The organism is Streptomyces sp. NPDC059224 (genome assembly GCF_042754285.1).
Lineage (GTDB): Bacteria > Actinomycetota > Actinomycetes > Streptomycetales > Streptomycetaceae > Streptomyces.
The window spans coordinates 1-45,037 of the sequence record NZ_JBHZAN010000059.1; the positions used below are offsets into that span (position 1 = coordinate 1).

The 45,037-nt window shown below is 69.1% G+C and carries 40 protein-coding genes and 9 pseudogenes; 17 read left to right on the top strand and 32 right to left on the bottom strand.

Annotated features, from left to right (window positions below; translation table 11 throughout):
* Positions 1–107: 107 nt before the first annotated feature.
* Positions 108–512, top strand: coding sequence for a tautomerase family protein (locus tag ACFXI4_RS40825; protein WP_385001628.1), 405 nt, complete (start codon positions 108–110; stop codon positions 510–512).
* A gap of 485 nt (positions 513–997) precedes the next feature.
* Here the strand turns inward: ACFXI4_RS40825 and ACFXI4_RS40830 are convergent, their stop codons facing one another.
* From ACFXI4_RS40830 to ACFXI4_RS40850, 5 genes and pseudogenes are all read right to left on the bottom strand, one after another.
* A complete protein-coding gene (locus tag ACFXI4_RS40830; RefSeq protein WP_385001631.1) occupies positions 998–2,521 on the bottom strand; it encodes a UvrD-helicase domain-containing protein in 1,524 nt (507 codons plus the stop codon).
* Positions 2,518–2,994: a hypothetical protein gene (locus ACFXI4_RS40835; RefSeq protein WP_385001634.1), complete on the bottom strand. Its 477-nt coding sequence runs from the start codon at positions 2,992–2,994 to the stop codon at positions 2,518–2,520. Before ACFXI4_RS40835 ends, ACFXI4_RS40830 begins: the two co-directional genes overlap by 4 nt.
* A 2-nt stretch (positions 2,995–2,996) precedes the next feature.
* Positions 2,997–3,554 carry a hypothetical protein gene (locus tag ACFXI4_RS40840; RefSeq protein ID WP_385001637.1) on the bottom strand — a complete coding sequence of 186 codons (558 nt, stop codon included), beginning with the start codon at positions 3,552–3,554 and terminating at the stop codon, positions 2,997–2,999.
* An 85-nt stretch (positions 3,555–3,639) separates the two neighbouring features.
* Positions 3,640–3,843: pseudogene (locus ACFXI4_RS40845) on the bottom strand (DUF6083 domain-containing protein); the annotation flags it as partial.
* Between the two features lie 170 nt (positions 3,844–4,013).
* Complete coding sequence (locus ACFXI4_RS40850; RefSeq protein WP_385001640.1) at positions 4,014–4,277, bottom strand: helix-turn-helix transcriptional regulator; 264 nt, start codon at positions 4,275–4,277, stop codon at positions 4,014–4,016.
* Between the two features lie 250 nt (positions 4,278–4,527).
* Here ACFXI4_RS40850 and ACFXI4_RS40855 point away from each other — a divergent pair, with 250 nt between their 5' ends.
* Both ACFXI4_RS40855 and ACFXI4_RS40860 read left to right on the top strand, forming a co-directional pair.
* On the top strand, positions 4,528–5,517 hold the full coding sequence (locus ACFXI4_RS40855) for a hypothetical protein (protein WP_385001642.1): 990 nt from the start codon (positions 4,528–4,530) through the stop codon (positions 5,515–5,517).
* Between the two features lie 203 nt (positions 5,518–5,720).
* Positions 5,721–6,371, top strand: a complete 651-nt coding sequence (locus tag ACFXI4_RS40860) for a hypothetical protein (protein ID WP_385001645.1) — start codon at positions 5,721–5,723, stop codon at positions 6,369–6,371.
* Between the two features lie 552 nt (positions 6,372–6,923).
* Here ACFXI4_RS40860 and ACFXI4_RS40865 read toward each other — a convergent pair.
* The 10 genes and pseudogenes from ACFXI4_RS40865 to ACFXI4_RS40910 form a co-directional block, all read right to left on the bottom strand.
* Entirely contained in the window at positions 6,924–7,472 is a 549-nt protein-coding gene (locus tag ACFXI4_RS40865) for a TetR/AcrR family transcriptional regulator (protein WP_385001648.1), read from the bottom strand.
* 25 nt (positions 7,473–7,497) lie between these two features.
* The gene (locus ACFXI4_RS40870) at positions 7,498–7,971 is read right to left on the bottom strand and encodes a nuclear transport factor 2 family protein (protein ID WP_385001650.1); all 474 of its coding nucleotides are present in this window, start codon (positions 7,969–7,971) and stop codon (positions 7,498–7,500) included.
* Between the two features lie 190 nt (positions 7,972–8,161).
* A pseudogene (locus ACFXI4_RS40875) lies at positions 8,162–9,000 on the bottom strand (transposase family protein).
* Between the two features lie 52 nt (positions 9,001–9,052).
* The gene (locus tag ACFXI4_RS40880) at positions 9,053–9,499 is read right to left on the bottom strand and encodes a hypothetical protein (protein ID WP_385001653.1); all 447 of its coding nucleotides are present in this window, start codon (positions 9,497–9,499) and stop codon (positions 9,053–9,055) included.
* 322 nt (positions 9,500–9,821) lie between these two features.
* Positions 9,822–10,928 carry a hypothetical protein gene (locus ACFXI4_RS40885; RefSeq protein WP_385001656.1) on the bottom strand — a complete coding sequence of 369 codons (1,107 nt, stop codon included), beginning with the start codon at positions 10,926–10,928 and terminating at the stop codon, positions 9,822–9,824.
* 281 nt (positions 10,929–11,209) lie between these two features.
* Positions 11,210–11,392: a hypothetical protein gene (locus tag ACFXI4_RS40890; RefSeq protein WP_385001659.1), complete on the bottom strand. Its 183-nt coding sequence runs from the start codon at positions 11,390–11,392 to the stop codon at positions 11,210–11,212.
* An 80-nt stretch (positions 11,393–11,472) separates the two neighbouring features.
* Positions 11,473–11,868, bottom strand: coding sequence for a DUF6308 family protein (locus ACFXI4_RS40895; RefSeq protein WP_385001662.1), 396 nt, complete (start codon positions 11,866–11,868; stop codon positions 11,473–11,475).
* 7 nt (positions 11,869–11,875) lie between these two features.
* Positions 11,876–12,520, bottom strand: coding sequence for an IS3 family transposase (locus ACFXI4_RS40900; protein WP_385001665.1), 645 nt, complete (start codon positions 12,518–12,520; stop codon positions 11,876–11,878).
* Positions 12,521–12,532: 12 nt separating this feature from the next.
* Positions 12,533–12,760 (bottom strand): hypothetical protein, encoded by a 228-nt coding sequence (locus ACFXI4_RS40905; protein WP_385001668.1) that lies wholly within the window; start codon positions 12,758–12,760, stop codon positions 12,533–12,535.
* Between the two features lie 58 nt (positions 12,761–12,818).
* Complete coding sequence (locus ACFXI4_RS40910; RefSeq protein ID WP_385001671.1) at positions 12,819–13,067, bottom strand: transposase; 249 nt, start codon at positions 13,065–13,067, stop codon at positions 12,819–12,821.
* 112 nt (positions 13,068–13,179) lie between these two features.
* On the opposite strand from ACFXI4_RS40910, the gene ACFXI4_RS40915 reads away from it, so the two are divergent.
* Positions 13,180–13,524, top strand: a complete 345-nt coding sequence (locus ACFXI4_RS40915; RefSeq protein WP_385001674.1) for a transposase — start codon at positions 13,180–13,182, stop codon at positions 13,522–13,524.
* Between the two features lie 80 nt (positions 13,525–13,604).
* Here ACFXI4_RS40915 and ACFXI4_RS40920 read toward each other — a convergent pair whose 3' ends face one another.
* Positions 13,605–14,174, bottom strand: a complete 570-nt coding sequence (locus ACFXI4_RS40920; protein ID WP_385001677.1) for a hypothetical protein — start codon at positions 14,172–14,174, stop codon at positions 13,605–13,607.
* A gap of 690 nt (positions 14,175–14,864) precedes the next feature.
* The gene (locus ACFXI4_RS40925; RefSeq protein WP_385001680.1) at positions 14,865–17,522 is read right to left on the bottom strand and encodes a M4 family metallopeptidase; all 2,658 of its coding nucleotides are present in this window, start codon (positions 17,520–17,522) and stop codon (positions 14,865–14,867) included.
* Between the two features lie 944 nt (positions 17,523–18,466).
* Here ACFXI4_RS40925 and ACFXI4_RS40930 point away from each other — a divergent pair.
* Positions 18,467–20,764, top strand: a complete 2,298-nt coding sequence (locus tag ACFXI4_RS40930) for a M4 family metallopeptidase (RefSeq protein WP_385001683.1) — start codon at positions 18,467–18,469, stop codon at positions 20,762–20,764.
* 275 nt (positions 20,765–21,039) lie between these two features.
* Positions 21,040–21,330, top strand: coding sequence for a hypothetical protein (locus tag ACFXI4_RS40935; protein ID WP_385001686.1), 291 nt, complete (start codon positions 21,040–21,042; stop codon positions 21,328–21,330).
* 77 nt (positions 21,331–21,407) lie between these two features.
* Here ACFXI4_RS40935 and ACFXI4_RS40940 read toward each other — a convergent pair whose 3' ends face one another.
* The 3 genes from ACFXI4_RS40940 to ACFXI4_RS40950 all read right to left on the bottom strand — a co-directional run bounded on the left by ACFXI4_RS40940 (position 21,408) and on the right by ACFXI4_RS40950 (position 23,918).
* The gene (locus ACFXI4_RS40940; RefSeq protein WP_385001689.1) at positions 21,408–22,088 is read right to left on the bottom strand and encodes a WhiB family transcriptional regulator; all 681 of its coding nucleotides are present in this window, start codon (positions 22,086–22,088) and stop codon (positions 21,408–21,410) included.
* Positions 22,089–22,123: 35 nt separating this feature from the next.
* A complete protein-coding gene (locus tag ACFXI4_RS40945; protein ID WP_385001692.1) occupies positions 22,124–22,420 on the bottom strand; it encodes a transposase in 297 nt (98 codons plus the stop codon).
* Positions 22,421–23,258: 838 nt separating this feature from the next.
* The gene (locus ACFXI4_RS40950) at positions 23,259–23,918 is read right to left on the bottom strand and encodes a peroxiredoxin-like family protein (RefSeq protein WP_385001696.1); all 660 of its coding nucleotides are present in this window, start codon (positions 23,916–23,918) and stop codon (positions 23,259–23,261) included.
* 141 nt (positions 23,919–24,059) lie between these two features.
* On the opposite strand from ACFXI4_RS40950, the gene ACFXI4_RS40955 reads away from it, so the two are divergent.
* Entirely contained in the window at positions 24,060–24,683 is a 624-nt protein-coding gene (locus ACFXI4_RS40955) for a TetR/AcrR family transcriptional regulator (protein ID WP_385001699.1), read from the top strand.
* A gap of 68 nt (positions 24,684–24,751) precedes the next feature.
* Here ACFXI4_RS40955 and ACFXI4_RS40960 read toward each other — a convergent pair whose 3' ends face one another.
* Both ACFXI4_RS40960 and ACFXI4_RS40965 read right to left on the bottom strand, forming a co-directional pair.
* On the bottom strand, positions 24,752–25,411 hold the full coding sequence (locus tag ACFXI4_RS40960) for a transposase (protein WP_385001702.1): 660 nt from the start codon (positions 25,409–25,411) through the stop codon (positions 24,752–24,754).
* A gap of 51 nt (positions 25,412–25,462) precedes the next feature.
* Complete coding sequence (locus ACFXI4_RS40965; RefSeq protein ID WP_385001705.1) at positions 25,463–25,630, bottom strand: hypothetical protein; 168 nt, start codon at positions 25,628–25,630, stop codon at positions 25,463–25,465.
* Between the two features lie 143 nt (positions 25,631–25,773).
* Here ACFXI4_RS40965 and ACFXI4_RS40970 point away from each other — a divergent pair.
* Positions 25,774–26,236: pseudogene (locus ACFXI4_RS40970) on the top strand (phosphotransferase); the annotation flags it as partial.
* Between the two features lie 512 nt (positions 26,237–26,748).
* On the opposite strand, the gene ACFXI4_RS40975 reads toward ACFXI4_RS40970, so the two are convergent.
* Both ACFXI4_RS40975 and ACFXI4_RS40980 read right to left on the bottom strand, forming a co-directional pair.
* Positions 26,749–27,306: a cysteine hydrolase family protein gene (locus ACFXI4_RS40975; protein WP_385001708.1), complete on the bottom strand. Its 558-nt coding sequence runs from the start codon at positions 27,304–27,306 to the stop codon at positions 26,749–26,751.
* Between the two features lie 54 nt (positions 27,307–27,360).
* Positions 27,361–27,813: a MarR family winged helix-turn-helix transcriptional regulator gene (locus ACFXI4_RS40980; protein ID WP_385001711.1), complete on the bottom strand. Its 453-nt coding sequence runs from the start codon at positions 27,811–27,813 to the stop codon at positions 27,361–27,363.
* 348 nt (positions 27,814–28,161) lie between these two features.
* Here ACFXI4_RS40980 and ACFXI4_RS40985 point away from each other — a divergent pair.
* Positions 28,162–28,662, top strand: a pseudogene (locus ACFXI4_RS40985) (helix-turn-helix domain-containing protein); the annotation flags it as partial.
* An 82-nt stretch (positions 28,663–28,744) separates the two neighbouring features.
* Complete coding sequence (locus ACFXI4_RS40990; protein WP_385001744.1) at positions 28,745–28,960, top strand: hypothetical protein; 216 nt, start codon at positions 28,745–28,747, stop codon at positions 28,958–28,960.
* A 15-nt stretch (positions 28,961–28,975) separates the two neighbouring features.
* Here the strand turns inward: ACFXI4_RS40990 and ACFXI4_RS40995 are convergent.
* Together ACFXI4_RS40995 and ACFXI4_RS41000 are read right to left on the bottom strand one after the other, a co-directional pair.
* Positions 28,976–29,850 (bottom strand): annotated as a pseudogene (locus ACFXI4_RS40995) (SAVED domain-containing protein).
* Entirely contained in the window at positions 29,851–30,330 is a 480-nt protein-coding gene (locus ACFXI4_RS41000) for a hypothetical protein (protein ID WP_385001714.1), read from the bottom strand. It abuts the pseudogene before it with no gap.
* Between the two features lie 641 nt (positions 30,331–30,971).
* On the opposite strand from ACFXI4_RS41000, the gene ACFXI4_RS41005 reads away from it, so the two are divergent.
* Both ACFXI4_RS41005 and ACFXI4_RS41010 read left to right on the top strand, forming a co-directional pair.
* On the top strand, positions 30,972–31,385 hold the full coding sequence (locus ACFXI4_RS41005) for a hypothetical protein (RefSeq protein ID WP_385001717.1): 414 nt from the start codon (positions 30,972–30,974) through the stop codon (positions 31,383–31,385).
* A 6-nt stretch (positions 31,386–31,391) separates the two neighbouring features.
* On the top strand, positions 31,392–32,336 hold the full coding sequence (locus ACFXI4_RS41010) for a hypothetical protein (protein WP_385001720.1): 945 nt from the start codon (positions 31,392–31,394) through the stop codon (positions 32,334–32,336).
* Positions 32,337–32,350: 14 nt separating this feature from the next.
* Here the strand turns inward: ACFXI4_RS41010 and ACFXI4_RS41015 are convergent, their stop codons facing one another.
* The 3 genes and pseudogenes from ACFXI4_RS41015 to ACFXI4_RS41025 form a co-directional block, all read right to left on the bottom strand.
* Positions 32,351–35,722 (bottom strand): CHAT domain-containing protein, encoded by a 3,372-nt coding sequence (locus tag ACFXI4_RS41015; protein WP_385001723.1) that lies wholly within the window; start codon positions 35,720–35,722, stop codon positions 32,351–32,353.
* Between the two features lie 5 nt (positions 35,723–35,727).
* Positions 35,728–36,288 carry a hypothetical protein gene (locus tag ACFXI4_RS41020; protein WP_385001726.1) on the bottom strand — a complete coding sequence of 187 codons (561 nt, stop codon included), beginning with the start codon at positions 36,286–36,288 and terminating at the stop codon, positions 35,728–35,730.
* Positions 36,289–36,570: 282 nt separating this feature from the next.
* Positions 36,571–37,103 (bottom strand): annotated as a pseudogene (locus ACFXI4_RS41025) (IS701 family transposase); the annotation flags it as partial.
* Between ACFXI4_RS41025 and ACFXI4_RS41030 the strand changes: the two are divergent.
* From ACFXI4_RS41030 to ACFXI4_RS41045, 4 genes and pseudogenes are all read left to right on the top strand, one after another.
* A pseudogene (locus tag ACFXI4_RS41030) lies at positions 37,069–37,647 on the top strand (IS3 family transposase); the annotation flags it as partial. The pseudogenes ACFXI4_RS41025 and ACFXI4_RS41030 sit on opposite strands and share 35 nt — an antisense overlap.
* A 649-nt stretch (positions 37,648–38,296) precedes the next feature.
* Positions 38,297–38,665, top strand: a pseudogene (locus ACFXI4_RS41035) (transposase); the annotation flags it as partial.
* 872 nt (positions 38,666–39,537) lie between these two features.
* Positions 39,538–40,281, top strand: a complete 744-nt coding sequence (locus ACFXI4_RS41040) for an IPT/TIG domain-containing protein (protein WP_385001729.1) — start codon at positions 39,538–39,540, stop codon at positions 40,279–40,281.
* A gap of 353 nt (positions 40,282–40,634) precedes the next feature.
* On the top strand, positions 40,635–41,648 hold the full coding sequence (locus ACFXI4_RS41045; protein ID WP_385001732.1) for an IPT/TIG domain-containing protein: 1,014 nt from the start codon (positions 40,635–40,637) through the stop codon (positions 41,646–41,648).
* 34 nt (positions 41,649–41,682) lie between these two features.
* On the opposite strand, the gene ACFXI4_RS41050 is transcribed toward ACFXI4_RS41045, so the two are convergent.
* The 3 genes and pseudogenes from ACFXI4_RS41050 to ACFXI4_RS41060 form a co-directional block, all read right to left on the bottom strand.
* Positions 41,683–42,150, bottom strand: a complete 468-nt coding sequence (locus ACFXI4_RS41050) for a transposase (RefSeq protein WP_385001735.1) — start codon at positions 42,148–42,150, stop codon at positions 41,683–41,685.
* A complete protein-coding gene (locus ACFXI4_RS41055; protein WP_385001738.1) occupies positions 42,150–42,869 on the bottom strand; it encodes an IS110 family transposase in 720 nt (239 codons plus the stop codon). The genes ACFXI4_RS41050 and ACFXI4_RS41055 overlap by 1 nt, the downstream gene beginning before the upstream one ends.
* Positions 42,870–42,913: 44 nt before the next feature.
* Positions 42,914–44,000, bottom strand: a pseudogene (locus ACFXI4_RS41060) (integrase).
* Between the two features lie 104 nt (positions 44,001–44,104).
* On the opposite strand from ACFXI4_RS41060, the gene ACFXI4_RS41065 reads away from it, so the two are divergent.
* Positions 44,105–44,356 carry a hypothetical protein gene (locus ACFXI4_RS41065; RefSeq protein WP_385001741.1) on the top strand — a complete coding sequence of 84 codons (252 nt, stop codon included), beginning with the start codon at positions 44,105–44,107 and terminating at the stop codon, positions 44,354–44,356.
* The last annotated feature ends 681 nt before the right edge of the window (positions 44,357–45,037 follow it).

Consider the following 45,037-nt stretch of genomic DNA (forward strand, 5'->3'; position numbering starts at 1 on the left):
CCCTGGGTGCACCCGCAGCCCGCCGGCGTCGGGGGGGCTGTGGCGGCGGCGCCCGACGCCGGCCCCCCCCCGCTGCCCGATCCCGCTGAGTTGACGGAGATATTCCTATGCCTATCTACAAGTGCTACGTCCAGGAAGATGGCGTACCGGTGGCTCTGCGCGCCGAACTCGCCCGGGCGATCACCGAGACCCATGTTGCAGCGACCGGGGCACCGGCCGGCTTCGTCCACGTGTTCTTTCTCGATGTCCCCACCGGCAGCGGCTTCACCGGAGGGGAACCGTCACGTGCGAGCGTCATCGAAGCCACCCACCGGGCAGGACGCACACTGGAGACTCGCCAGAAGATCCTCTCCGACATCTCTCGCGCGTGGTCAGACATCACGGGTCAGGCCGAGCACGACCTGATGGTGAGCATCAACGAGGTCGACGCCCGTTCTGCTATGGAGGGCGGCTTCGTGCTGCCGGTTCCGGGGCAGGAGGCCCACTGGCCAGGAACGTCCACTCAGGCATGACCTTCGGAGCTGAGATCAGGTCGGCGTGCCCGCCAGGCCTCAGCCACCCCGCGCAACCCTCAGGCAGGCGAAAGAAGCCCCGCCCTGCCTAGGGATGTCTGAAAATTCCCGCCGTCGGCCCGCGGCGCAGCTGACGGCAATCATCAGCATCACCCGACCGAGTAGAGACGCCCCCGCGTCCCCGTGCCAGGGCCGGGTCAGCGTGCCGCAGTTCACACATCCGCAGGCGCCAACAGGGGAACAGACAAAGGCAGTTCACCGTTCTTCCGTACGTGGCTACGGAGGGGGCAGTGTCCCACCTACAGCCCATGGGGATGATCTGAAGCTCCATGGAGCCTTTCACCGAGAAGCGACCGCCCTCCGCACGCCACCGCACACGGCCCCGGCTGGCCTCCCCCGTCCAGCCGGGGCTCTCCTGTGCGCTGCCGCTTACCGAGCGCGCGCGACATCGACTCCCTTCTGAGCCGATCCGGTGCCCCCGGGTTTCAGGCCCCGGCAGCAGCGGGAGGCAGCGGCAGCGCCGGTGGATGGGGTCGGTTGTGGCCGGTCGGGGTGCCGTCGGGGTGGTCGTGGATCCAGGACAGTCCGCCCAGGTCGAGACGCCTGCGGGTACGGGTGACGGCGACGTAGGCCAGACGGGCTTCGGCGTCGTCGACGGGGTCGGGCGGTCTCGGGATGTCCTGTTCGTCGTCGGCAGCGTCGCCGTCGGAGCGAGCGAAGTCTTCGGCGATGAGCACCCGAGGCCATTCGCGTCCTTTCGCCTTGTGGGCGGTGGAGACGGTGACCCGACCGTGGGGCTCGGGGGCGAGGTGGGCGACGGCCCTGAGGATGGCGTCGGTTCCGTGGGTGTCGACGAGGTGGACCAGGGGCTGCAGGTCTCGGCCGGCCGGGTCGTGGGCGGCGTAGTCCCGCAGATCGCTCCAGTTGGGGAAGAGGATGAGTTCGGGGCGGTGGGTGCGGCGGCCTTCTTTGAGGTCGCGAGCGGCGAGAGCCAAGGCCTGCAGGCTGTCCCCTCCCCCAGCCAGGGCGACCCGGTATCCGGCGGCCATGAGGGTCATGACCTGAGCCATGGCGCCGACGTTGGTGCGGCACAGCACGGCATCCGGCTGGATGACGGGGCCGAGTTCGGTGGGCACGGCGGGGGTTCCGGTGAGGCGGATCGGCGCGTCGGCCAGGCGCAGCCATCGGTTGGCTTCCGCTGCGAGGTCGGGACCGAAGCGGAAGGACTGGGACAGGGCCAGCTGAGTGCCGTCGAAGCCGGTCATGATGTCTTTGGCGCCGCGCCACTGGTAGATGGCTTGTGCGGAGTCGCCGACCAGGACCAGCTGGGCGTGGTCGCGCTGGGCGAGAAAGATCTGTTCGACGACGGGGTTGGTGTCCTGGGCCTCGTCCAGCAGCAGGAAGTCGGCCCGGATGCGGGGCTGGGTGAGGGCCCAGATCTTGAGGTAGTGGTCGTGGTCGAAGCGGACGGCGCCGTCGCCGGGGTGTTGCAGGTCGGCCCAGGCTTTGCGGGCGAACGGCACGATGTGGGCGGCGAGTTGGACGTGGAGGTCGGTGTCTTCCAGGCCGCGCAGGTGGGGCACGTGGTGGCGGGTGACGGCTTCGTCGGCGGTGTGGCAGAAGCGGGCGACGGTGCGCAGCGCGGCGTTGGACAGGGTGCGCTGGGTGACCTCGCGGTCGCCGATGCGGAGGGCTTTGGTGATGCCGAGGGCCTGTCCGGTCTGCCAGGCCGGGCGGCGGGGAGCGTTCAGGCGGCGTGTGTAGCGGTGGCCGACGGCGGCGTAGGCGAGCGCGTGGGCGGTCTTGCACCGGACGGTGCTGGGGAAGCGGGCGCGGGCGTCTTGGGCGATGGCCCGGTTGTAGGCGATGTAGCAGCCGCGGCGGTCGGTTGTGCGGGCCAGGAAGGTGAGGGTGGTGGTCTTCCCGGTGCCCGCGCCGGCCTGCAGGGCGAGGTGGTCGCCGGCGCGGAAGGCATCGGCGGCCGCCGTCTGTTCGCCGGTCGGGTTCATGACGTGGGCCTTTCGGAGAGCCGGGCAAGTGCGTGCCCCACGGCGGAGAGCAGGTAGCCGGGGGTGGTGTGGGCCAGTAGCTCGCGTACCGCCCGGTCGAGGCGGTCGGTCTCCTGGTCGGCGTGCTCGGCCAGGGCCCGGTGCAGGGCCAGTTCCACGAAGCGCTCCGGGGTCTGCTGCGCGCGGCGGGCAGCGGCCCTGAGGGCAGCGTGCGTGGCGGGCGGGAAGGCGACATTGAGCAGCACCTTGTGGTCTGCGTCCGGGTAATGCGTGGTGATCACGTCGATCGGCAGGCGTGCGCCGAGCCGGTGGCACAGTCGGCGGGCCGCCCGGTGGGGGGTCTTGGCAGGTACGAGGGCCATCAGACGGGTGGCGTCGTGGTTGGCGGCGAGCGGCAGCACGCGGGCGGCGCGGAGCAGGGCCGCCGGGGACAGGGGCCGGGTGAGCACGATTTCCAGGGCGTGATGCGGCATCGTCACCTCCTGCCGTGTCGGCGGGCCGGGGGGTGGGGCAGGCAGGTGTGGATGTGCGCCGCGTGCAGGAGGGGGTCGAAGGGCTGCCATCCGGTCAGGGCGAGGTCGGCGACGCCGGGGGTGGCGGCACGTGCGGGGCAGTGTTGGGTGCGCCAGCGCAGTTGCTCGCCGTAGGGGAGGTGGCCTAGGTCGTAGACGGCCATCAGGGTGTTGGGCAGGGCGAGTTGGCCTCGCTGGGGGTCGGTGGGCAGCAGTCTCCAGGTCCCGGCAGGGCCGGTGGGGGCAAGGACCGAATTCGCGCAGCGGTGGCGGTGGTGGGTCTGAGCCACGCAGCGCAGGCGCTGGACAGGGCGCTCGGCAAGGTAACGGCACAGCAGCATCTGCACGACGGGGTGGTCAGGTGCGTCGGTGTCGGCACCGGGTGCGCTGCCGCTGGTGGGCAGGGCGGGGGTGAAGGCGCCGGTGTCGATCAGACGGCGGGTGCGGACGGCGAGTTGGCGGCGGACCGTCTCGAGGCAGGGGTGGGGCCGGCAGGTGGGCGTGCGGCGCGGGCAGAGCACGGCGTGCGGGATGCGGCACCAGGCGCTGCCGTCGCCGTGCGGGCGGGGCGATGCCGCCGCTCAGGTGCCAGCGGCACGATTCGGGGACCTGGGCAGCGGTCAGTTCGGCGGGGTGCAGGGCGATGGGCCGCCGGTCGGTGCGGTTTCCGCAGCGGCGGCAGCGGCTGTGCTGGCCGGCGCGCAGCAGGCCGCTGGGGCTGGTGGCGGTCACCAGTAGGGGGCGGGGGTGTCGGGTGACGCGGGGACTGCCGTCCCAGTGGCGGCCGGCAGGGGCGGGCGTGGGGCACATGGCAGGGACCGTGCCAGGCGACGCGCAGGCGTGAGCAACGTGTTGGAAAGTATGTCCCCCGGCCAGCCCAACGAGCTCGCACGCATGAACGGTATCGCGAACGGTCGTTCTACGCCTGATTGCCCGATCGGGTGATTCGTGACTGGTGCACGCCGGGACGGAGCGAGGATTCAGGAACCGGCCGTGCCGGGCGGAGTGTGGTCGTCGCACAGGGCGCCCAGGAAGTGCTCGATAGGCACGTCGAAGGTGTGGGCGAGGGTGTGCCACGTGGTGACACTGCCTGTGGTGTGGCCGTGTTCGAGGTCGATGAGGGTGCGCCGGGCCAGACCGCTGCGGTCGGCGAGTTCGTCGAAGGTCCAGCCGCGTTCGGCCCTCAGGCGCGCGAGCACGACGCGCAGTGCAGTGAGGTCGGGGTCGGGCGGCAAGATCGTCACCCGACCATCCGACGGTGCAGACCCCTGCCCCGTCAGTGCGGGTTTCTGCACTTTCGCCAGGGCGAAGGGAGGGCGAAATCCGCGGTGCGGGAATCTGCACTACGGTGCGTCCGTCTCGGGGGCCTGCCACGGTGAGCCCCGCCATGACGCGGACAGACGGGAGGACGACCAGCCCATGAGGCTCGGTGGCGCGCATGCCGCAGTGCGGCGCATCTGGACAGTGGAACTGCGTCCGCAAGCGGGCGGCCCCATGCTTGTCTGCCCCTCCTGCACCGCCCACACCTCTCCCCTTCAGGCGTCCTCCGCACGATCCGTCGCCCTGGCGCATCTGGCCTGCCACGCCCGTGCCGACGTGTTGCCGGCATATCTGCGCAGCTGCCAGTGCCGGGCGCAGGGCTGCGCGTGGCATCCGCGCCGCCGCGGGTGCGCCGGGCCGGTGCTGCTCGCCCTCACCGGCGACCGCGGCGGCCGCGCCTGGCGGCTGGCCGACACCTGCGCGGCCTGTGCGGCGGCGACCAGCCATACCTCCGTGGTGCCGGACACCCTGCTCGGCTCCCCCCGGCCGCAGCCCGCGGCTCCTCCACGGTCTGCTGCGCGCACAGGACCGGGGACGGAGTTCGACGAGCGGGTGCGCGTACGGGAGATGCTCACCTACCTCGGCGCCGCGCTGCCCCGGTTCACCTCCCCCACCGCCCGGCTGCTGGGTCTGCAGTGCGCCCTGCGCGCCGACACCCGCGGGCACGTGCGGCTGCCGGCGGGCCTGCTGCGCGGCATGCGCCTGCGCGGGCACTGGGAGTTGTGGCAGGAACTGGCCCACGCCGGCTGGCTGGAGTCGCCGGATGTGAGGTCGCCGCCCATGCAGGTGCGGCTGCTCGATGCTGCGGTCCTGGACCAGGCACCTGGTCGCTGCGCCCGCCGTCGTGCCGCCCACTGGGCGCTGCACGCCGCCCCGTTGGCCCTGCCGGCCGCGCCGCCTGCCCTGCGGTTGACCGCCCTGGTACTGGCCGCACACATGTGCGCCGATGCCGATCACAGCGCCGACATGGACGTTCTCGCTCGCCTGTGCGGGCACTCACCGCAGCAGACCGGAGAGCTTCTCGACCGGCTGGTGACCACCTGCACACTGGGAGCCTGGCAGCACAACCGGGAGACCGACGAGGTGTCCTGGCAACTACCCCAGCCCCGTGCACGAGCCCGCCCAGCAGTACCCTCCCGCAGGTGCCAGGCGCCACTGCCTTGAGGCCGGCCTCGGGCCGAGAAAGGCCGCCTGAGAGGGAACAACCGGCTCCACCGGTCCGTACCATCACTACGCCAAGGCACGTTGTTGCAGCGGTGGCATCCGTTCTGCGGCACCGTCGGCACTGGCCGCCAGGAACGCTGCCCGGTCAGGAACGGCCCACAGACGCCACCCTCACGGCCGCACACGAGGAAAGGTCAAGCACCATGTCCGAGAGCACGACCAGCACCACCGAACTGACATCGCAGTACATCGCCCGGGTGACCGACGACCTCGAACACAATCTCAAGGAACAGGAACGCGTCGCTGCGGAAATCGCCGCCCTGCAAGAGCAGTTGACCGCCCTCCAGCAGGACCACACCGTGCTGGTGAACATGCAGCAGGCGCTCGGCATCACCAAAGCACCAGCCGAGTCGGCGGTCACGCCCGAGAGCACCGCAGTGCCCTCCCCCCGGCAGAACCCCAGCGCCGAACCGAGCGGCAGGCGGAGGGCGAGGAAGGCCACCGCCTCGCAGGCAAGCCCGGCGGCCAGGAAGCCAGCCGCCAAGAAGCCCGCGGCCAAGACCGTACCTGCTGCCAAGACAACCCAGCCCACCCTGGTAGAACTCATCCGCCGCCACCTCACCGAGCAGAGCGAACCGCGCTCCGCCGCGGAAATCTCCGCCACGCTCGACCAGGCCTATCCCGAACGCGGCATCAAGACCAAGGTCGTACGCGTCACCCTCGAAGGACTCGTGGCCAAGAGCCAGGCTCAGCGCACCAAGCAGGGCTCCTCCGTCTTCTACACCGCGCCCGACGCGCCGGAGCCGGCAGTTGTGCCCCAGGCCGAGGAGAAGCCCGAAGGCACCGACAGCTGAAGCCATGCCAGGCCGTCCAGCGTGACGCACACTTCTCAAGGCTCTCTGCCACTCGGCTCGTCGAGAACGGCTCAGAACATCCCTGCTCGCCTGCGAAGGCCCGTGCGCGGGCACCCACCTGCGTCGGCTACCTCTGTGCCGTCCCCGAGTGAGTGGTGTGCATAGTGAAGTTGCTGGTCACGGGTCTGGTGTGAGGGCCGGGAGAGCTACTCGCGCTGGTCGTCGGCCAGTGTCCACGGCGAAGATCGTCTGACATGTCGTTCGGGGGTGTCGGCAAGTTCTGCTGCGCTTGCCGCGGTACCGCTTCTGCGATCCGTCACCGGGCAGGTACCGCCGGGAGAGCGGGGAGGACGTGGGGATGCGCGAGCTGGAGCGGATCACGGCTCGCCGGATGTGAACTGGACAGGCTCGTTGCGGAGTTAGCCAAGCAGCTGCAGGAGGTCCAGGCCGAGCGGGTGGAGCTCGTGATCGCCGAGCGGGTCCTGAACCGGCTGGCCGAGCCGGCCTACGAGGAAGGCTCGGGGCCGTCGTCGCCGAACTGCCGGTGTCGGGTCATCGAGCGGTGAGGACGTGTGCCCACGGCTCATCGATGTCGGCCAGACCCAGCACGGCGACCACGTTGTCGAGCATTCCGGCGCCGAACCAGCGCCGCACGGCGTCGTCGTCGCCCAGCAGCTGCCGAACGGTGTCGACCTGCTTGGCGTAGCACCGGCGCACGGCCTGTGCCACCAGCGGCTCGCCGACGGCACAGTTCGCGTGCATGAGGAAACGCAGGATGTTCCGGTCCGCGACGAGCGCGGCGTAGGCGCCGCGTGCGGCATCCAACGCCGCCTCGGGCGCCAGCCCGGCCCCGCCCGACGCCGGTGAGTGGGCGACCAGTGTGTCGGTCATGACGACGGACACGTGGTCGACCGCCGCCGCGAACAGGGCTTCCTTGTTCGGGTACAGGCGGTAGAGGTACGGCTGAGAGACGCCGACCCACGCTGCGATCTCGTGCGTCGTCGTACCGTAGAAACCTTTTTGCGCGAAGCAGTCGACCGCGGCGGCCATGATGGCCCGGCGTCGTTCGTCGCTCTTCGTGCTGGTGCCGGGGGCGGGCATGGGCGTCAGTTAAACATCTCTCCTTTCAGCTTCCAAAAGTCACGCTGAGGTCGGAGTCGGACGGCACGTCGTCGGGCGTGAGCGCCTCGATCGCCACCAGCGGGTTCCAGTAGTCCAGGTAGTGGGTGATGCGCCCGTCGTCATCGGTGCGGACGACGGAGATGCACGGCTGCTCGTACGGCTTGCCAGTCGGCAGCGCCGTGCCCTTCGAGCGGAACTCGGCGATCACCAGACCCGGATCGACCGTGTCGTGGAAGACCAGGTCGACGAACTCCACGTCGAAGGTCTCGGGAAAGTTACTCATGTGGGCGACCAGTGCCTCTCGCCCCCTCACCCGCTGGGGCACGCCGGCCGGCGCGTACGGGAACTCGAGCACCGCGTCCGGGGCGAACAGCTCCACCCATTCATCGACGCGTCCCGCGGCGGTAAGGCGCAGGTGCTCGGCCAGAGCGTGCTGGGCAGCGGCCCGGCGGGCGGCGTCGTCTTCCTTGACTGTCATCTTCACTCCTACGTTAGTGGTCGACCTATAACCTACCAGGTCGGCAGCCGCTCCGGGTAGGCGAGCAGAGGTAGCGCCAGGGGATCCCGGTCCGGTTCCCGTACAGGATGGCGTCAGGGAAACGTCCCTGCGGTGGCGGGCGGCGGCCCGGCACTGTCGGTGCCGGTCCCGCTTCGGTGAAGATCGTCGGTCAGCGGGAGACTTCGCGGTTCGTGAGGACCAGCAGGGCCCTGACCAGTGCGGTCGACCATTTGGGGTCGGTGCGGAGCCTGCCGAGGACGCGCCAGTTCTTGAGGTGGGCGAATCCGTGCTCGACCGGGGCGCGGACGGCTGCCAGTGCCTTGTTGGACAGCTTCTGTCCCCGTGTCAGGGGCCGGTTCCGCGCGGCCTTGTAGCCGGTGATCACCGCCGGGTCGGCGTCCGGTCCGCTGTCGTCGAGCCCGACGAATCCCAGGTCGGCGATGGCGCCGAGCCCGGCCGCCCGCAGCTTGGCGGTGAGCTGATCGTGACGGCAGGCAGTGATCTCCGAGGTCCGTCCGGGCCGGGTCGCCGAGACCCAGAGCAGCCGGCCCCGGTCGTCCGTGAGCGCATCACCAGCAGACCATGGCATTTACTCTTGCCGGAGTAGTTCTTCCGGTTCGCCGTGCCGGTCCGCCGCCGGGTCCGTATCAGGGTGCCGTCCAGCAGCACCACCCCGCCACCTGTTCGGGCGATCTTCTTGAGCGCGCGGTCCAGGCGCGGGGCACGGGCGGCGAGCAGGCCGACGGCCTCCCGCACCCACCGGGTGACGGTGGTGCGGTGCACTCCGTTCCCGCCGGCCAGGTCGCCGGGCCGCTGGTCACAGCGCAGCACCGCCAGCACGATCCCGGCAATCTTCCCCGCGGGCAGAGCCCGCCACCGCGAACCGATCTTCTTCAAGTGGCCGCGTATCACGGTGGCGAGGTAGTTCAAGGCGGTGCTCGACAGGGGCAGGCGGGCGGTGTAGACAAGGCCGTCAGGGCCCTCGACGATGTGGTTGGCTTTCTTCACACCAAACTCAACTGCCGCCGGGGGCCCGCCAGTTACGGCCCGTCCTGCACGATCACGGACGCGCGGTGAACCGCCCGTCGGGCCGCTTGTGCAGCCAACCACGATCGGCGAGCTTGGTCAGCTTTGCGCGCAGCGGCTCCAGCTTGCCACGCACCGCAGCGTCCAGGCCCAGCCGCTCACCGACCGCCCTGACCTGCACCGGGCCGTCAGCTTCCCGCACGATCGCCAGGATCTTGCGGTAGTCGCCGGGCAACGCGTCCTCGTCGGCCGCGTCACTGCGGTGCGGGATCAGCAGTACCGCCCGCCCGGCCACCTTCGCGGACACCGGAGCGACAGCTTCGGCGTCGGCCTGGGCCTGCTCGGCCAAACGGTTCAACACTCGTTCCGCGATCGCCAGTTCGTCCCGCTCGACCTGGACCTCCTGCAGCTGCTTGGTCAACTGCTCGGCGAAGGCATCCAGTTCGCCTCGGCGAGTGGTGATCCACTGCCGCTCCTGCATCTCCGCAGCCCCCTCGATCTCGTGGCGTGCCGACCTGCCGACGGATCGTAGGCGGGGGTCGGCCGCGGGCGCAGCCGAACCCGGCAGTCCGCCGGAACGGGACCTGCCCGATGATCTACGCCGTGGTCATCGGCCGCCGACCGGCGCGAGTACCCGAGTCGCTCCTCACACCAGACCGGTGACCTGCGACTTCACGATGCACGTGACTCTCTGGTAGAAGGCACTACTGGCTTTGTTAATGAGAACGAACAGCAGATGTTCACCACTTCGGGAGGCACCACTGTCCGGCGCCGTTCAATTCCGGCGCCTCCGGGCCAGTCCGCTAGAAGAGCCCGGCGCGCATGTGCTGGGTGAGGTTTCCGGGAATCCAGCGCAACCATGGACTACGGACGGCCGGCAACCGAACCAGGGTGTGCTGAAAGGCGTCCGGATCGGCCCGGAACAAGTACCGGGGGCGCGGTGCGGGAGGGTCGTCGCGGAGGACGCCGTCGGGCATGCCGCCCGACGCGGGAAACGGCAGGTGCGGCTTGGGGAAGGCCAGCCACAGCCACACCCCGAACGGCAGAGGCACCCGGTAGGCCGAAGTGCCCGGCCCAGCCGGGGTCCATATCTGTCCGGTCTGCGGATGGGTCGGCACCAGGAGGATGTCTGCGTCCCCGTCGACGGTCGGCTGTCCCGGTCCGGCCAGAACGGCGCGCCGTGCCGGCGGCCCGGCAGGCAGCAGGGCGTCGAGAGCGCGTTGGAACACTTCCATGCTCAGACCGTCCGGGACGGTCACCGGCTGGCCTCGCGAGGCTGCCAGCAGGTGGGCAAGTGCCCGGCCGACCGCGGCCTCCCACTGCGGGCTCCACGACCAGAAGTGGTTCGGCCCGAGCCGCGAGCCCCATGTGGCGATCGGCTCGAACGGAGGCGTGGACTTCCCCTCCTCCAGCAACTCTGTCCAGGTCAGTGGTACGGAGTCGGCGTCGCCGACGGTCAGGCGGCGTACAGCGTCGGGCGCGAGCCACACCGCCTGCCAGAGTGAGCAGTCGTCGATTCGGCTCGCCACGGGCAGGTCGCATCGCTCGCAGGCCATGTTGGGGCCGTCTGCGCCATCGAGGCCGCAACAGTACCCGCTGGCCCGCTCCGGGATCAGCACGGTGCCGCGGGCGTCGCCGGGTGTGATGACGATCGAGCCGGGGGCGCCGTCGGAGAGGGCGTGGACCGGCGCGTAGATGCCGCGGGCTACCGCCTCGTCCGGTTGGATCTCCTCCCATCTCCGCCACGGCGGCCCCCAGGGCTCTGGGTCCTCGGCGAACGTGCCCGACTCCATGAGCACCGGGAGCTGGAGCCCGTTCCCGTACTTCTGATGAGCGTGTGCCGGCAGGGCGACCCGGGACAGCGGGGCGGTCAGCTCCCTGCCGCATCCCCCACACACGAAAACGAACAAATGCCCTCCGCTACAGAATCAGGAGGCATCCTCGCAGCTCCGTGGCAGACCGGCCAACGTGTTTTGAATCCACCGCGGGGCCGAAGCGCAACCCGCGGCGTCGAGCATCACAGTTTGAATCTCAGGCAGGCCCTGACGCCTCCCGAAGTGGCGAACATCTGCCGCCCGTTCTCATGAACAAAGCCAGCACTACTGACTGCCGCCCAGACCATATGAGTAAAATTCTCTATCGATAAGGGTCTGTCCAGATGGCTGGACAGACCCCACAAAACGAACGTCGCTCAACAGTAGGTGAGCAGGACCCGGGTCACCGAGCTCCAGCAGCCCGGCCGCTCTACCCAGTCCCGCTCGATGTCCTCGCCAGAGCAGTCGAAGTCGCCGACCACTGCAAGGTGAGCTTCGTGTTGCTCATGGGCGACGCGGTCGCGGACGACGTCGGCGTAGGACTGGGAGCCGAAACTCACAACACACCAGGTCAGCCGGCACTCCACGCACCAGCAAGCCCCTCCGAGCGTCAGCATTTGACCGTCCCTGCGGTGGATCCTCAGGGGCAGCGGTGGCCGGGGGCGGGGTGGGCCATCCAAACGGCGACATCGGCGACCCGTAGCGCGCTGACTGTCTCGGGCAGGCCCGCACTCTGTCGCAGGCCAAGGAGCCTGTGGTGCAGGGCCGCATCGTCCTCGCGCAGGGCGGTGCGCAGATCGGTCCAGAACGACGGCGGGTGGCCGAGCGCACAGCGCACGACCCGGTCGTAGACCGGCAGCAGCCGCGGCCGCTTACGGGCCAAGAGCTTCCCGGCGATCACCCACCCAATCTTGTACTGGTCCTCCAACAAGCACCAGGCCCGGTACGCTGGCGAGCCGTCCGCGACGATCGAGACATCGGCGTCGGACAGATCGGTGTCGGAAGGGATGTGGAGTGACCCCTTGAGGTCCGACACTTTCGTTTTATGCGGCGAGGTGGAGCCGTTGTCTGTAGCGGGTCCTGGCCTGGTGTGGGGTGAGGTAGCCGATGGTCGAGTGGATCCGCTCCCGGTTGTAATACTGCGCGATCCATCCGAATACGTCTTGCCGGGCCTGCGACCGGGTCGGCCAGGCCGTGGTGCCGATCTCGGATTTGAGTACGGCGAAGAAGCTCTCTGCAGCCGCATTGTCGAAGCATGAGCCGGTTCGGCCGGTGCTCTGCCGGATGTCCAACTCGGCCAATTTTTCCCGGAATTGGCGAGACGTGTATTGCGATCCGCGGTCGGTGTGGAAGATCGCGTTGCCAGCCGTGTGTCCGCCGGCATGGGCCATTCGGATGGCGTCATCGACCAGCTGGGTGCGCATATGGTCGGCCATGGACCAGCCGACGACCTCGCGCGTGCACAGGTCGATCACCGTGGCCAGGTGAAGCCATCCCTCGGCGGTGGGCAGGCAGGTGATGTCACCGACGAGTTTCAGGCCCGGCATCGGCGCGGTGAAGTCCCGCTGGACGAGGTCGGGTGCGGGCGGTGCCGTACGGTCGGCCTTTGTCAGGGACCGTGATTTCCGGCGGGTTATTCCGGCGATCTGACGTTCCCGCATGACCCGGGCGACGCGTTTGCGATTCACGACCCTCCCCTGCTAGCGCAGGGTACGAGTGATCCGCAGAGCGCCGTAGGCGCCCCCGGACTCGGTGTGGATGCACCGGATCCGGCGGACAAGTTCCTCTTCCGCATCCGCCCTTTGCTGCCGTGCCTCCTTGTTCTTGTACCAGGTGTAGTAGCCGGAGCGGTCCCAGCCAAGGACGTCGCACATCCGCTTCACGCCATGGGCGTTCCGGTGCTCGTCGACGAAACGGAAGCGGATCACCGTGTCGTCTCCCGTGCGAAATAGGCGGCGGCCTTCCGGAGGATCTCGTTGTCCTCCTTCAGCCGGGCGTTCTCCCGCCGCAGGCGCCTGAGTTCCTCTGCTCGCTCAAGGTCATGTCGGCATCAGCCTCGTCGCCACTCGCGTGGGCGCGGCGGGCGGCGTCCTCTCGGACCCACTTCCGCAACGTTTCCAGATGGACGCCAAGACCCCGGGCGATGTCGGTAAGGGGCCGGTCCTTCGAGGACCGCACAAGGTCCACTGCGTCCCGTTTGAACTCGTCCGGGAAATTCCTCCGTTTTGCCACCATGGATCACTTCCCCTGGATGACGAAACATCCAGCGTCCAGGTGTCGGAATCTCGAGGGTCACTCCAACTCAACCTGTCACCCGAACCTGCATCAGACCCAGGTCCTGGAGCAGATGAAGGTGTTCTACCGCGGTGAGCGAGTGATCCTGGCCTGGGACGGCCTGTCCGCCCACTGGAGCCGAGCGATGCGGGCCTGGGTCACCGAACAGGACTGGCTCACCCTGGAGCGATCACCCGCCTACGCTCCCGAGCTGAACCCGGTGGAACTGCTGTGGTCCTCACTCAAGAAACGCGAACTCGCCAACCTCGCCGGCGACCACCTCGGCGATGTCGCCGACGCCACCGAGCAAGGCATCCGCCGCATCAATGCCAACCCCCGACTGCCATGGTCATTCCTCGCCCATACCGGCCTGACCATCCACCCACCAACCCCACCGAACTTACGAAAAGATCAGTAAGCTGGCACGGACAACCTGCGGTGTGCTGCGGCTGGCATGTTCGGTACGTCAGCGTGACCCCGTTCGCGGTGGGAGGACCTTCAGGCCGAGGCCGTGCTCCTGGCCGCCGTCGCGGCGGGGTGGACCGGGAACAGGGCCCATACCTGTCGGCCGTCGGCGGTCATCTCGGTGCCGCAGCTGTCGACGGCCAGGGCGCGGAGTTCGGTCAGCAGTTCCGTTGCCTCGCCTGCCTGGGTCTGCTGGTGTCCCAGGCAGAGCACGAGCGCAGTGTGGTCCTGCTCGGACAGGTGGACGCTGATTCGGCGGCCGCCGTCCTCGACGACGGTGGCGGCCAGGAACCGCACCGCCTCATCCACCGCAGCGGGAGGGGTGAGATGCCAGCGGGACAGCTGGGCGCTCACGAGCCTGGAGGCCTTGCCCGGCGCCCACGGGGCCGCTTCCAAGGTCCACGACGCACCGCGCCGGCTCTTCATGACCGGGAACTCGGTCCGTGAGACGTTCTGCGGAACGGGGAGGCCCGCCAGGAGATCCTCGCGGGATGGGTCGGGTGTCGGCGGGCTCGGCGGCTTCTTCGAAGGAGGCGGCGTCTTCGGCGGGTAGTCGGGCCGTGGCTTGACTTCGCCAGGCCCGGACTGCGGCGTCTCCTCCATGGCTGCCTCCCGTTCAAGGCATCCAGTGGAGGCCTCGGAACGCGTCCGGTTCAGGGCTTTCGCGCACATGCTCCCGTGCAGTGGTGGGACGGGCTGCACAGCGGCTCGGGCGGGTTCCGCCGACCCCGGCAGCGTCCCGGAATACCGGATCGGCGGTGAAGGCCTGCGCCCGCTCGGCTGAACAACCGACGCGTGCCATGAGAGCAAGAGGCGTTCGCCACGATGGCGGGCCCTCGGCCGTCTTGGAAGCTGCGAACACGCCCTCGGTATCGGCGCGGAGACGACCGGCGACCTCCCGGATGGCATTCCCGAAGGCATCGGAGCCCGGTGTGAGGGCGCTCGAGTTGAGCGCGACGGACGACTCACGGATGTATCGGGTGGGCGAGGGCGGGGCGGTCCGGCCTCAGTCCGTTGCGATGACCAGCACGCGGGCGGGATGGACCGGCTTGTTTCCCGTCCGGCATGGCGCGACGTCCTGCTGGGAGATGCGGCCGTCGCGCTTCTCGATGACGCACGAGAGGATGGCCACACCGACCGCGGACGGCCCGGCCGGTGACCGTCGTCCAGCAGGACTCGACATTCCGATACTGCTGGAGCGGGTGTCCATACCTTCTGGAAGGGCGGCGGTCCCGCCTTGTGTGCTGGTGGGCAGTACGCACGCAAGGCGGGACCGGTGGTCGCACGGAGTGCTCAGGCGCAGGTGCCCGCCGGGCGGTTCCTGGTCACCAGGTCGGTGTCGGTCGTCGTGGTGTCCATCCACAGCACATCATTGCCGGTGCCGGCCACCGCGTTGGACTGCTGGCCGACGCTGCAGGAGACACGACCGAGCGGGGCACCGTCCGGGGTGAACCGGTAGAGCTTGGCGAGGGAGTCGTTGGGGTCGTCGAAGACTTGGCCCCATGAGGGGTAGACGGTCAGAGTGACCGCGGAGTCCGTGGCGGCGAGGCCGTAGGCCGGTGTGGCGCGGTCGCTCTTCTCCGGGATGACATCGGTGATCACCGCACCGTCGGGGCCGCCGAGGTGGGCCCGACGCAATGTGGTCTGGTCCTGGTCGGTGTAGTCGGTGTCGATGAGCCAGTACACATCCGACGAGGTCATGACCGGGTTACTGATCCACTCCGGCTGCGAAGGCGTGCCCAGGGCCGTGGTCGTGCCCGTCGCGATGTCGTACATCTCGATCCGGACCCCGTACGTCCCGTCGAACAGGCCGTCCTCGATGTAGGCGACCCGTCCGTTCTTCAGCGCCGGTCGGGAAGCCTGGTTGTAGTCACGGGCCATCGGCACCTGCTGCGGGACGGTGGCTCCGCTCTTGAGGTAGTAGACCCGCAGCAGCCCGCTGGCCGGGTCCCGGAAGGACCACGTCACGGTTCCGGCGTCGACGCTCACCCCCGTGACCTCGGAGGGGGCTCGAAACAGTGTCTTCGGCTTACCGCCCTGTACCGGCGCCGACATGATGTCGTACGTGTGGGACCACGGGTCGTCGGGGACGTCGCCGACCGCCACCCATACGACGTGCTTGCCGTCGGTGACCGCGCTCATGTGGCTGCGGCCGTCGTCCGGGGAGACCTGGTGCGGCCGGCCCTTGCCGTCGATGCGGCCCACCCACACCGAGTAGGGGTCGACTCCGTCAGGGCTTGACTTCGGCACGGCCCACCAACCGCCGCCGGCGCCAGGCGCGTTGCCGGTGCCCACGTACTGTGGCAGCGTGCCGAGCCTGCCGAGCAGCACATTGCTGTCCAGGCCGAGATTCTTCTCCCAGCCCGGGACGATGCCGTGGGCGTCGAAGGCGCCCTTCACGGCGGTCAGCCTGGCGCCCTTCACACCGAGCGACCTGGCCGCAGCGACGACCGCGTCCCGGCCTTCGTCGAAGCCGTCGAGCGGGGTGATGTAGGAGGTCAGCGCCCGGTAGACGATCTTGTCGGCCAGTGCGCCGCCGAGGCTCTCGCGGATGTCCCACAACGCGCCGCTGAAGATGGTGGAGTTGAGGTGCACGCCGCCGTTGTCCCCGGCTGCGCCGAGGGGCAGGCCGAGGAAGTGGGCCGTCGTGGCACCGTCGTTGAGGTTGCGGAAGGCGCACTCCTCGGGCGTCCGGGTGCGGCACAGATCGCCGCCGATCAGCCCGGCGTCCGGATCGCTCATGGCGGTGTGGTTGACGGTGATGTCGATGACGTTGCCGAAGTAGTCGGCCAGCGCCTCGTTCATGGCGCCCGACTGTCCCGAGTAGACGAGGTTCGCGGTGTGCTCGACCACCCCGTGGGTCATCTCGTGGCCCACTACATCGAGATCGGAGGCCAGCGAGCGGTACTCGTCGTCGCCGGTTCCGTAGACCATCTTGGTGTGGTCCCAGAAGGCGTTGACGAACGGGCTGCCGAAGTCGGTCACGCCGACCAGTGAGTTGATCGCCATGCCCTGGCCGTCGAGGCTGTCGCGATGAAAGGTGTCACGGTAGAACTCGTACACCTTCCCGGCCGCCCAGTGTGCGTCGACCGCCCCGACGGAGGTCAGCTCCGGTCCGGCCTCGGGGGTCGGCGACGCGAACGGCACGACGCCGTCCGGCCATACCCCGGAGACATCCTGATACCAGAGGCTGGAGGCGTCCCACGTCTGGATGACGTTGTGCTCCTTGGAGTCCGCCATGTGCGCGGTGTCGCGCAGCAGGTAGGCACCGGTGGCTGCGTCCTTCGTCAGGTACAGCGGCACAGTGGAGCCGTTGAGCAGGGTGCCGCTACCCGTGACGCTCGCCGACCCGGAGCCGGCCGCGGATCGGTCGGGCCTGCTCTGCTTCACCGGCGTGCCGCTCGTACGGACGCCCGCGACCTGTCCTGGCGCGGTGAAGGTGGGCAACCCGCCGGACTCGAACAGCGCCGTTCCCGTGGTCGCGTCTACATACACCTCCTGCACCAGCGGTGTACCGATGGCGGGGTCGAAGCCGCGCACGGTGACATGGCGGGCCAGGACGCCCTTGCCCGTGGGCAGGATCGTCAGTCCCCGGTCGTCGCCCGACAGGGCGGCCGTGCCGCTCTTGGCGTGGGCGGGACGGTAGCCGCCCCGGTCCAGCTCGCTCCGCACGTGCCGTACCGCGTCGTCCACGGCGGTCTTCGTGGGGAGGGTCTCCTGGTCGGTGTCGACATCGAGGCTGGTGAAGTAGGAGCCGGACGTGCCGGTGACCGTCCGCTTCCCGCTCTTGTGGGTCATGCGCACCACGTACTGGGCACCCAGGACCGGCACACCGTGGTACTTCTGGTCCAGACGCACCGTTTCGACGCCGTCGGCGTCCGCGGTCACGGTGTCGGAGGCCAGGTCCCGGTCGGGTGAGGGAATGTGATAGCGATCCTTGTGACCTGCCAAGTGTGTACGGGCGGCAGTCGCAGCAGGCACGGACGCATCGACCGCGTCGGCCAATCCGTCCACCAGCACGGGAGTGTCCGTCGTCGGTCCCGCGGCATCCCCAGCCGCGATCGGCGGCTGGTCCGCATGCGCGGGCGAAGTCACGCCGAGGGACAGCAGGACCGTCGCAGCGAGCAGCGCGATCGGACCGGCGTGGCCGGGTCTACGGCGAAGGCGTTGACCTATGTGTGAGGGCATGGACAAATGCCTCCGACGGCCCGGCGCAGCCCGGGCCCGGTAGTGGGGCGTCAGTTGAGTGGCGCACCAGCGCGCCCGCGGCTCGCCCTGCATCCTCACTGCCACATGTGCAACATGACAAGGAGAAGCCGGGCGGTAATACACGCAGTTGCGCAGGTGTGAAACCGGCACCCACGGTGAGGACCCTCCTGTCGGACACGTGTCGGCTGCTGCCGCGCCCCGGTGGCGTACGCGCACTGGAGACCCGCGGCCAGACAGGCCGCTAGGGGTGTTTCCGGGGTGGCCCGACATCCTGACGACTCCTGTCATGACGCGAGCATCTCGCCCCTGACCAGCAACTACGGGGCAGACCTTGAGATGGCTCGTGCATGGCTCGGGGGAATCGGCTGTTCGAGCCACCACTCGACGGACAGGACGTCAGACAGGACTGACATGACATCTGAAACTGATCGAAAATGACCAAAGTCCTTTAGGTAAAGATCTGTTCATGATCCATACGAATCTCTTGCAGAGGCAGTTCCTGCTGTCACGATCACTCCCGCTGCCACCGCAGTCGGAGGCACCGTGGCCTCCGGCCTCCTTGTATCAACGGCCGTCGACATCGACAGACGGCCGAACGGAAGGACCCGGGATTGAATTCCTCCAGCAACAGGGCTGCGCCCCTACAGGGTTCGCACCGACGCAGACGGCGTCTGACCGCGACCGTGGTGATCACGACCGCAGCACTCGCGTTCTCGGCCCTGCCCGCCTCGGCGGGCGCCGAGTCCACTCCCGACGCATCCGGGAACACCCGGAAAGTGGGAGCGCTCCCGCAGATCAAAGCGACAACCAGGCCCGAAGCCAGGACCGTTCACCTGTCGCCCGGACAGCGTCGGCAGCTGCTCGACCAGGCGGCCAACACGGCACCGGACACCGCCCGTTCACTGAATCTCGGCCCCCACGAGAAACTGATCCCGAAGGACGTGATCCGGGACGCCGACGGGACGGTTCACACCCGTTACGAGCGAACTTACGCCGGCCTGCCCGTGATCGGCGGTGACCTGGTGGTCCATCAGCGGCAAGGGACCCACACCGTCACATACGCAACCAAGACGAAGCTGACTCTCCCGACGACCACGGCCAAAGTGCCGGCCGCCACGGCGAAGAAGTCGGCCCTGAGCAAGGCGACTTCGAAGGGCACCCGCAGAGCGGGTTCGCACACGGCCCCCAGGCAGGTCGTCTGGATGATGGACGGCCGGCCGAAGCTGGCCTGGGAGACCGTCGTCACCGGCGTGCAGCAGGACGGATCCCCGAGCGAACGTCACGTCGTGACCGACGCCGCGAGCGGAACCACCCTTGAGAACTCCGAACACGTCGAGTCCGCACAGGGCAACAGCCTCTACAGCGGGCAGGTCACGATCGGCTCCACTCGCCAGGATGACGGCACCTACGCCCTGATCGACCCGGAGCACGGTGGCCACCGGACACTCGACTCGAGCATCAACTCCAACGGGACGCTGTTCACTGCCGATAACGATGTCTGGGGCGACGGGACGGTGGCCAATCCCCAGACCGCGGCGGTGGACGCGGCATACGGCGCGCAGACGACGTGGGACTTCTACAACGACCGCTTCGGCCGCAACGGCATAGCCGACGACGGCCGCGGCAGCTCCTCCCGAGTCCACTACGAATCGCAGCAAGGGGTCCCCCTCGCCAACGCCAACTGGCAGGACGGCTGCTTCTGCATGAGCTACGGCGACGGCGCGGACGGCCAGCATCCGGTGACGTCCCTGGACATCGCCGCGCACGAGATGACGCACGGAGTCACCTCCTCCACAGCCGGTCTGGGCGACTTCGGTGAATCTCCGGGCCTCAACGAGGCGATCAGCGACATGATGGCCGCCGCCGTCGAGTTCTACGCCGACAACCCGAACGACGTGCCCGACTACACGATGGCCGAGCTCGACAACCTGCACGGCGACGGCAAGCCCATCCGCTACATGGACCGTCCCTCCAAGGCCGGCATCAGCTCCGTCGGCTACGCGCCCCTGGACTACTGGACGCCGCAGGCGAAGTCGCAAGAACCACACATGGTGGCCGGGGTGGGCGACCACTTCTTCTACCTGCTTGCCGAGGGCAGCGGGCAGAAGACCATCAACGGCGTGGCCTACGACAGCCCCACCTACGACAAGCTGCCGGTGGCGGGCATCGGACGGACCGCCGCAGCCGACGTGGTGTACCGCGCTCTCACTGTCTACATGACCAGCACCAGCGACTACGCGGGCGCCCGGACCGCGACGCTCCAGGCCGCCGCCGACCTCTACGGCTCGCAAAGCAACGCCTATGAGGCCGTTGCCAACGCCTGGGCGGCCGTCAACGTCGGAAACCGTTTCGTCAACCACATCGCCGTGGAGCCACCGCCGACCGAGCCGGTGGCTGTCGGCCAGCCGGTCAGCCGCCAGTTCAGCGCCTCCAGCACCCGGCCGGGGCCGCTGACCTACTCCGCCAAGAAGCTCCCCCTCGGCCTGTCGATCAACCACACCACCGGCCTGATCACCGGTACGCCCAAGAAGGCCGGCGACTACAAGACGGTCATCCTCATCAGGAACGCGGTCGGGGACACCCGACAGCTCTCGTTCACCTGGACCTCTCTTGAATCCGGCGGGCGCTTCTTCGTCAACCCCAGCACATATCTGATCCCCTTCGAGAGCAAGGCAGAGTCCCCGCTGATCGTCCGGGGGAAGCCAGGCCATGCCCCGAGCGACCTCAAGGTCGCGGTCGACCTCGACCACCCGTTCAGCAACTTCATGATCATCGACCTGATCGGCCCGGACGGCACCGTCATTCCCGTCAAGCCCTGGGGACCGAGTTGGGAGCCCGTGCCCGAGCTGCACGAGACCTACACGGTCGACGCCTCGGCGGTCACGAAGGTCGGCACCTGGAAGCTGCGCGTCACCGACGGCACCCCGGGCATCTACAACTCCTGGGACCCGGGCCATCTCCAGCGCTGGAGCCTCACCTTCTGAGGATCCGACCCAATAGGTCGTAGCCGAAGCCAGGCAGGCAAATAGCGCAACGGCCACCGCTTGGTCGCCAAGGGCTGTGCCCCGGGAGATCATGCGGTGGCCGTGAGTCCTGACCTGGCACCTCGCATTGCCGTGAGCCTCCGTCGAGTCTCTGGGCGAGACGGGGCGCAGCCGTCGACGGGCGCACTACGGGTCGCTGTGAGGGTCCGCAGCCGATCTTCCCTCATCGCCCGGCGCCGTAGTCGTTCCAGCGCTTGGGTGAGCACAGGGCAACGGTGGTCCGATATGAAAAGTCGCGGCATGCCGACAAGAGCTCGCACCTCCTGCTGTATGGCGGCGATCGGCTTCCCCCGATCTTGATCAGTTTCGCCATCGCCCTGCGGCTCTCCCGCGCCGACGCGGCCACATGCCGGATCCTTGCCCAGGTGGCGGTGTCGGGCGAGGAGGAAGATCCCGGTGCCCGGCAGTACGGCCGCGGCGGCGATCGCCGCACTCCTCGCCCCGCGGTGGCCATGGAGGAAACGCGACGCCAGCGCCGCGTGCACGGCCGCCGTTGCCAGGGTTAGGGCGGCCAGGACGGCGGCGGGCGCGCTGTAGTCCGGACGCCCGTCGGGGCCGATCGGTGGGTCGGGCTTGCGGAAGATCACCTTCGGTGTCCTGGTCGGTGGGTCCGTCGTGGTGCGCCGTGGCGGGCGCGTCCGGGTTCAGATGCCGGCAGTGGTCCGCTCCCGGCGCCGTATGCGGCGCCGGGAGCGCCCGATGGAGCCGGCGCGACGGCCTGATTCGGCTGCCCTGCACGATGTGCACGGCTTCTCCTTGACGCGGATGTGCCTGCGGTAGGCGGCCGGAGTGCCGCAGGGGCGGTTCTCCCGTTGGTGGCCGCGGCCGCGCCATCGGGCGGCGTGAATCCGGCGGCGCGCTCGGCAGTCGTCTCGCCGCCCCAGGTCCCCCACTCCCGGTGGGCGCGTGCCCGGCTGCGGCACGACTGTGCGAGCGCGCAGTCCTCGCACAGCTTCCTGGCCAGGGCGGCGTGGGCGTGGCGTCGTCGTGGAAGACCTCGGCGTCGGTGGTGGCGCAGTGCCGGACGGTGTCGTCCTGGTGGGGGAACGCGCCAGCGTTGGTCACGGCCGGCCTCCGATGATGCGGGTGGCGAGCAGCAGCAGGAGGTAGTCGCGCTGCGCGCGCGTCGTATCCAGGTCGCGGTACGGGTCTCCGGCTTGGGGTCGGTGATGGTGGACGCGGTCGGTCGGGCGGTGGTCTCGGGGCCTTGGCCCGGTTCGTTCAACGGGAGACGTCCGTTCGTGCGGTGCGGTTCGCGGCGCAATCACCCATCGGAAGAAGCCCAGGCCAGAGCCGTGTTCACCGTCTCGCTCGGCGATGACCGTGCGGATGCCCGCGCTGCCACACCATGCGCCGGTACTCGTCGTGGTCGTGGCCGCGGTCGGCGAGAAACGCGTCGGGCCGATGTCTCGGCCGGCCCACGGTCCCGGCTACGGATGGGATCTTGTCGAGCACGGGCAGGAGCTGGGTGACGTCGTTACGGTTTCCGCCGGTCAGTGACACCGGGAGCGGGATGCCCTGGGCGTCGGTGACGAGGTGCTGCTCGCCGCCCGGCCGTGCGCGGTCGACGGGGCTGGGTCCGCTTTCGGGCCGCATCGCGCGGCCCGGACGCGGGAGGAGTCGATCACCGCCGTGACCAGTCCGGCTTCCTCGCGGCCCGCCGCTTCTTCAGCAGCACCAGGTGCAGTGCGTCCCACACGTCGGCCTCGTTCCAGGCGGCCAGACGCCGCCAGCAGGTCATGCCCGAGCCGAAGCCCAACTCCCGTGGCAGCTACTTCCCACTGGATGCCGGTGTGCAGCACGAACAGGATCACGTACGAGGCTTGCCGGTCCGGGACCCGCGGTCTGCCCTCGACCAGCTTCGGACCCGGCACGGGCACCAACGGCTCGATCGTTCATGCGATCGGCGGGGAGCGCGGGACCGACAGCGACTGTGGGCTTCGAGCCCGCCCTCAGAACTGCCGTCGCCGTCTACGCGTCGGGGTGGGCTCGGCGCGGCCGAACAGTATGGCGCAGAGGGAAAATCGGGACTGCCGACTCAGGGGCCATGGCATTCGCCGGGCGATGCTCGGCATCGCCCGGCTTCACTTCCTGGTCTGCCTCGCGATGACGCAGGACCGTTACGGGACGCCTGGACGTCGGCGACACCGCGGGCGCCGCGCTTGCCGAACTCGATGTGACGCCCGGGCATCGTCCCCTCCGCCCTCGGGTGGAAGATCACTCTACGGTCGCGCCCTCAGGCGCTCTGCCGGATCACCCGTTCCGTGCCAGGCAACTCGTCCTTGCTGCACGCCACGCAGGCCACCTGCGCCCCGGACTCCGCAAGTGCTGTGGCGAGGCCACGACCGATTCCGTAGCCCGCGCCTGCGAGAAGGGCGACTTTGCCGTTCGGGGACACCTGCTGCTCCTGTCGGAAGGGCGTTCGCGGGCGGGGTCAGCCGAGCGTCTCCGAGAGAGCCTTGAGGATCTCGGCCGGTTCGGTACGGGTGGTGTAGTCGGGGTGGACGTCGATCCAGCGGACGACACCCTCGGCGTCGACGACGACCACGGTCGGCATGACGATGTCGACCGTGCCGTCGGCGTTCACCTCCGTGAGGTCCAGTCCGAGAGACGCCTGCGCCTGCTGCGAACGCTCGTTCGGCCGGGTGACGATGCCGAGGGCATGGCCGAGGACACTGCCGGGGTCGGACAGGGCGGCATAGGACAGATCGTGGGCCTCGGCGATGGTCAGTGAACCGTCCGGCTTCTGGGGGCTGACCGCGATCAGGGCTACGCCCCTCTCGTTCAGCTCGGCGGTCAGCTCATGCTCGTAGGTGCGCAGGGCGACGTTGCAGTACGGGCACCACGCCCCGCGGTAGAACACGAGGACGGCTGGGCGGCCCCGGCGGGCCTGCTCCAGCGTGGTGAGGTTGCCCTGGGGGTCCAGCAGCGAGGCGTCGGGCAGCGGGCTGCCCGCCTCGATGACATGGGCCGGGACGCCGGCGGCGGCCAACTCCAACTGTTCGGCGTGGAACGCCTCCAGGGCCTGGGCCGGTGCCTGCCCGACCATGTTCTCGGTGAGTGCAGCGACCTGGTCGGCTATGGGGGTGCTCATGGTCTGTCCTTCCGACGGGCGTCTGATGCGCGGGGCCGGCCATCGACCACCCCGAACTTTAGAGCGACGACTCTAATCATGGGAGCAAGGAAAATAGAATGTCAACTCTAGAAACGTGGGGAAAGCTGCTACCGTGAGCCGATGAGCAGCAGTACACAGACGCGGCGCCTGACGGCCAAGGGACGCGCCACACGCGAGCGCATCGTGGCCGCGGCTGCGGCTGTCATGTATGACCAGGGAGTGGCGAGGACCAGCACCGAGCAGATCCTCGAAGCCGCTCAGGTAACCAGCCCGTCGCAGCTGTACCACTACTTCGGGGACAAGAAATCCCTGATCCAGGCCGTGATCGAGTATCAGACCGAGCATGTTCTCGGTTTCCAGCGGCCCCTGCTGCGGCGCCTGGACAGTTTCGAGGCGCTGGAGGCGTGGCGCGACGCCGTCGTCCAGGCACAGCACGCCCGCGACTGCCGGGGCGGCTGCCCCATCGGCTCCCTCGCCGGAGAGCTCTCCGACGCCGACCCCCAGGCCCGGGCTCAACTGGCAGCGGGTTACGCGCGGTGGCAAGACGCCATCCGCGACGGCCTGGCATCGATGCAGGAGCGGGGTGAGCTGGACGCAGGCGCCGACATCGGGCATCTCGCCCTCGCCCTGCTCACGGCACTGCAAGGCGGTCTGCTCATGACCCGGACTCAGCGTGACACCACCGCTCTGGAGGCGGTTCTGAACGCGATGATCGACCGCATCCGCTGCCACGCGGTTGGCTGACCGGCACGGCCGACGCTGTCGCCGGTCCGAGCCCCCGACGGCTGCGCCTTCGTCCAGCCCGCGCATCCTCACCGGCAAACGCCGCCCGGTCCCGACACAGCCCGGGACGAGGGCGGTAGCCCGGTTCCGCCTTCCTTCTCGGCGGTGCGCCAGCGCAGCCCGGCCTGCCTGGTCACGGTAGTAGTTCTGCACCATGATCTGACGCAAAGCCTGGACGCGAGGGCCGAACGTGCGGCCTGCTCCGTGCCGGTAGAGGTGTTCCAGGAGCCGGACGGCATCGCTTCCGGTGGCCAGGATCCTGGTCGTGGGCTTGGTGGGATCTTGCCCAGACGGACCGGCCGCCCGTAGCGGCGGCCCCACTCCTCATCGACCAGCTCGTCCAGCAGGTGAGGGGACATGCCGGCGACTTCTTCGAGTGCGGCGCGGACCGCCTCGGTGATCAGCTCCAGGCGAGTCAGGTCGCGCACCGCGGCCAGGACGTGGGTGGAGTCGGTGCGCTGCGTGGTGCGCTCGCGCACCAGTCCGGCCTCCGTGAGGCGGGCCAGCGCGAGGTCGAGGAGGCGGTCAGCGCGGTCGCCTTCGGCGAGACGGTCGCGGAAGTCGGCCAGCACGCTGTGGTGGAACCCGGGATCGTCCAGTTCCATCGCCATGGCGTACTTGAAGTCGATGCGACAGCGGACCGCCTCGGCGGCCTGCCGGTCCGACAGGCCGAGCAGGAACTGCAGCACACAGACGGTGGCCAGTCGAGCGGGCGAGAGCCCCGGGCGCCCATCCCGCGGCTACCAGTCGGCGAAGTCCTCGTCGCACCACAGCCCATCGAGGCGATCGCGTACCCATATCGCCGTCGTACCGCCCGGGTTGCTCGCCTGCGCGATCTGCGCGGTCAGAGAGGGGACTTGCTCACCGGAACGGGGGCGAAGGGACAACAGGTACCACGACAACTGCATCGGTCGGTGGAACCACCCGAGCATGCCCGTTGATCATGCTGCCGCACCGGGAAACTCCAAGATCCCCGACAGAGTCAAGCCAAGCGGCCGTTGTCGTACCGATCCAGGTGATCACCGGTTCGAATGCGGTGATGGGTCGTGTGCTTGCCGACACCGTCGTGACCCCCGAGGACGCCGACCCCGCGGTCTGGGCCGCCGCGATCGACGTGATCCGCGAGTCCGCGCCGCGCTACGAAGGGCGGTTCCTGCACCGGGACTTCCAGCCAGCCCGGCAACGTGCTGTTCGACCTGCCGCCGGAGAGCCCGCCCGGTGCCGACGGCACCGGGATCACTGGTGTCGTCGACTGGGCGGCGGCCTCCTGTGGGCCCGACGGACCTCGACGTCGCGCACTGCTCCACCCACCTCGCGCTGCTGCCGGCCCAGGGTGGGGCCCGCCCTTCACCGAGGCGTACCGGGAGGCAGGCGGGAAGCTGGCCACGGCCGCGAACGATCGGCTGTACCGGCAGGTGCGGGCGCCACTGGCATTCTCGGAGGAAGTCCAGTGGGTGGCACAGCCGTGGCGGGAGGCAGGACGGACCGACCTGACGACACAAGTCGTGGAATAACGGTTGAACGCCTACCCCACCTCCCTGATGCACTCGCCGAGCTGAGCCAAGGCGATCCGGGACGTGACCTGACCTCATCGTTTACTGCTCAACCAAGTGGGGGGTCGAGCACAACCTGGGGAATCCCGAGGTTCAGGTCGCGATTCCGTGAATGCACCCGGCCCGACGACTGCCCACAGCCCGGACAGACTATAGGCGCGTCATCCCTGGTCCTGGCGGTGACCGCACCAAGCCCAGCGCAATCTCGACCCCGTCGACGTCGACCGCCGCCAGATGCGGCAGCAGGCCCTCCACCCCGACAACACACACCGCGAGCCTCGCACGGAACCACCAGGCGCATCATCAGCGCACCGACGCACCCGCTACGAAACTTTGGAAGAGCCGGAGACCGTACAGACCCGGCTCTGGCGCGGGGCCGAGCTGGGCCGTGCGGCCTCGGTCGGGTCCTGGATTCGGATCGGGACTTCGGAGGTGATGACGGTCTTCATGGTGCCCCTTGCCTCTCTCCGCGGTCAGTGAAGCGCGTTGAGGATGTCAGTGGTGGTGGCGGTCTCGCCCAGGCGCGGGAAGATCCGCTCGATGCTGTTGCGGTGCGCGTCGGGGGCCACATCGGCCATGGCGTCGGTGGCGAGCACGACGTGGTAGCCGAGTTCGTGGGCCGAGCGCGCGGTGGACTCGACGCCGATGCTGGTGGCGATCCCGGTGACAACGACCTGGGTGACGCCGCGCTCGCGCAGGCGCTCGTCCAGGTCGGTGCCGGTGAACGCGCCCCAGCGCTGCTTGACGATGCGCAGGTCGGCGGGCTGGTGGCCGAGCTCGGGGGCGAGCTGTGCCCAATCGTCCGGGCGCTGGCGCGAGCCCCGGCCACCGCCTGCCCGGCGCGCGTCGGTGCGCCCCGGCGCGCCGCCGTCGACGGTCACCAGCACAACGGGAAAGCCACACTCGCGGAAGGCCGCGGCCAGTGCGGTTGAGTTGTCCAGGATCGGCTTCATCTCCGGACGTGCGGTCACGCCCTTCTGCAGGTCGACGACGATCAGCGCCGGGGTGGGGTCGATGGTGCTCAAGGGCATGGGATCCGTTCCTTTTCTTTCCTTCAGCGATCCGCGGCGCGGCATCAGGGCGATCTAGTACGTGTTTGGGTTGGCGGGTGATTCGTATGCGGCGAGGCGTTGCATCAGGTCGCCGGCGGCTCGCAGAAGTTGCTGTTCGTCGGGCTCGAGCAGGGCCTCGATGGCCTGGCCGAGCCAGGAGTCGCGTTCGCGCCGGCTGGCGGCGACCACGGACTGACCCTCCCCGGTCAGGACGATGCGGACCTTCCTGCGGTCCTGCGCGTCCCTGACGCGGGTGACCAGCCCGGCCGCCTCAAGTTCCCGCAGTGCGGCCGCGACGTTGGAGGTGGTCATCTGCAGCAAGCCGGTCAGGTCGCCCGGCTGGGCGGGATCGGCGGCTCGCGCCGCCGCGCCGAGCACCCGCGTCGCCGTGAGCGAAAGGCCGGTGACCGGCAGCGCCTCGTGACGCATCCGGCGCTGCAGCAGCTTCAACTGGCCGCGCAGTCGTTGGATGTCTTCGTCCTGCATATCTACTATGCTACATAGCTATATGCGGTAGGTAAATGTAGTGTCCGCCCGCGCCTTTGGTCCGCCCGATCCCTGGCGCGTGTCAGTGACGGCGGATCGACCTCGCTGACGACGTCCTGGTCGTCGACCCCGGCGGCTACATCGGCGACAGCACCCGCCGCGAGATCGAATACGCCCGCGGTCTCGGCAAGCCGATCCGCTACACCCACCCTGCCGATACGAACTAGGTGTTCTGTCCGGGGAGGTTGTGAACGGGTGAGCCAGGTCTCGGCTGAGGGATCTTGAACAGGTGAGGGCCTTTCGGTTCGGTGTGGATTGCGACATCTCACCGAGCAACGAAAGGCCCTCGTGCCCCACCGTAATGCACCCCTGACCGAGACCGGACGGCTGCGCCTGGCCCGCTGCGTGGTCGAAGACGGCTGGCCCCTGCGCCGGGCCGCGGAACGTTTCCAGGTCTCGCCGACCACGGCCCAGCGGTGGGCCGACCGCTACCGCAGGTTCGACGAGGCGGACATGGCCGACCGCTCCAGCCGCCCCCGCCACAGCCCGCACCGCACCCCGACCCGCACCGAGCGCCGCATCATCAAGGTCCGGCTCCTGCGCCGGTGGGGACCGGCCCGCATCGCGCACCTGCTACGGCTGGTGCCCTCCACCGTGCACCGCGTCCTGACCCGTTACAGACTGGCCCGCCTCGCCCATCTGGACCGGGCGACGGGCCGAGTCATCCGCCGCTACGAACGAGACCGGCCCGGCGAACTCGTCCACGTCGACATCAAGAAGTTCGGCAACATCCCCGACGGCGGCGGTCACAAAGTCCTCGGCCGGGCCGCGGGGCGCAAGAACCGGCGGCACGGACGGCCCGTGCGGCGCCTATCTCGTCATCGACACCGGCAACGCGTACCTGCCCGACGATTCCGGTGTCTACGCCGCGGTGACCACGTATGTCTGGGAGTGCTGGCAGGCTGGGCGGCAGGAGTGGGCGCAGCGGCTCGGCGGCGCCACCGCGGTGGAGGGGCTGTTCTTCCACGGCCCGCTGCCGATCGCTGTCGCGCTGGGCTGGCTGACGGCCCGCGACCGCCTCACTCTGGTCCACCACGACCTGCGGCTGGCACAGGGCACGGCGCCGCCTTCGGCAGCGGGATCGTAGTGGCGTGCCGGGTCCTCATGCGTCGATGACGAACGCCTTCTCGTACACCTGATGCGCGTTGACGTCTTCGTACACGGTGGTCGGGCACAGCCGGTTCCACCGGTTACCCAGCAGCAGGGACAGGCCCATGGGGCCGGCCTGGAAGAGGTGGATCGCGGGATGAGTGCGGCAGGCACGGCGGAGGTGTTCCCGGATGCCGACGGCGAGGGCGTTGGCCGTTGCGGCATCCGGGATGGAGTTGTCCTTGGCCCCGCCGGGCGGGCGCAGCACCAGCAGCCGGGAGACAGGGACTGCTGCTCAGTCAGGAAGTCCAGCACATCCTGCGCCGGGTCGGTGGCGACCGCGATGGCGACAGCGAGGTCGGGCCCGAGATCGAGGGCGTGCTCGTCGACGGCTGGCGGCAGCGGGGTCTCGTAGGGCTCGGCCGATGACCACAACTGGCCGCGCTGGACCACGGCCAGGCCGGCGCCGGTCACCATGCGGAAGGCCGCACCGACCACAAACGCGGGTGCCAGACGCAGGCTGCCGGTGACGGCAACCGCGGTGGTGCCGGGCGGCATCCGATACGGTGCGGCTTCGATGTCCTCCTGCAGTCGAGCCCAGGTTGCCGGGGCCAGCGAGCGCCTCTTCAGATAGGCCGAGGCGCCCTCGAAGCGCTCCGTCCAGTCCACCGCGTAGTCGGCGTCCTCGGCCATCGGGTCCGGCTTCAGGGTGGCGATGGACACCACCGCACGTGACGAACCCGCCGCAAGCCGCAGAGCCTGGATCGCCTCCCGGATGTCCGCCAGCGACAACCGACGCTGCCCGCTGGCCACTTGGCGGGCGACCCAGTCCGCGCCGGCATGCATGGCCTCCTCATCGAACCGCAGGCCGGGCGCGAACATCAGCATCTACAAGTGCTCATGAAGATGCATCACGTCCCGCGCCAGATCGAAGCGCAGCACCCGAAGCAGGTCCAGCAGCATCTCCTCGCTCAGCCCGGCGCCCTCGGCCCACCGCGTCCGTGCCTGCCCCTTCTTCGACTTCGGGCCCTGCTGGGCCGCCTTCGGCACCAGCAGTTGGGTGCGGGCGTCCCTCAGCGAGACCAGCGGATCCTCCGAGTCCGGGGACCGGTTGCTCGGCAACGCAAGATCGACCGGTGCACCGTCCTTGGTGAGCTGCTGCCCGGCCTGCGCCATCTTCCGCAGGATCGACGGGCCACCGCGATCACTCGGCTTGAGCAGATAATCCTCCTTCACCGGGGTGGAGCTGTCCGCCGCGTAGTTGACCTGCATGTAGGGCTGCGGTGGTGCCTGCCGGTACAAGACGACGTCGTCCAAGTTGCCCGCGTCGTCGACCTCGACGCCGACCGCCACCACCGGGTTGGGCACGCAGCTCCGCATCGCGTACTGCGGCGACACACCCCTGCCAGGCGACCAGCCACCGGTAGCGGTCCCCTGCAATACGGACGCCCGTCGAGCTTGGGGCGGGTAGGTCAGGCACTGAAACATTTCCCCGACTTTGGGGCACCACACGCGCGGCCATCGGCACGCTCTGCAGATCATCGCCGCAAGCGGGGCCGAGCCGAAAGCTCTCACACCTACCGGTCGCCGGGCGGCGCATAGGCTCTCGCGCCACCGGCAGAGCAAAGGCCCCCCGAAAACCCTCCCCGGTCGCTGCTCTATACCGCGTCCGAGAACAGTTGATGTGTGTCCGGACTGAGTTGCTGCGTACTAGCTCAAAGGGCCTTCAATCAGAGAAGTAGCAGGTCAGAGGTTCCAGAAAGTTGTCCGGCTCTAGTCGAGATGCCGCAGGCCAGGGGCTCTCAAGCAGCTGTCACAGGCCTCGCATACTGCTGGTCGTGACACCCCAGCTGCACGGTCTGCGCGCCCGGTGGGTCGTCTGAGGTGACCGCAGGTGTGCAGCGCCGTTCCCGCGGGCCCGGGGAACCGGCGATCGCCCCACGCGGCTCGACGGCAACTGTCACACTTGCATCGGGCACGTAGACGGTTCCGACCGGGGGAGGCGGAGCATGGAGCACCATCGCTCGTGGGCGGCACTCGCCAGGGAAATACTCGGGATGCTGCCGACGCTCGTCGGCGCAGACGCTTCCCGGATCGCGGCGGACATCCACCGCGCGATCGCCGCCTCGTCCCGCCCCGGCGGAGCCGAGGAACTGCGCCGGGCCCTGTACGCCGACGTCCGGGTCCGCACCTGGATTCAGTCGCGTCCCGACCCGTATCAGGAACGGAGCACGGCTCCGGGCAGCAGCGGGTACAAGGGGCTGGCGGGTGCGGGGTTCGCTGCCTCCGCCGTGCCGGCTCCTCGGTACGTGTGCAAGACCCTCGGGTGCACGAGCACCGACACCTGGATACGCGGGTTCATGGGCGACCCGGTGCCGCGCTGTTCCGTGTGCACCCGCGTGCTGAGCCGTGAGACACAGTGAGGCGAGGTGCCGACCTTCTGGAGCGCGGCCGCCGGCAAGCTCGTCGAGCGCTGGCTGGCCACGGGGCTGGCCGCGGCGGTGTACTGGCTGCTCATAATGCTGGCCTGGGTCGGTGGACAGCCCCACCCCAGGCAGGCCCTGGCGGACCGGCTCGACGCCGTGGGCACGATGCACCCCGGCGAACAGATCACGCTCCTGCTGGTGGCACTGATCGCACTCGCCGGATCCGGTGCGCTCATGCGGCAGCTGACGCTTCCCGCCCTGCGCCTCATGGAGGGGTACTGGCCCCGGTTCCTGTCCGGGGTGAGCGGGTGGCTGCGACAGCGGCACAACAGACGCCGTGCCGCCGATGCCGCCGCGTGGAGGCCGCTCCAGACGCGTCTTGAGGGAGGTCCGTCGAACGCCGGCCGGCCTCCGCTCAGCGCGCAGGAACGCGCCGACCACGCCAGGCTGGAGGCCCGGCTGCGGTGGAGCCCGCGCGAGCCGGCGCTGGCCATGCCGACGCGCGTAAGGAACATTCTGCGCTCCGCAGAGGCCGAGCCGCAGCACAAGTACGGCCTGGACGCGGTGCTGCTGTGGCCGCATCTGTGGACCCTGCTCCCCGAGACCCTCCAACGTGATCTTGCGGTCGCCCGGAACCGGCTGGACGCCACGGTCGCGGCCGGCCTGTGGGCGGTGCTCGTGCTGCCCGCGGTGTACTGGACACCGTGGGCTCTGTCCGCCCTGCTCTTCGTCGTCGGCGCCTGGGGATGGTGGCTCCCGCGTGCCTGCCAGGACTACGCGGTCCTGCTCCAGGTCCCGTTCGACCTGCACCGTCAGCAGCTGTACCGCGCACTGCGTCATCCGCTCCCCGCGACCGCGGCGGACGAACCGCTCGCGGGCCTACGGCTGACGTCCCACGTGTACCGCGGCTCCGACGACCCCACGCTGGTGTTCGACCCAGGCAGCTGATCCGGACCCGGCCCCTACGGCCCGAAGTGCACGAAGGGCGCCCACGCGTACGGCTGGGGATGGACTCGGCGTGTCTCCCGGACCGCGAGGTGCAGACCGAGCGCCGGGTCGAAGGCACTGCCGTGCAGGGCCGCCAGCCGGTGGAACTCCGTCGCCACGGCCACAGAGACGCCGTCGCGTACGGTCCACCGGGTGCCGACGACGTGCGGGAAACCCACCGCCTGCAGCAGCCCGGCCAGATGCGTGTGCTCGTCCGCCAGCGCGAGGTGGCCCACCGCGGTCTGGCAGGCCGACAGGAAGGCGAGTTGCGCCTTGTCCAGGGACAGATCTCCCAGGTCGGACAGTCCGAGGCGGCCTCCGGAACCGTAGTCGTGGGGCACCAGAGTCGCGCTGTCGGCGATTTCGATGTTCTGGGTGCCGTGTCCGGCGAAGTGGAACCATGCGTGCCGCGGGATCTCCTGGAGGATCCGCTCTTTCGTGGCCTCGGCCCCGAACAGGACAGTGCAGCCGGGGCGATGCCCCTTGATCCCGGCGACCTCGCGCGGTACCTGGGGCAGGACGGCGGTGCCAGGGGTTTCCGGTGCCACCACCAGGAGGTCCCCGGCACCGCCTCGTACGGCATCGGCCCGGCGGGCGGCCGTGGCCAGAGCGCGCAGGCTGGGAGCGTACGAGGAGACCACCCGGTCGATGGCGCCCGCGCCCGTCGACCCGTCGTACATCGAGCGGTGCTCGCCCGCCGCGTGCAGCGGCAGGAAGGACATCAGCCCGGTCGGGCACCACCAGATCCTCGGCCAGCGCGCGCCCGCGACCGGCGGCCCGGTCAGACCGAGGGCGTCGAGTACCGGACGTACGGTGGTGTTCCACAGCCAGCGCAGAACGCTCGGAACCGCGACATGCTGAGCCTTGTACAGGTCCTCGGGAGGGCACGCCGGATCCTGGGCGCGCTGGACGCCCCAGAGGAAGGTGCCGGTCTGGCGGACGAGAGTGGCGTGGTCGAGTCCCGGCAGCGGAACGACCGTGACTGCCCCGTCGCGCACGAGCAGCGCGTCGCACCGGAGTCTGCCGGTGTTCACGACGACCACGGTACGGCCGTCCGCGGCCGCGGGCCACGAGTCGGGCGACGGGCCTCGGCGCGGGGCGGGAAGCAGGAGGCCGCGGCCCGTCTCCAGCAGTTCGAGCGCGCGTACGGGATCGCCGGCGCCCAGGGCACTGGCGGTGGCGTCCGCGGCAAGACCGAAGAAGGCACCGATGTGGCGTTCTTGCGCATCCCGGCCGCTCCGCGGCGCCGCGGCGGCTGCCAACAGCTCGATCCCTCGTGCGTATGCCCGCTCGGCGGCGGCCCAGTCACCGGTAGTGGCGTGCAGGCGCCCCAACTGCGCGGCGGCGGAGACCCGGCTGCTGGGCGTGTGGCCGTCGGCGGCCTCGACGACCGAGCGCAGCAGGGCGACGGCTTCCGCGTGCGGGCCGGGCCTGCCGTCGGCGGCGGCCCGCAGGGCGAGGCAACGTGCCAACGCGCAGGCGACGGTCGCAGAGGTATGCCGACCGGGGGACTCCCTGCTGTGCGCCGCCCGTAGCAGGTCCTCCGCCTCAGTGAGGCGGTCGTCTGCGTCCGGCTCGTTCTTGCCAGGCAGCTCGTGCTCCTCCAACAGGGTCAACGCCAGGTTGAACGTGGCGAGTTCGCTGGTCCGACTGTTCGCCGGGGCCGCGGCGAGGATCTCCCGGAAGATGCGGCGCGCCCTGCGCAGTGCCTGTGGGCGGTCGCCACCATCGTGGCCGCGGACGACCAGGGCGAGGTTGTTGAGCCCGAGTTGCTGGTCCGGTCCAGGCGGCAGGGCTTCGACTGCCGCGTCCAGCACGGCCATGGTCTCGGCGTACGCCCGGTTCCGACGTTCGGTTCCGATGACGAGGGCGGCCTGAAGCATCAGCCCGTTGCCGAGATGGAGCAGGGTGATACCGCGCATTCTGCTGCCCGGCGGTGACACTTCCTCCGCCTGCCGGAGTTGTTCGACGGCCTCGGTCAGGTCGGTGGGGTCGCCGGTCAGCTCATAGCGTGCGATCAGGATGCGTCCCAGGCTGTTCAGCAGATCGGGGACGACCGTGCCGGTCGCGGCCGCGCCGTCGATGGCCTGGCGGGCGTGTTCGAGGGCCTGTTGCAGGACGGACTCGTCGCCGGTGGCGAGGTGGCGCTCGTAGAGCGTGTCCGCGAGGTCGCTCTGGTGGGCGGTACGACCGGAGTGGCCCGCCGGCAACGTGCCGACGGCCGCGGCGAGGGCGTCCTGTGCGGCGTCGAGGCCGGCCGTGGTCCCGGTGTGCCGGGCACGCAGCATGAGCAGTCTGCCGTAGGTCGCGAGGACCGCCTCGCGACCGTCCTGCTCGGGGATCCCGGTGACCGCGATGCGCGCGCTGTCGATCGCTTCGTCGAGCACGTCGAGGTCGTGCCCGTACACGTAGTGGTCGGCTAGGACGTTCGCCGCGGTCGAGTGGACATAGGGCGCCGCGGCACTCTGCGGCAGCAGCGCACGGATCGCCTCCCGGCATGTGGCCGCCGCCTCCGCCAGGCGGTTGTCCACACCCGCCGAGGTACGGGTACGGAGGATGTCCGCGCGCTGGGTCAGTAGCCGGGTGCGCTGCGGATCCCCGGCCACGACCCTGCGCAGCGCCTCCGCGTTCGCCTCCTCCGCTGCCTCCAGGTCCCGGAGGTCACCCGTCGCGTCGTAACGGTCGAGGTGGGCGGTGCAGAGGTTGTGGGCATGCGTGTGGCCGAACAGGTCCTCGGCAGGACCGGCGGCCACGGCCTCCGTGAGCACCGCGACCGCCTTGTCCAGGCGCCACGGCTCCCCCGGATCGAAGGCGTACCTGCGCCGAAGTGCGGTGCCGAGCAGCCCGAGAGCGTCGTGTCGTCGCGTCCCGTTCCGGGGCCACTCGTCGAGCGCCCGGGTGAGCAGTTCGGCCGCCTGGTCGAGCGGGGCGGGGCTGACGGACGCCGCACCGCTCTCCAGCAGTTGCTCGGCGTCGGCCACTGCCCGCGACACCCGGTGAATGGCGTCGTGGGCGGGGGCGTCCAGCATGGCGAGTACGTGCGCCACGTGCGTGGGCACCTCCCGTGGCAGCACCCGAACGACCTTGCCGAACAGTCTGAGGGCCAACTGTGCGTCCTCGCCCGCCAGTTCCTCGACGGCGAGGGCCCGGTACTCGTAGAGCCAGGCGACCGCGACGACGCCCTCGGGGGTGGGTTGCTCGGAAACGGCCCGTGCGGCCTCCGCTGTCGCCTCCTCGGTGAGGACGGCTGCCGTCTCCCCCGCACAAAAGCGCGCCAGCCGCTCGTGTACCCGGGCGAGCGCCGTGACCGGATCGAGCACCCCGTCGTGCCGGGACGGATCACACATGGCGTTCAGTCCTTCATCTCCCAGATCCCGAAGGGCAGTTCGTCCCCAAACCGCCACAACCTGCTGTCCGGTCCGGTCAGCATCCGCTCCAGGTCGGGTATCCAGTCGCGCAGCGCCTGACGAGTCGACGGGCGCCACGCCCACAGGAAGTCGATCATGTCGTCGGTGACCAACTCCAGCTTCTGGTCGTCACCGCCACCCCCGCGGAAGCGGTTCATGAACCGTTCCTGCGCCGCCGCGTCACCCGTCTGCTGGAACCACACGACGGCGTTCATCGTCAGCATCTGGCTCACGTACTCGACCAGTGCGAGCAGGTTCTGCGGCGTCGGCTCCTTCCCCACCGCGAACAGCACCCCGTGATAGAAGTCGGGGAACAGCGGTGGGATGTCGCGGTGCGCGGTCCCGCGCGGCGTGACGGCGGGCTCGAAGTCCTCTTCGTCGATGTCCGGGTAGTAGTGTCCCGCGGTCTGCCCATGGTGCCCTGGCGGGGACGACATCATCTTGCGTACGACAGCCACCACGAGCCATACCAGTCCGATGACAACGAGCAGCACAAAGAAATCCATCGCCTGTCCCCCTGACGCGACGAATACGGTTCACTCACTATGAGGCACTACGTCCCCCTGCCGTACACCACTTCGACGTAATTGCCCCTGCTTCCGGGAATCCCACGAGGACAGTCGCCCTCAACCGAGCAGTGTGCGGCCACCCCCGGGTCAGCTCCCTGATCACCTCCTTGGGCGTCGCCTTGGCGGCGTCGTCTCTTCCTCAGAGGGCGCTTCGTTCCGCCGTTTAGTCCCTGGATGCCATGATTTTTGGGGTTCTAGTACTCCATCTGTAGATCTTGATCACGGCTCGTCGATGGCCTGACGCTGGTAGTGGCCAGTGCGGGCACGGGCTTGCTGCCGTCGTCGCCAGTGTGACCAACTGAGTCGATGCGTCAGACCTTGGGCATGTCGGGAGACGCGTGCAGCGAACAGGCGTTGGATCTCGCCACAGGTCAACGGGGCGAGCCCCGAAGTTGAGGGGCGCGGAGGTCCGTTCGATTGCGGCCGTGACGACGAGGAAGGCGTGTGCGAGCATCGCCAGGGTGGTCCAGCGGTGCCAGGAGGTCCAGCGCCGAACCTGGTGTTCGTCCAGCCCGGCCAGTCCTTTGGCTGCCTGGAAGGTCTCCTCCACCGTCCAGCGGCGACCGGCCACCCTGACGAGGGTAGTCAGCGGAACCCGGAGCGGCCGAGTAGCAGCGGCTGAAGGCAAGTTCGCCCGTGCGCCGGTTGCGCCGCACCAACAGTGACCTGTTGCCGGCGCCCTCCTTCGGGGCGTCGATCTCGACCTGGGCCCAGTAGCGCACCACGGTCCCTGACCGACTCGCGCCGCCCGCCCCGGACCTGGTCCGACGCGACTTCACCGCCGCCGGCTTGGACGAGAAGTGGTGCGGCGACATCACATACGTGCAGGTCGGTGGCTCCTGGCTCTACCTGGCCTGCGTCCTGGACATCTGCTCGCGCCGGGTGCTCGACTGGTCGATGGCCACCCACATGCGGACCGAGCTGGTCATCGACGCGCTCGCGATGGCGGTGGCGACCCGCGGCGGCCACGTCGACGGAGTGATCTTCCACGCGGACAGGGGATCGCCGTACATCTCGGCAGCGTTCACCCAGGTCAGCAACCGTTTCGGCATCCGCAGGAGTATGGGCCGTGCCGGGTCGAGCTAGGACAACGCCCTGGCCGAGAGCTTCTGGCGGGGACTCAGGAGAGAAGCGTTCCAGGGGGTGTTCACGACGGTGCGGCAGGCCAGGCTGGAGATCTTCCAGTGGCTCACGTACTACAACGCCCGCAGACGCCACAGCAGCCTCGGCTACCTCTCACCCGTCGAGTTCGAACAACAGCACCGGGCAGAGCACAGACTCACCCTCGCAACATGAACCCCGTGTCCACACTCCGGGGTACACCTCAAACCAGAGCGCCGCCTCGATACCGGGCAGCGCGGTGAGTTCCGGCACGCCCACCGACTTCCACCCCAACTCGGTCATGGGACTGGGAGATAGTCCGCTGATGAATCGCCATGGGCCGCCCGGATCGGCATACGGGCCCCCTTATCCCGCGGTGGGGATGCACAGGGCCCTGGACTCGGCAATCGGCCTACCCAGGAGGTCAACCAGCGCATCCTGGATGCTCGCGTGCTGACGCCGGAGTCGGTGAGGAGAAGCTTCATCATTTCCTTCCCAAGGAACGCCGCACGCTCAACAACAGGCCGCTCGTCAACGCGTCACAGACGCCACCATGTCATGACTGCATCAGGAACAGGCGCTCTCGGACTCACGGAGCGCGAGCCTCGATGTCCTGATTGGGGCCAGCGGCCAGACGACTCACATCCCCCTCTAACCGGCCACAAGCCACGCTGCTTCACCCTGCGGGTGCAAGGAGGGGATCTGACGTCATTTCTCGTGAACATCCACGGCTCCGCCGACCGCCCATCGCCACCCAAACTGATGGACAAACGCTGCTGCTTGAAGGGAACAAAGCCACACTGAGGAGATCAACGACTCACCACCCAGATCACTCCCGGCCTGCGCACCGAAGCTGCTGGACCGCTACGGCATCGGCCCGGATACCGCGGCTGCGTTGCCGATAGCGGCCGGCGACAATCCGGAGCGCATGGCCAGCGAAGCCTCATTTGCCGCCCTCTGCGGTGTGAGCCCGGTCGAGACATCATCAGGCAAAACCCAGCGCCGCAGGCTCAACCGAGGCGGTGACCGGCAGGCCAACTGCGCGCCCTACACCATCGTCCTGGCCCGCCTCCGCTGGGACGCCCGCACTCGCGCCTACCTGGAACGGCGCGTCACCGAGGGCAAGACGCGACGCCAAGCCATCCGATGCCTGAAACGCTACGTCGCCCGCGAGATCTACCAGACCGTCATCACCCCAGGAAGCACGTGCTGACGCCAGCATCAACTGGTTGACATCCATAGGGGGCATCAAGCTCGCTGTCCGCTACAAGTCGACCGTCCAACTCCCCCTCATACGGCAGGCGCTGTGACCACATCTCAAACACGTCCTAGATGCAATTCACTGCCCCTTACCGCAGATATTGGGGGTGTTGTCCGCGGGAGGATTTCAGACCGGTCCAGCTGTCGACGCTCCGTCAGCCGCCCGCCAGAGCCTACGGATCCATAGCGCACGATCCGACACGGATGTTCCTCAACCCCTGGAACGGGGGGGCGAGCTCCTCGTACGTGCAAATCCAGTCGCTCTGCATCTGCACCAAGTCGTCGGGGAAGCTGTTTCGCGACATGACTCCATTAGAGCGTGTTCGATTTCTGTTGCACATCGGCACGCCCCGCAGTGGGAGGCCCCCATACTTCGAGGCGAGCGGACCGCAGGCACCGCTGGGGCAGACCGGGCCAATTCCCGTTCTGCAGATATTACTAACAGCTATTCACATGTGCGCCGATAATGCTCCGCATGTACCCACCGAGCGCTCGACTGAATGGCTGGCATCTTGTCAGAGAGCTTGTGGACATGCCACCCGAATGGGTTAATCGGAGTGTCCGCTTCGATGGCTGTACGACTCTTCGAGCGGATGCGAGCGAGTCGTTGATCCGGCGCCGGATCAACGGTGTTCGTCGATGGCCCTGCGTATCAGGCAGACGGCCGATACCGCCAAGCCAGCAGCTGCGCAGGGTCATCGAACTACGACCTGGCCAGTGGACAAGCGAGCCGAGTCGCAATCACTCGAGACGCACGCGAACCCGAAACCGAACGTCCCATCACTGCTCGCAATGTACCGCATTGCGGGTGAGGAGGAACCTCTCATGCCAATCAGTCCGAACCAAGGATCAAGTGGCGGCGGCACACTCGTCACCATCACCGGCACCGGCCTCAGCGGCACCACCGCCGTGCGCTTCGGTACCCGGTCCGCCACCGCCGTCACCAACGTCTCGCCCACCCAGGTCACCGCAGTCTCCCCGTCCGGCAACGGGTCGGTCGGCGTCACCGTGACCACCCCCGGAGGGACGAGCAACCCCCTTCCCTTCTACTACGTCGGAGCGCCCTTCAAGCAGTCCCTCAGTCCGGCCTCAGGGTCCACGGCAGGCGGCGGGATCGTGACCATCAACGGCACCGGCCTGTCCACTGCCAGCAGCGTCGCCTTCGGCGCCAACACGGCGGTCCCGACGATCGTGTCCGATGGCCAGATCACGGTCGCCGCACCGGCCGGCGCCGCAGGCTCGGTGGGAGTCAGCGTCACCACGGCGGGCGGCACCAACAACGGGCTCTCGTACACCTACGTCGCCGCCCCGACGGTCACGACGGTCACCCCCGCGTCGGGGCCGACGACGGGCGGCACGACCGTGACCGTGGCCGGCACCGGTCTCACCAGCACGAGCGAGGTCACCTTCGACGGGAACCCGGCACCCTTCACCGTGCTCTCCGACACCGCGGTGTCGGCCGTCACGCCCCCCGGGGCGGCCGGTGCCGTCGACGTCGTCGTGACCAACGACGCGGGCAGCGCGACTGCCACGGACGGGTACACCTACGTCACAGGTCCCGGCATCTGACCGCCCCTCAGGGGCGGGCCGGCCACAGCCGGCGACCGTCGTCCCACCCCGGGGCGGACGCGCTGACCACACAGGGTGCCGCGCCCGCCCCCAAGCCCCCGGTCCGGAAGTCATCCCGGGCCGGGGGTTCGACCCGCCTGACCAGTCCCGACCAGACCGCGAGCGTCCTCCCGGTCTGGTCGGAGCCTGCGTGATGGGTGGTGACAGGCGGTGGCGGGCCCCGGCATCTGATTGACGCTCTTACCCGGCGCATGCCGGGTAAGCAGGCGGCCCGGGCACCCCGGAAGGCGCCCGGGCCGTCACCGTGCCCCACCCCTTATGGCCGTATCCGTCCACCGCTGCGAAGAGGCACCATGACGACACCTGCCCTGACGGGCCTGTCTCCCAATCAAGGACCGACCGCGGGCGGCACCACGGTGACACTCACCGGAACCAACCTCGGCGACGTGACAACAGTCCGCTTCGGCACCACAGCAACTGCGTTCACGATCGTGTCCCCCACACAGATCACCGCCACCGCCCCTCCCGGATCGGCGGGAACCGTCCAGGTCACCGTCATCAGCCCCGGCGGCACCAGCGGTGGGCTGGGCTACTCCTACGTCGCGTTGCCGACCGTGACAGCCGTGTCTCCCGGCCAAGGACCCATGATGGGCGGCACCCTGGTAACACTCACGGGGACCAACTTCAGCCCAGCGACAACAGTGCGCTTCGGCACTGTAACGGCGGCGTTCTCGGTCCTGTCCGCCACGCAGATCAGCTCCGTCGCCCCCTCGGCCCCTGCCGGAACACCGGGACCTGCCCAGGTCACCGTCACCAGCCCCGGCGGCACCAGCGCAGGGCTGGCCTACTACTACGTCGCGCTGCCGACCGTGACAGCCGTGTCTCCCGGCCAAGGACCCACCGAGGGCGGCACCACGGTGACACTCACCGGAACCAACCTGCTCAACGCCACGACCGTCCGTTTCGGTGCCACAGCGGCTGCGTTCTCGGTCGTGTCGGCCACACAGATCACCGCCACCGCCCCTCCCGGATCCACGGGGTTCGCCCAGATCACGGTCATCACCCCAGGCGGCACCGGGGGAGGTGTGGCCTTCCAATACGTCGCGCTGCCCACCCTGACGAGCCTGTCGCCCAATCAAGGACCATCCACGGAGGGCACGACCGTGACACTCACCGGAACCAACCTCGGCGACGTGACAACAGTCCGCTTCGGCACCACAGCAACTGCGTTCACGATCGTGTCCCCCACACAGATCACCGCCACCGCCCCTCCCGGATCGGCGGGAACCGTCCAGGTCACCGTCATCAGCCCCGGCGGCACCAGCGCGGGACTGACCTACACCCGGACCGCGCCCCCCGGCATCTGAGCGGCCGAGGCATCCTTGCTTCTTAATGGTGTTGTCAAGCGCCCATCGTCACCGGTGGTGTCACTTCGTAGCACCGTCGGTCACGGATGAGAGTCCAGATGACATTGACGCGTCGGCGCGCGAGGGCGAGCACGGCCTGGACGTGCTTCTTGCCTTCGGCGCGTTCGCAATCGTAGAACTGCCGCGAGTTCGGGTCGTAGCGGACGCTGATCAGCGCGGACGTGTAGAAGACCCGCTGGAGTCTGCGGTGGTAGGCGAGCGGACGGTGGAGGTTGCCGCAGATCTTGCCCGAATCGGGTGGTGCTGGGGCGACGCCGGCGAAGGCGGCCAGGGCGTCCGGGGAGTCGGACTCATCCAGGCTGCCGCCGACGGCAGCAGGGAACTCGGCACCAAGGGTCGTGCCGATGCCGGAGACGCTCAGGACGATGTCGGCAAGCTCGTGCTCACGAGACCGGCCCCCGATGAGCTTGTCCATCCCGGCGATCTGCTCGTTGAGGGCCATCACCTCCTCGGCCGGAGTGTGGACCAGCTTGGCGATGGTCTTCTCCCCCGGGACAGCGGTCGCTCAGCGGCCTCGACGGCCGCTTCGCCCAGGGACCTGGCGCTGCGGATCTTGCGGTTGGCCAGCCACTTCGTCAGCCACCTGACACCGGTCCGGCGGACCGCGGCCGGAGTCTGGTAGCCCGTCAGCGTCCTGAGCGGGCCGGTGTCGGCCATGTCCAGGGCCCGCTCCAGGGCCGGGAACATGCTCAGCAGGGTGCCGCACAGGCGGTTGACCGCGCGGGTGCGGTCCTCGACGAGGTCGGCCCGGCGGCCGGTCAGGAGCTTGAACTCGATGGCCGCTTCGTCGCCGGGACGGACGGCCGCAGGTCGCGGCACATCCGGGCCTGACGGCGATGACGTAGGCGCACGGGCGTCCGTCTTGCCCTCGCCGCGGTAACCGTCGGACGCCCGATTGACCAGTCGGCCGGGCATGTAGAGGACCTGCCGGCCGTGGCCGACGAGCAGGGCCAGCAGCAGCGCGGGTTCCCCACCGGTCATGTCGATCGCCCAGGTGCCCTCACCGTCGTCGGCCAGGTCCAGGACATCGCCGATCGGCTGCAGCGGCTCCGGCTCGTCGTCTGCGACCCGTCGCGACAGCAGCGTCTTGCCGTCCGCATCCAGGGCGACGCCGTGATGGTGGCCCTTGCCGCTGTCGACCCCCACCCATGACCGGCTCATCGTGCTCCTGACGTTGCTCCTGCCGAAAACCTCATCCGCCCAGCTCAGGCGGTATGTTGGTACTCGTGGCGCGGATGCCGCCGAGTCGTTCCCGTCTTCGGACGTCGAGGTGGGTTATCTGCTACGGATCGTTGATCGGCACCGGCACCGGGTGCAGCGGTCGGACGTTGGCGATCCCTGATGGGGCCGGCGGGTGTTGTGGAAGTCTTCGAACTCCCGTAATGCGTGGAGCGGGTGCCGCTGGTTCCATATCAAGGTGAGGTCCAGCAGTTCGCGTCGGCAGGGCTGCACCCACCTTTCCATGACCGAGTTCATCCGCGGCGTCCGTAGGCCGTTGAGCACGACTTCGATCCCCGCGTCGTTCAGGACGGTGTCGAACAGGGCGGGGAACTTCCCGTCGCGGTCACAAATCATGAACCGGGCTCGGCAGCCGGCGTCTTCGAGGTCCATGACGCGGCTTGTGTCACCCATGTGGCGGTCGGGTGTGCGGGGCGCCGAAGATCCGGATCCGGCGGCTGGCGTGTTCGATTACCGCGAACACATGCAGCCGCGCCCTGGACAGGGTGACCGTCTCCAGGAGGTCGCATGCCAGCAAGGCGTCGGCTTGGAGTGAAGGAAGCCCGTCCAGGTGCTGGAGGCCCGTTCGGGCGCCGCGTCGATTCCGGTCTCCTTGAGGATTTCCCAGACGGTGAAGGCGGTCACCTTGAGCCCGAGAACGAGGAGTTCACCGTGGATGCGGCGGTATCCCCATCTGGGGTTCTCCGCGCGAGGCGCAGGACCAGGGCGCGGATGGAACGCACGGTCCGCGGCCGTCGCGGGCGCTTCGCCCGGGATGTGGCGGCGTGTCGGCGTGCCACCAGGTCTCGGTGCCAGCGGAGCACCGTGTCCGGCCGGACCACCAACCGCACCCTGCGCAGCGCCTCCACCGGAAATCGGTGGAGCAACGCCGCCAGGAACGCACGGTCGCTCGGGGAGAACCGCGCTCTATCGTTGCCGAGTTGGCGTTCCTGCACCGTGATCTGATGGCGCAGGGTGAGGATTTCCGCGTCCTTGTCCCGCTCCGCTCACCGGCAGCAGGCGGAGCATTGCGAACGCGTTCGTCGCGGTCAGGTAGGTCAGTCGCAGCAGCATGATCGACCATCGTGCCGGAGCGATCACCAGCCGCGCGAGACCACGCATTCGACGCCCGCGCTCGAGATCCCGACTACCCCAGGCACTGCCTCCCATCAGAGCGGATGAGGTTTCGGCAGGGGCAGGGCCGCGTCCTCCAGCCGACCCGCTACGGCGTCCCCTCCCCGGCCCTGCTGGCCCGCGCCGACCGGGGTTTCGCCCGGTTCCTCGCCCAGCGAGGCGAGGAACCGGGACGACGGGGCCTGGTGACCGCCTGCAGTCCCGGCGCTCAGGCGCTGTGGCCGTCGCTGTACGCCAAGGCCCGCGCCGGGCCCTGGTCGGCCCTCGCGCTGACCGGCAGGACCGTGTGGAGGTGATCCGGGCGCCGCGGTATCGCTGCGCCGTCACGGCACACAATAGGCAATGGGAGTAACGGAGTACTCCTGGGTGGTCGAGGCGTTGTGGAAATTGACGGTCCAACTGTCGTCGGGATTCGAGCTCGTAGTCCGAAAACTACCAACGGGGATGACCTCGTCGCCCGCCAACCAACCACCGGAAATTGCCTTCTGACCAACCGGACAGAAAGCGACCACAGCCGTCGTCGCCCCCGGTCCGAGCGTCGTCGTCTCTCCGAATACGGGAGTGACGTCGGCGGTGCCGGAGGGCCCTTGAGGTCCGGCGGTCCCGGTCTCGCCCTGAGGACCGGCAGGCCCGGCGGTCCCGGTCTCGCCCTGAGGACCGGTAGGTCCGGCGGGTCCGGTGGTCCCGGTCTCGCCCTGAGGACCGGTAGTCCCGGTCGCACCCTGGGGACCAGCAGGTCCGGCGGGACCGGCAGTCCCCGTCTCACCCTGAGGACCGGCAGGCCCGGCGGGACCGGCAGTCCCCGTCTCACCCTGAGGACCGGCAGGCCCGGCGGTCCCGGTCTCGCCCTGAGGACCGGCAGGCCCGGCGGTCCCGGTCGCACCCTGAGGACCGGTAGTCCCGGTCGCACCCTGGGGACCGGCAGGCCCGGCGGGACCGGCAGTCCCCGTCTCACCCTGAGGACCGGCAGGCCCGGC

Coding starts and splice junctions, on each gene's coding strand:
- ACFXI4_RS40825 (WP_385001628.1), top strand. CDS start 108: ATGCCTATCTACAAGTGCTACGTCCAGGAAGATGGCGTACCGGTGGCT.
- ACFXI4_RS40830 (WP_385001631.1), bottom strand. CDS start 2,521: ATGAACCCGACCGGCGAACAGACGGCGGCCGCCGATGCCTTCCGCGCC.
- ACFXI4_RS40835 (WP_385001634.1), bottom strand. CDS start 2,994: ATGCCGCATCACGCCCTGGAAATCGTGCTCACCCGGCCCCTGTCCCCG.
- ACFXI4_RS40855 (WP_385001642.1), top strand. CDS start 4,528: ATGCTTGTCTGCCCCTCCTGCACCGCCCACACCTCTCCCCTTCAGGCG.
- ACFXI4_RS40860 (WP_385001645.1), top strand. CDS start 5,721: ATGTCCGAGAGCACGACCAGCACCACCGAACTGACATCGCAGTACATC.
- ACFXI4_RS40865 (WP_385001648.1), bottom strand. CDS start 7,472: ATGCCCGCCCCCGGCACCAGCACGAAGAGCGACGAACGACGCCGGGCC.
- ACFXI4_RS40870 (WP_385001650.1), bottom strand. CDS start 7,971: ATGACAGTCAAGGAAGACGACGCCGCCCGCCGGGCCGCTGCCCAGCAC.
- ACFXI4_RS40880 (WP_385001653.1), bottom strand. CDS start 9,499: ATGCAGGAGCGGCAGTGGATCACCACTCGCCGAGGCGAACTGGATGCC.
- ACFXI4_RS40910 (WP_385001671.1), bottom strand. CDS start 13,067: ATGGTGGCAAAACGGAGGAATTTCCCGGACGAGTTCAAACGGGACGCA.
- ACFXI4_RS40915 (WP_385001674.1), top strand. CDS start 13,180: ATGAAGGTGTTCTACCGCGGTGAGCGAGTGATCCTGGCCTGGGACGGC.
- ACFXI4_RS40920 (WP_385001677.1), bottom strand. CDS start 14,174: ATGGAGGAGACGCCGCAGTCCGGGCCTGGCGAAGTCAAGCCACGGCCC.
- ACFXI4_RS40945 (WP_385001692.1), bottom strand. CDS start 22,420: ATGCGGCCCGAAAGCGGACCCAGCCCCGTCGACCGCGCACGGCCGGGC.
- ACFXI4_RS40950 (WP_385001696.1), bottom strand. CDS start 23,918: ATGAGCACCCCCATAGCCGACCAGGTCGCTGCACTCACCGAGAACATG.
- ACFXI4_RS40955 (WP_385001699.1), top strand. CDS start 24,060: ATGAGCAGCAGTACACAGACGCGGCGCCTGACGGCCAAGGGACGCGCC.
- ACFXI4_RS40965 (WP_385001705.1), bottom strand. CDS start 25,630: ATGCAGTTGTCGTGGTACCTGTTGTCCCTTCGCCCCCGTTCCGGTGAG.
- ACFXI4_RS40975 (WP_385001708.1), bottom strand. CDS start 27,306: ATGCCCTTGAGCACCATCGACCCCACCCCGGCGCTGATCGTCGTCGAC.
- ACFXI4_RS40980 (WP_385001711.1), bottom strand. CDS start 27,813: ATGCAGGACGAAGACATCCAACGACTGCGCGGCCAGTTGAAGCTGCTG.
- ACFXI4_RS41005 (WP_385001717.1), top strand. CDS start 30,972: ATGGAGCACCATCGCTCGTGGGCGGCACTCGCCAGGGAAATACTCGGG.
- ACFXI4_RS41015 (WP_385001723.1), bottom strand. CDS start 35,722: ATGTGTGATCCGTCCCGGCACGACGGGGTGCTCGATCCGGTCACGGCG.
- ACFXI4_RS41020 (WP_385001726.1), bottom strand. CDS start 36,288: ATGGATTTCTTTGTGCTGCTCGTTGTCATCGGACTGGTATGGCTCGTG.
- ACFXI4_RS41040 (WP_385001729.1), top strand. CDS start 39,538: ATGCCAATCAGTCCGAACCAAGGATCAAGTGGCGGCGGCACACTCGTC.
- ACFXI4_RS41045 (WP_385001732.1), top strand. CDS start 40,635: ATGACGACACCTGCCCTGACGGGCCTGTCTCCCAATCAAGGACCGACC.
- ACFXI4_RS41050 (WP_385001735.1), bottom strand. CDS start 42,150: ATGGCCCTCAACGAGCAGATCGCCGGGATGGACAAGCTCATCGGGGGC.
- ACFXI4_RS41055 (WP_385001738.1), bottom strand. CDS start 42,869: ATGAGCCGGTCATGGGTGGGGGTCGACAGCGGCAAGGGCCACCATCAC.
- ACFXI4_RS41065 (WP_385001741.1), top strand. CDS start 44,105: ATGAGGTTTCGGCAGGGGCAGGGCCGCGTCCTCCAGCCGACCCGCTAC.